Source organism: Prosthecobacter fluviatilis (genome assembly GCF_042655725.1).
Classification (GTDB): domain Bacteria; phylum Verrucomicrobiota; class Verrucomicrobiia; order Verrucomicrobiales; family Verrucomicrobiaceae; genus Prosthecobacter; species Prosthecobacter fluviatilis.
Window position 1 is genome coordinate 743,363 of sequence record NZ_JBHSMQ010000002.1, and the last position, 55,628, is coordinate 798,990.

Below are 55,628 nucleotides of genomic sequence, written 5' to 3' on the forward strand. Positions count from 1 at the left end.
TCAGGCGCATCGGCAAAAATCCCCGTATCGGCCCCGCTCCGGAGGAGGTCTATCAGCAAGTCGCACAAAGCGCGGCGCGTCCGGACTCTGCACGTCCGGTGATCGTTGGCACCGGGCCTTGCGGCCTGTTTTGCGGCCTGCTGCTGGCCCGTGCCGGGCTGAAGCCCATTCTTCTGGAGCGTGGCAAGGCGGCCGGAGATCGTGCACGCGATGTGACCGGCTTCTGGCGGCGCGGCTGGGATTTCAATGCGGAATCAAACGTGCAGTTTGGCGAAGGCGGTGCCGGCACTTTCTCGGATGGCAAGCTCTATACTCAGATCCGGGACCGTGAGCACCGCATTCCCTGGCTGCTGCGTGAAATGGTGGCCGCCGGAGCCCCGGAGGATATTTTGATCAAAAGCAGACCCCACATCGGTACGGACCGTCTCATCAAGGTGGTGCGCCATGTGCGTGAAGAAATCATCGCCCTCGGCGGCGAGGTGCGTTTCAGCGCCCGCGTGGCCGATGTGGTGATCGAAAACGGTGTCATGCGGGCGGTGACCCTGGCAGGCGGAGAGACTATCGAAGGCTCATGCTTCATCTTTGGCATCGGCCACAGCTCGCGGGACACCTTTTCCATGCTGCACCGGCATGGCGTGCCGTTTGAGGCCAAGCCCTTTTCCATCGGGGTGCGCATTGAGCACCCGCAAAAATTGATCGACCGCAGCCTCTACGGCAAATGGGCCGGTCATGCACGGCTTGGCTCAGCACCCTACAAGTTCGTCGCCCACTGCGGCACCGGGCGTGCGGCCTACAGCTTCTGCATGTGTCCCGGCGGGCTCGTCGTGGCGGCCACTTCAGAGCCGGGCATGGTGGTGACCAACGGCATGAGCAGCTACGCGCGTGCAGAATCGAATGCCAACAGCGGCTTCATGGTGGATGTGCGGCCCGAGGACATGCCGGCGGGGGATGTTCTGAGCGGCATCGAGTTTCAGCGCAATCTTGAGCGCCGGGCCTTCGTGCTCGGCGGGGGCAACTATCACGCCCCGGCGCAGCTGCTCGGTGATTTCCTCGCAGGTCGTGCCTCGACCGGGCCCGGCAAGGTGCTGCCCTCCTACGAGCCTGGGGTCGTCTGGTCAAATCTGTGCGAAGTGCTGCCCGAATACACGGTCGAGACCCTTCAGGAGGCCATCCCCCGCATCGAAAAAAACCTCCCTGGCTTTGACCTTGAGGATGCGGTGCTCACCGGGGTCGAGACACGCAGCTCCTCGCCAGTGCGCATTCCGCGTGATCCTCAGACCCTGGAGTGCACCGGGGTGAGGCATTTTTATCCTGCCGGAGAAGGGGCGGGCTATGCAGGCGGCATCATTTCCGCTGCTGCTGACGGCATGCGCGTGGCCGAGGCGATTTTACGCCAGGGCTGAGCGAATGTGCTCCAGCACCCCGCGGCACCCGTCCTCCAGAAGATCCAGCACCAGCTCAAATCCCTGCTCTCCGCCGTAGTAGGGGTCCGGCACCTCGCTTTCCTGGTGGTCCGTGCAGAATTCACAAAACAAACGAATCTTTGAATCGAACTGGGAGTCCCGGTCATAAGCCCGGACGTCCTTCAGATTTTGCCGGTCCATGACAAGCACAAGGTCATACTCTCGCAAATCGGCTTCGGTGACCTGCCGGGCGCGGCTGCTGAGATCATAGCCCCGATTTTGTGCTGCAGTGCGCATCCTTTGGTCGGGCAGTTTGCCCGCATGCCAGCCCTGCGTGCCTGCCGAGCGGATCAAAACACGGTCAGCAAATCCTTTAGTTTCGACCAGCGCCCGCATGACACCTTCTGCCGCAGGGGAGCGGCAGATGTTTCCCAGGCAGACGAAAAGCAGGCGAAAGGGGGCGGCCATTGCTGGAGCTAGGCCAGCACCGGCCTTCGCACAAACAAAAAACACCCCCTGTCTGCAAGGGATGCCCGGCATCCCCCCAGGAAGATTTCTTTTCTTGAGAATGACTCTTTGGTTGAGGCGTAGTTTGAGCACGCTATCTGCTATTTATTAAAACCTTAACCCCACGCCCTCATCCATGTCTGTAGTATCCAAAGGTCTCGAAGGAATCGTAGCTGCTGAAACCCGTCTCGGGGAAGTCAAAGGCGCCGAAGGCGTGCTTTTTTACTGCGGCTATGACATCAACGAACTCGTCAAAGTCAGCTACGAGGAAGTCGTCCATCTGCTCTACTACAACAAGCTCCCCAACCGCGCGGAACTGGAAAAGCTGACCACCGCGCTGCGTGCTGAGCGTGAGCTTCCCCAGGGGGTCATTGATTTCCTCAAGTCTGCGCCAAAGACGGCCAAGCCCATCGACATCATGCGCACGGCAGTTTCCATGCTCGGCTGCTACGATTTGAAGCGCCATGACATCGAGGTCAGTGAAAACCTGGCAAACGCCATCCGTCTCACCTCGCAGATCGGTGTCATCGCCGCCTACTTCCACCGTGCACGCCAGGGGCTGGAACTGCCCCCCGTGCGCAAGGACCTCAGCGAAGCTGCCCACTTCCTGTATTTGATGAACGGCGAAGTGCCCAGCAAGGAGGCTGAAAAGACCCTCGACATCGCCTACATCCTGCATGCCGAGCACGGCTTCAATGCCTCCACCTTCACGGCCCGTGTGGTAGCCTCCACCCTCAGCGACATGTTCTCCGCCATCAGCGCCGCTATCGGCGCGCTCAAAGGTCCCCTGCACGGCGGTGCCAATGAAGGCGTCATCCACATGCTGGAAGAGATCGGCAGCCCCGACAAGGTGGACGCCTGGGTCGCAGACGCCCTGGCCCAGAAGAAGAAAATCATGGGCATCGGCCACCGTGTTTACAAGGTCCTCGATCCCCGCGCCCCGCATCTTCGTGAGATGGCCATCCAGCTCACCAGCCAGCTGGGCGAGTCCAAATGGATCCAGATGTCTGAGCGCATCGCCCAGATCATGCGCGAGCAGAAAAACCTCAACGCCAACGTCGATTTCTACAGCGCCACGGTTTACTACAGCCTGGGCATCCCGACCGATCTTTTCACCCCGATCTTCGCCATCGCCCGCATGAGCGGCTGGACCGCCCACGTGCTGGAGCAGTGGAGCGAAAACCGCCTCTTCCGCCCGCTCAGCGAATACGTCGGCAAGCCTTATGGCCAGAAGGTCGTGCCGATCGACGAGCGCTGATTGAGGCCGCCGGTACGGGCTGAAAGGACGAATTTTGCATGCTGCAAAGGTGGCAAATCTCACGGTTTGCCACTATGCTTGGCACTTTTATGCGTCTTCTCCCAACCATCGGGGCCGTCGCTGTGACGCTATGCACGCAGCTGATGGCCCAGCCAGCCACGCGTCTTGTGTGGCAGCCGGTGCAGGAGTATTTCATTCATCGTGATGAGCGGCAGCAAGTCCTCGCCGGAACCAAGCGGCTGAACTCGTTCACCGCTTACACCCACATCGGCACAGACTTCGGCTTCCACGGGCCTGCCGAGCACGAGATCGAATGGCTCACGGACGAAATCGTGGTGCACCTCAGCCAGGAGCCCGATGCCTGGGCCGGCATGTGGCACAGTCTGGCCGGGCAGGCGCGTAATCCGGCCCGGGTGATGGATTTTACACATGCCTACCCCGAGCAGATAACCACCAAGTTCCAGCCCCGGGTCACGGCGGTGATGCTTCGGGCCGCAGGGCAGGGCAAGATCAAGCTGGAGATCAAGTCCCCCACCGATGAAACGCGCTGGACGCAGATGATCGAGCTCAATGAGCCGCAATACCGCATGTTTGTGTATCCGGTGGCTCCTGAGTCCGTGCGCGATGGAAAAACCATCGTGTGGACGGCCGAGCCCGGTGCAGAGGTCAAAGTCTCAGGCCTCTTTCTCGGCGTTGAGCTGCCCCAGATGCCCTGGGACATTTATGCCTTCCTCGCCTCGTATGCGAAGATCGCGCGCTGTTACTCCATTGGCACAGGCTTTGTGCGTGACCGTGCTCACATTGAGGAGGGCGCTTTTGAATCCGTCTCCGCCACCGGCATGTATGTGCTCGCCTCGGCGGCCGCGGCTCAGGAGCCGCTCGGCATCGTGACGCCGGATTACGCGCGCTGGGTGCTCACCCGCACCCATGAGGCCATGAAAAAGCTCAGGACCGGGCGTGGCCTGCTGCCCCATTTTGTCCACCGTCACGGTCATGAAAACGCCTACTCCATCCATCCGGGCACCGAGTTCAGCACCGTGGACACGGCGATCTACGCACAGTCCATGCTGCTTGCAGCCCTCATGCTGGATGTTCCGGCAGTTGCGGAAGACCTGATCCTGCAGATCAAGGAGATCGATTTCGACCTGCTGCATTTGCCCGACGGTCATCTTTCCCATGGCCTTGCCGAAGACGGTGTCTCCCTCCTCCCGCATGGCTGGCAGGACTGGGGCGGGGAAACAACCCTGGTGATGCTCTTGGAAGGCATCGCCAATCCCGCACACCGTCCTCCTCCGATGCGCACTCCGGGCAAGGCATGGCAGGGCACCGGCTTCATCACCGAGCTCCAAAGCTTGTTTTTTCCCGATTTCGACAGCGACATGCCAGACCTCCACGACGGTGTGCGCTGGCTCAGCGTGCGTCGCGCCATGCTCGGCGCCCAGCGTGCCTACATCCCCAAGCGCTGGCCCCAGTCAGACGCCGCACGCCACGGCATCTACGGTCTTTCCGCCGGCGAAAATCAGGCGGGCAACGGCTACTACGTGGGCGGCGTTGACCTCCCGGGCCAGAAGCTCATCCATCCCCACTACATACTGATGTCCGCCACGCTCAATCCGCAGGCCTCGGAGACCTATGCCTTGCTGGAGCGCATGGAAAAGGCCGGTTACTTCCCTCCTTGGGGCATGGTCGAAAATCTCAATGTGGACGGCCGCAGCTACCTGCCCATGGAAGGCTCGCTGAATGCCGGTTTTGAGGCTCTCAGCGCCTATCACCTGTTTGCCAGACATCGCAATGTGACTGACGCCATCTACGCTGCCAGCCAGAAGAGCCCGCAAATTCGCCGTGCCATGCAGCTTTTTTACCCCACCCCGGTCAGGCCTGCGGGCTCTGACAAGGAGGCCGCTTCGCAGTAGCAGTGCTCAAAGCTAGGCCTTGCTCCCATGCCCATCCCCGGTTAACTGCTCCGTCACATGTTTGTAGATCAAATCAAAGTTCACGCACGGGCCGGTAAAGGCGGTGATGGCAGCGCGCATTTCCATCGCGGAAAATTTCGTCCCAAGGGTGGCCCTGACGGCGGAGACGGCGGGAACGGCGGCAGCCTCATCCTGCTGGTGGATCCCAGCACCGACAGCCTGCGCAATTACGTCTTCAACAACCGCCTCATCGCCGAAGACGGTGCCAAGGGCGGTGCCACGCAGTGCACCGGCCGCAGCGGCAAGGACGTGATCTACAAGGTTCCCCCCGGCACGCTCGTCAGCCGTGTCATCCAGGAATACGACAACGAAACCAACGAACTCGTCACCCGCTATGAGCCGGTGGCTGACCTCACAGAGACAAACTCCACCTATGTCCTCTGCAAAGGCGGCAAGGGAGGGAAGGGGAATGTACACTTCAAGACCTCGACCCATCAGGCCCCGCGTGAGTTTACCCCCGGCACTCCCGGCGAAGAGGGGGACTTTCACTTCGAAATGCGCAGCATCGCGGATGCCGGATTCGTCGGAGCCCCGAATGCGGGCAAGTCCACGCTGCTCTCCAAGCTCAGCGCCGCCAAGCCGAAGATCGCCAATTATCCCTTCACCACGCTGCAGCCCATGGTCGGCGTGATCGAGTTCGGCCCCAACCGCCGCGGCAGCCTGGCGGATATTCCCGGTCTGATCGAAGGCGCGCATGAAAACATCGGCCTGGGTCATGATTTCCTGCGCCACATCATGCGCTGCCGTGTGCTCCTTTTTGTGGTCGATACCGCAGGCACCGAGGGCCGCGATCCCGTTTCTGATCTCGAAATCGTGCGCAAGGAAGTCTCCCTCTACTCCAAAGAGCTGGCCAAACGCCCCTGGTGCATCATCGCCAACAAGATCGACCTCCCAGAGAGCCAGGAGAATCTGGCCAACTTCAAGGAGCGCTTCAAACGCATCAAAATCCACCCCGTTTCCGCCGAGACCGGCGAAGGCCTCGACAAGCTCCGCAAGTGGCTCGACGAGAAGATCGGGCAGGATGTCGAGTGGTGATCTCCATGAGTTTGAGCCGCTCCAATCTCTGCTGGCTGGTTCTGGCGTTGATCACAGCGGGTTACCTGTTCTTTTGGGCGCTGTTGCTCGGCGCCACCGCCACGTACAGCACACCGGACTCCTGGCTCCACGTGCTGCGGTCGCCGGAGATACGGCATGCCTCGCTGATGAGTCTTCTCACATGCACGCTCGCGGCCGCTTTTGCACTGCTGCTGGCTGTGCCGGTGGGCTACCTGATGTCACGGCTGGAGTTTCGTGGCAAGGCATGGCTGGACGCTGCGCTGGATATTCCCATCATCCTTCCCCCTCTGGTTGTTGGGCTCTGCTTGCTGATTTTTTTCCAGACGCAAATCGGTAAGATAGTCGAGAACGGTGTCAACAAAGGCGATTGGATTTACATCCTCCGTAGTTTGGACGACCAAGGTAAGGAGTTGTGGGCATGGAAGTTCCGCGCACCGGTTTCTATTCCAGGCATCATGCAGTTTACCTACCAGATTGCTGGCGTAGTGCTCGCTCAGTTCGTCGTGGCCGCAGCCTTCGCCATCCGCACCATGCGCGGCACCTTTCAGCATCTCTCCGCAAGGCCGGAGGAGGTGGCCCTGACCCTTGGCTGCACACGTTTCCAGTCGCTCTGGCATGTCGCACTGCCAGCGGCGCGGCGGGGCATGGTGGCGGCGTTTTGCATCGCCTGGGCGCGCAGCCTGGGGGAGTTCGGGCCCATCCTCGTCTTTGCCGGAGCCACCCGCATGAAGACAGAGGTGCTGCCGACGACAGTCTGGCTGGAGCTCAGCGTGGGAAATCTCGAAGCGGCTGTGGCGGTCAGCTTGTTCATGGTGCTGCTGGCCGTGCTGGTGTTGGTGGCGGTCCGTGCCACGGGGGAAAAAGTATGATCCAGCTCGAAAACATTTCCTGGAGCATTCCCGGCCGCACCATCCTCCGGGAGGTGAATGCGGACATCCCTTCCGGCGCTTATGCCGTGCTCATGGGCGCCACCGGCTGCGGTAAAACCTCGCTCTTGGAAATCATCTGTGGCCTCAGGGCACCGGCTTCGGGCCGCGTGCTGCTCGACGGCGTGGACGTGACCCGTTTGGAACCTCGCGAGCGTGGCATTGGGTATGTTCCGCAGGATCTGGCGTTGTTTCCGGGCCTCTGTGTTCGCGAGCAGATCGGTTTTGCTCCCAAATTGCGTGGTTTGCCTCCGGTCGAAATCAGCCAGCGTGTGTGTCGCCTTGCAGAGCAGTTTGGCATCACCCCTTTGCTGGATCGTCAGCCAGACATGCTTTCCGGTGGGGAGAAGCAGCGTGTGGCCCTGGCGCGTGCACTGGCGGCCCAGCCCAGGCTTCTGCTGCTTGATGAGCCCCTCTCTGCACTGGATGAAGGCATGCGCGCCGAGGCGGCCTCCCTCCTGCAGCACGTGCAGCAGCAGCATTCCCTCACCGTTTTGCACGTCACCCACTCCCGCAGCGAAGCCGCTGCGCTCGGCTCCCTGCACCTGCGCATGGTCGCAGGACGGCTGGAGGTGGAATAGAGGCCCCGAATTGCACTGTGAGATTGGAATCCGGCCAAAGCTGCGTTTAGTGTCCCCAAAATCACCCCTGCATGGATTGGACAGACTGGCAGCGCGTCCTGAAATGGCGCGCACTCGAAGAAAGCGATGCCGATGGCGTTCTCGTCAATGCGGAGCGTCGGCGTGAGGCCACGGCTCATTCTCGTGCAGGCCTGACCTCTGAAGACATCACCGGAGATGTGCTGGAGGAGCGTTCGGAGTCCTTTCTGGACAAACGTGCCGAATGGCTGGAGCGGGAGGCCGTTGGCTGGCGCGGTGAATTGATCCGCGTGCTGGAGCTGCTCTGTGTGCCGCAGGGGCGTTGGTCCTGGGCGCTGGCGGGCTGGGCTCTGGCACTGGTCATCGGTTACTGGTTTGCCGATCTGGGGCAGTCAGGTGAGTTCAATCTGCTGGCGCTGCCACTGGTGGGGCTGCTCGCTTGGAATGCGGTGGTCATTGTTCTGGGCATGCTGTGCGAATTCATGCCGGCCTCCGCTGTGGCGGGCCGTGGCGGCTGGGTGGCGGAATTTCTCGCACATGGCATTTCACGCATGGCCAGGTCCAGCGGTGCGGCTGCCGGCGGTGTGGCTGAGGCTGTGCGCTCCCGGTATGAGGAACTTGCCTGGCCTCTGGCTTGGCGGCGCTTGCAGATGCGGCTGCGCATGTGGCTCCACGTTGCGGCGGCCTTGCTGGCCCTCGGTGGTGCCGCAGCCCTTTATGCCCGCGGCTGGTCTCACGAATACCGTGCAGTCTGGGAAAGCACGCTGCTCGGAGAGCCCGAGGCAGCGGTTTTTTTTGAGTCCCTGTTCACCCCGGCCTCCAAAGTGCTCCGCGTGCCCGTGCCCTCAGAGCAGATACCGGGCATGCATCGGACGTTGGGAAAGGTGGAAAAACCCGCGCCAGCCCTGGCCTGGATCCACCTCTACTCCGGCACGCTGCTGGTGCTCATCGTGCTGCCGCGTCTTCTGCTTGCAGCACTGGGCGCGGCTCGTTGTTCCAGGGTTGTCTCGCAGCCGGCACGTGCCTTGAACTGGGGCGGCTACCTCCGGTCTTTGCTGCGTGCGGTGGAAGGCGGCAGCGAGCGCATTCAGGTGCTGGTGCATGCCATCGAGCCTACAGTTTCGCATCGCGAGGTGTGGGATCGTGGCGTGCGGGAGCGTTTTGGCGGCATGGCCCGTGCAGAGTACGTGCGCATCCCGGCGGGGGAGGAGGATGAATTTGCCGCTGCCTGGCAGCCTGTCAGCGCCAGCCTGGTGATGCTCTTCAGCATGGCCACCACCCCTGAGGCCGAAGTACAGCGTCGTCTCATCTCCGACGTGCGCCAGCGGCTCCTCACGCGGCACGCCGAGCCGGAGCTCATCGTGCTACTGGACGGCACCAGCCTGGCAGGCCGCTGGTCGCCTGAAAAAATAGCCGGACGTGAGCAGTTATGGTCCCAGATGGTCGAAGGACTGGCCTCTGAAGTCATTGTGGCCGTGCGCAAAGAATCCGCACGCGCAAAGTCTCCGGTGTCGTAATGTACATGAAATTTCTGTCTCTCGTGCCCGCTCTTTTTTCCAGAACCAAATCCTCCGGCCCTCCCGACAGGCAGGCCGCGGAAATGAATGTTCGCGATGCCTCGGACATCGTCACGCTGAGCCTCATTTCGCACACCAATGCGGGTAAGACCACGCTGGCGCGCACGCTCCTCCGTCGTGATGTCGGAGAGGTCCGGGATGCACCGCACGTCACCCTCTTCAACGAATCCCACTCCCTGCTCGAATCTGGCGGTTTCATGCTGCGGCTCTGGGACACGCCCGGCTTTGGAGACAGTGCCCGGCTGATGAAGCGTCTCAAGCGCGAGCGCAGCCCCGTCCTATGGTTTCTCTCGCAGACTTGGGACCGCATTACGGACCGGCCCTTGTGGTGCAGCCAGCAGGCGCTGAAAAATGTCCGCGATGAGGCAGACGTCGTTCTCTATCTCATCAATGCCGCCGAACCGCCCGAAGCCGCCGCCTATGTTGCCCCCGAGATGGAGATTCTCGGCTGGGTGGAAAAACCCGTGGTTGTCCTGCTGAATCAAACCGGCCTCTCCGCCAGCTCATCCCTGGAGGCTGCGGAGCTGGAATCCTGGCGGGTGCATCTGCAGCAGTTTGAGATCGTGCGTGAAGTCCTGACTCTGGACGCCTTTGCCCGCTGCTGGGTGCAGGAGGACATCCTCATGGATTCTCTGGCCCCCCTGATGCAGGGCTCCAAGATCCCGACCTTCCTCCAGATCAAGCGTGCCTGGGCTCGGCGAAATGTGGAGGTGTTTCAGACCTCGGTGCGCCTGATTTCAGAGCAGCTCACGGCTGCGCTGTTTGACGGCGTGGAGGTCCGTTCGGAAACCCTTCTGGAGCGCGTGGGCTGGCAGCGGGATGACCTCAACCGTGAATACAATGAGGCGCGTCAAAAACTGGCCACCCAGCTCGCTGACCGCACCGAGCAGACGACCAACAACCTTATTGAAGCCCATGGGCTCAAGGGACAGGCGGGTCATGAAATGAACGCGATTGCCCGCGAAAATTTCCACCTGCCCCAGGCCGTGTCTGAAAACATCTGGGGCGTGCTTGGCAGTTTCGCCGGCGGTGCCATGGGGGGGCTCATTGCCGACCTCAAGCTCGGGGGCATGACTTTCGGAGGCGGCGCTCTGCTCGGTGGTCTGGCCTCTGGCATCGGTGCCTATGCCCTGATCCGCAGCTACAACCTCGTTCGCGGCAGCGATCAGCGCCTGCGCTGGTCACGCGAGCACTTTCGTGAGCAGGTCAAGCTGGCTTTCCTTACCTACCTTGCCATCTGCCATTTTGGCCGGGGCCGCGGAGAATGGAAGGAAAGCGAGCAGCCGCAGCACTGGCGTGAGGTGGTGGATGAAGTGACCGATCTTCACGCGGACGCGCTGGATCATCTGTGGAAAGCGGGGGTGCAAAAAGACACCCAGCCTGCCACCCTGTCACGCCAGTCCCGTCAGATCACCGGCGACTGCATGGTCGCGCTCCTGGAGCGGCTGTATCCGGGCGTCGATTCTGCCGCTTGGCGCGCTTGAGCTCCGTCTTCACTCAAACGTCTCTCCAGCCTGGATTGAAAGCTCTGCCAGCAGCGCACGGCGCGTGCGCGGAAGTCAGCGGCTGATACATTCAGACTTTGCAGGCAGTCGCGATGATCCCAGGAGACGACGCAGGCAGTCGCGAAATGAATAGCCCGGAACTGCCAGCGCCAGAGGCGCTGCATGGCAGGAGTGAGTGTCTTGAGGCGCTCGAACAGGAAGTCACGCTGGAAGGAGAGATGTCCCATCTCATCGCGCAGGAGCTTTTTGGCGACCGTTTGCACGACAGGATCGCTGCAGCGCAGCGAAAGCAGGCCAAAATAAACCTCGGCGATGAGCTCGGCGGTAAGCAGCACCTGAATGTTGAACTCCAGGTTCACCAGATCACGCAGCCAGCGGAAGATGGAGTTCGTCCATTGCTTCTTCAGCAGAGTGCCGCGCAGATGCGTGACCGTGCGCGCCAGCAGTGCGGCGTGGCTTTGCTCCTCGGCCACAAAGAGATCCACGGCACGCTGGTAGCCTTGCAGGCTTTCGAGCGCAGCGATGCTGCGCGTGTAGCGGCGCAAACGCGTGCCGCCGCCGCTCTCGCCCAGTTGAAAGATGGCAAGGGAGCGCGCCAGGGCCGCACGAGTGGGCTCGGGCAGGTCACACGTGCAGTCCGGCAGTTGCAGCTCTTGATTGAGTCGCGTGTTGGTTTCGAAGTGGCTGATCCAATGTTGGGTGTTCATAAGGATTGTGGGTGGTTGGGTTAGGCGGCGTGGAGCATGGAGCGGAGAAATTCATGGACGGGGGAGCTGCGCATTTCGGCGGCGATCTGGCGGAGGCGCTGCATCACGGCATCCACCGTTTCATCCAGCGTGGAGGTGCCGGCCGTGACGCCCACGTTGCGCGCATCACGAAACCACCCGGGATCGAGTTCTTCCGGGCGTTCTATTTGCAGCGTCCGCAGTCCGTGGGCGGAAGATTTCTGCGCCAGCTGTCGCGTGTTGTTGCTGTTCCGCCCGCCGATGACAACGATGTGATCGCATTCGCGCAGCAGATCATCCATGGCCGTCTGTCGCTGCTTGGTGGGATGACAGATGGTGTCAACGAACCGTACCTCGGACCCGCTGTGCCGGCGTTTGATAGCATCCACCAATCGCAGCGCGATTTCGACCGGCTGAGTGGTCTGTGAGACGACCCCGAGCCGCGGATGCGCAGGAATGCGGTCCAGGTCTGCTTCTTCCTGCACGACGACGGCTGCCGGAAAGTCGCCGGTCAGACCTCGCACTTCAGCGTGCTGACTCTGGCCGATGACGACAGGCTGGTAGCCTTCGCTCACCAGCATCGCGAGTGCTTGATGCGCCTTTCTGACGAGTGGGCAGGTGGTGTCGATGACGGTGTGTCCCGCCTTTTGCCAGGACTGGTGGTGTTTGTCCGCAGCTCCATGCGCAGTGATGGCGACCTGTTGCGTGTGCGCACTTTGCAAATCCTCAAGGTCGCCGCGCTGTGCACCGAGGGTGGCGAGATGGCGGTCCACCAGGGGATTGTGGACGAGTTGGCCGAGGATCGTGAGCGGCGCACGCTGGGCGGCCGCATGGGTGCTGCGCAGGGCGTCGCGTACGCCGAAGCACATGCCGTGATGTTGGGCGAGGATGATGTTCATAGTGTTGTTAGCTTTGTGGGGCAAAGTGATTGGGTAAAAAGCAGTGGGTCAGGTTTGCTGTGCCGCTTTGACGATCTCGCCCAGCACCTCGACGTACTCCTTGAAGGCCTTGCGTCCCTCGGGAGTGAGCTCGTAGCTGGTGCGTGGGCGGGGGCCGGATTCGTCGCGGGTTTCCTTGATGTAACCGGCGGTGCCAAGCGTGCGTAGATGGGAGATGAGATTGCCGTCGCTCATGCTGAGTTCTGCCTTGAGATCCTGAAAGGCCCACTCCCCGCGTGTGGAGAGCAGCGTCATGATGGAGAGCCGGCCCTTTTCGTGAATGAGCTTGTCAATCTGATCGAAGTCGATCATTGCGGCTGCACCTCCGCAGGTTGGGCGCTCAAAAACACGGCCATGGCATACACCACGTGCAGCACGCCGAAGGTCAGGCCCATGACGGCAGACGCAGGTCCGAGGTCACTGGAGAGCAGGCGCACATCGCTGCACGCCGCCCAGCCGAAAAAGGCCAGCAAGCCCGCAAGCACAAAGGCCCAGCCGAGGCGCAGCAGCGAGCGGGGCGAAAAGCTGGCCGTGCTCAGCAGTGCCAGACCGTAGCACAGTGCCCAGACAAGTGCTGCCAGAGTGAGATTGTGCAGAAACACGATTAGCCCGATGCCGACGCTTCCCCCCACCAGCATCGGTGGCGCAAAGGCACGCAAGGCCATGCGCATGCCGGGCGAGACAAAAGGCTGGCTGCGGCGCCGGGCTTCCTTGGCTAGCAGAAACACGTTCAAAACTGAGGAGACCGCCAGAATGATGAGCCAGGTCTGTAGAAAGCACAGGTCGCACATCACGGCATCGCCTTGATTTTTCAGGGCGTGCCACACCGGCCACCCGGACGCCACAAGCGCCAGCGTGCCTCCGGTGAGTGCGGCGGGAGCTGACACTGCGCGGTAAATGTGCGCCTTTTCCATCAGGGAACGGATGATTCGAAGGTTCTCCAAGGCGGCTTCGGTCGTGCTCATGCAGATCACTTTGTGCGCCAAAGTGAATCATGCAAGTAAAACTTTGTGCCGCAAAGTCAGCATTCTCGGGCGCGGGGATGAAAACAAGCTTGGCATGCGATTATAATTACTATAAGTTAATGAAAGTGAACCTTTCCCCATCAGCCCTTCGCCAATTTCCCCGCCTTAGCTGGCGTGGCTGGTGCGCGGGCATGCTGTGCGCAGCCACTTTTTGGCCAGGCATGGCTCTGGGGAATGACCCCACAGCGGAGCAGCAGTACATGCTGGAACTGATCAATCGCTTCCGCACCGACCCTCAGGGGGAACTGTCAAACTTGGTCAATTTTTCTTCTCCCGGCGTATGGGCTGGCACCAAATCCGATGATCCCAGCATCGCCTACGCACTGAACTTTTTTGGCACCAGTGCCTCAGACTTGGCTTCGCAGTTTTCCACTCTGGTGGCCGCTCCGCCGCTGGCTTGGAACAGTGCCCTGAATGTGTCCGCCACAAACTATTCGAACCTGATGGTTACCAGCGACCAGCAGTCGCACACGCTGGACGGGTTGAGCCTTGAGCAGCGCATCATGAACGGCGGTTACGGCGCCAACTGGCTGAATGCCGGTGAAAACCTCTTTGCCTCGGCTCACTCGCCTTTTCATGCCCATGCTGCATTCGTGCTCGATTGGGGCGATGGCAATGGGGCGACCGCTGGCTATGGCAATGGCATTCAGAACCCGGCCGGACACCGCGATCTGCTGCTGGATTTGGCCATGAAGGAAATAGGCATCGGTTTTCAAAACATCGCCATTCCAGGGACCAATACCGCAGCCACCGGGCCTTATGTCATTACCGAGCATCTGGCTTCGCAGTTCCGCTATGATGGCACGAATTTCATCTCAGACGCCATACTCACGGGCTCCATCTATCAGGACACGATCCTGGCGGACGCCTTCTACACCCCGGGGGAGGGGCTGGCCGGGGAGTTGATCAATGTTTACAACGATGTCACCGGCATCCTTGTGGCCAGCGGATTCAGCAACAGCGCCGGCGGTTTTAACATCGCGCTGACTGGTCTTGTGAATGGAGTGGTTTATCGCGTGGAGGCACCAGACACCGGTCTTGCCGCCAGGACTTTCACTCTGACCGAGCACACGGACGACTACGGCGTTCCCGTACTGGTTTACGACAACGTCTATGAGTCTTTCGCTGTTGTCCCCGAGCCCGGCAGTCTGCTGCTCTGCCTGATCGCAGGCCTCCCTTGGCTCTGGTCCCGCACACGTCACACTCTTCGCTGATTCATCATGAGACCCATCATCCTCCTCCTGCTGCTGTCCGTCGTCTCCACTATGGCCCAGTTACCTGCCTCATCTCTGGCCACCGAGATCCGCGCCATCATTGATGAATACGAAAACTCCGTCCGCGCCAACACTCAGAAGCTCATCGCCGCCGCCACCGAGGAGGAAAAGAACAAATACCGCGCCAGCATTCCCAGCGCCGGCCCCTATGCCACAAAGATGATGAAGTTGGTGCAGGCAAACCTGGACCAGCCGGACGTGGTGAAAGCTGTGAACTGGCTGGTTACCGGCGCGGCCGGTTTTCCCGAAGGTCAGGAAGCCCTGAAGATGCTCGGCTCCACCTTTGCAGACCGCGCAGGTATTGCCGAGGCGGTGAAGCAGCTCGAATACCACGGCCTGCCCGCTGAGCCTGTGCTCAAGGCCGTGATCGAGAAAAACAAGCATCGCGACGAAAAAGCCGCCGCTCTCTACGCTCTTGGCGCCATCCATTTCAAGAACTTTGACGCCTCTGCCGACCGCGCCTCGGCCGAAGCCTCCAAGGAGAAAGCGGTCGAATGTTTCAAGAAGCTCTACGCCGACTATGAGGATGTCACCATTCAGGGCTTCAAGCTGTCCGATTTCGCCGCAAAAATGTTCTTCGAGATGACGAGCCTGCAGGTCGGCTGCGAAGCACCCGAAATCGAGGGCAAGGACGCCGACGGTGTGAACTTCAAGCTCAGCGACTACCGCGGCAAATACGTTATCGTCATCTTCTGGGGCGGCTGGTGCCATGCCTGCCACGGCACGCTGCCGCTGATGAACCAGGCTGCAGAACAGCTCAAAGACAAAAACGCCGTCGTGATCGGGGTGAACACCGACATCGAGACCGAGGCCAAAAAGGCGCTGGCCGATTACAAGGTGAACTTCCGCAACGTGCTGGACAACACCAGCAGCGGCCCCAACACCACGCTCTACAACCTGCGCAATTTCCCAACGCTTTACCTCATCGACCCCAAAGGCGTGATCGCCATCAAAAACGGCACCTTGGACGCGATGGTGTCGCAGATCACAGCTGGCAAATAAGCGGAAGGCTGGACAGGGGAGTACCCCCCAACGATGCCAAAGGAGGGTTGGGTCACCTCAACTTTTCGGCTCTCTAAATGGTTCAGTTTCATTAAAAACTTGCCATTTCTATGAAAAACCATAATTATACGGCATTATAAGGCCAGATTTAGGTGCTCCGTCCTCATGCTTCCACTCATCGATCAGATCCTCAAAGACTCGGGTTGTGCCGATCTTCCTGCCGTGCGGCAGGCGGTGGAGGATGCCTGTTTCAATCAGACCTCCTTTGTGGATGCCGTGCTGGATTGTGAAGGCGTGCGTGAGCGCGACTTCCTCACCGCCTTGGCCAAAACGCTCAACCTGCCATGGTGGGAACCCAAAGAAGATGACCAGCCAGCAGAGCAGGGCATGCGCCGTCTGCTGCCGGCAGAGATCGCCCTCCGCCATCGCCTTCTTCCCGTTTTCACGGAGGAAACAAAAAGCGAAGACGGCGCGGAGTTGGAGCGCACGCTCCACATCGCCACCTTTGATCCCCTCAGCCTCGTCGCGCATCAGCGTGTGGCCGCCAGCCTGACCATGCCTGTGGTCTGGCACGTGGGGCAGCGCACCCGCATCGTCGAAGGATTGCAAAAACTCTACGGCCTCGGTGCAGACACCTTTGAGAAGATCCTGCGTGGGCGTGCTGACTGGGGCGCGGAAGATCTGAAGGATGAAGTCACCGTGCTCGATGAACCCGAGGACGAAGAAGCCTCCGTCGTGCGCTTCGTGAATCAAATCATCCGCCGTGGTCTGGAACAACGCGCCACGGACATTCACGTGGAGCCGCAGCAGGATCGCCTGCGCATTCGCTACCGCATCGACGGCCGCCTCGAAGAGCTGCCTGTGCCGGAGAACATCAAGTCTCTCCAGGCTTCCGTGATCGCACGCCTCAAGATCATGGCTCGTCTCGACATCGCCGAAAAACGACTGCCGCAGGATGGCCGCATCAATCTCGAACTCGATGGCCTCGCCATCGATGTGCGTGTGGCCACCATTCCATCGGTGGAAGGGGAGAGCGTCAGCCTGCGTCTGCTCGCACAGCAGCAGGTCACCGTGAACCGCCTCGGCCTCACCGACAACATCCGCCCCGTGGTCGATGAACTGCTGAAACTGCCCAACGGCATCATCCTCATCACCGGCCCCACCGGCAGCGGCAAATCGACCACGTTGTACGCCTTCCTCACCGATCTCAATCAGACGCACCGGCGCATCGTCACCATCGAAGATCCGGTGGAGTACAAGATGCCCGGCATCGTGCAGATCGCGGTAAAGCCCGAGATCGGCCTCACCTTCGGCGCTGGGCTGCGCAGCATTCTGCGCGGCGATCCCAATGTCGTGATGATTGGGGAAATGCGCGATCTCGAAACCACTGAGATCGCCGTGCGCGCCGCGCTCACAGGCCACCTTGTTTTCAGCACCCTCCACACCAATGACGCCATCGGCGGCATCACCCGTCTCATCGACATGGGCGTGGAGCCCTTCCTCGTCTCCAGTGCCGTGCGCGCCTTCTTTGCCCAGCGTCTCGTGCGCAAGCTCTGTCCGCAGTGCAAAACCCCCACGCAGGTGGAGGAGGGCTATCTCAAGTCCATCGGCTTTCCCGCGCATCTGCCCGGCAAGATCATGCGCGCCGTGGGTTGCGAGGCCTGCCGCGGCAGCGGCTTCCAGGGCCGTCTCTCCATCTACGAGGTCTGCCTGGTCACTCCTGCTTTGCAGCACCTCATCAACAGCCGCGCACATCCGGCCGAGTTTCACAAGCAGGCCATCAAGGACGGCTACATCCCCATGCGCGGTTACGGCTTTCAGAAAGTGCTCAGCGGCGAGACCACCGTCGAGGAAGTCCTCAGTGTCACCGCCGCTGGCGACCGCAGCCACTCGTCTCAGACAACGGTCCTGCCTCCCACCCGTCTAGCTGCCTGACCATGCCCACCTTTATCTACAGCGCGCAAGGCCCCTCCGGTGTGATCACCGGAGAGCTCGCTGCGTCGGATCGCAGCGAAGCGTTTGCACTGCTGGGGAAAAAGAAAATTCAGCCCATCATGCTCGAAGCCGCAGGGGATGCCAAAGCTTCTGCCAGCACTGCCGCCAAGGCCCGGCAAAATGCTGCGGCAGCAGAAGCGATCCCGGGAGGTCCCATCAGGCTCAAGCTCCCTCAGGTTGTCCTCTTTATCGAAGAGCTCTCCGACCTCGTCGGCGCAGGCATCCAGCTCGAGCCTGCGCTAGCCACCATGGAGCGCCGCCGCGAGCTCTCCGGCATCAAGACACTCGCCACCGTCCTGCGTGGCAAGGTGCGCGATGGCATGGCATTTTCCAAAGCCATCGCGGCCACCAGCCCCAGTTTTGGCAAGCTCTTCTGCGCGCTCGTCTCGGCAGGTGAGGCCAGCGGCTCTCTCGGCATCATCCTGAAGCGTCAGGCCCAGTACATGCGCTCGTTGCAGGCCCTGAAGTCCAAGGTGCTTTCCGCGCTGCTCTACCCGGCCTTCCTCATTGTCGCAGCAGTCTCCGTCACGCTGCTCTTTGTGGTCTATCTCATTCCGAAACTCACGGAGATGCTCGACTCCACCGGGGGCTCCCTGCCGTTGGCCGCGCAGATCATCCTGAAGGTCAGCGACGTCTTCAAGGCCTCCTGGTGGATGATTATCCTTGGCGGAATCGTCAGCTACATTCTTGGCAAGGCTTGGATCTCACGCCCGGAGTCCGCCATTCCGTGGGCCCGCTTCAAACTGCGCATCCCCCTCTTCGGCGCCATCTTCCGCGCCCGCTTTTACGTCCAGTTTCTCGAAACGATGGCAAACCTCCTCGGCAACGGCCTCACCATGGTGCATGCCATGCAGCTTACCCACCAGGCCACGGACAATCCCTACCTGCGCCAGGAGTTCGAAAGCGTCATGCGCAATGTGGGCGAAGGCGTCTCGCTCTCCCGGGCGCTAGATCGCAGCGGACAGTTTCCTCCGCTTCTCATCGACATGGTGAACATTGGCGAGCAGACAGGCGACATGCCCGCAGCACTCGCACGTGCCGCCGAGCGCTTTGACCGCGAACTCACCAAGAAGATCGACACCCTCGCAGCACTCATTCAGCCTCTCATCGTCTGCCTCATGGCGGCCATGGTCGGCCTCATGGCCTACCTCATGATGACCACCATCTTCCAGACCATTTCCAGCATCAATAAATAGAGGCTCTGCTGCTCCCAAAACATCCACATGAAACACACACACACACAACCATGCCACCCGACGTCCGGCTTCACCCTCGTCGAGATGATCCTTGTGCTCGCCATCGTGGCGCTCCTGGTGGGCGCGGCCATCGTCAATTTCGGCGGTGTGCTTGAGGGGGGCAAAAAAACCACCGCCAAAGGCAACATCAGCAGCATCACCTCCGCTCTGCGCGCCTACGAAGTGGACAACATGTTCCTTCCCACCACCGAGCAGGGTCTCTCAGCCCTCGTGGAAAAACCCGCCAGCCGTCCGGTTCCCCAGAGCTGGAGCCCCAAGCTCAAAAAGCTGCCCATCGACCCCTGGGGCAACGCCTACCACTACCGCCGCCCCGGCGTCAAAGACAAGACCGGGTTCGATGTCTATTCCTCCGGTCCTGACGGCATCGCTGACAATGCCGACGACGTCGGCAGCTGGGATCAATAAAGAAGAAAAAAGTGACTCACTGCAAGTCCATCACCAAGACCTTGCAAACCACGCTGAATACTCGGCGTGGTGTTAGTCATTCCTGCGCAACGGGCTTCACCCTGCTGGAGATCATTGTCGCGATGACGCTCACCATGATGATCATCGGCATTGCCACGGTCAGCATCTCCGGTGTGCGTGCTGAGGACAAGCTGCGGCGTGCGGCGGCCATGATCGAAACCACGGCCCGGCAGAACATGCTGCAGGCGCTCAACAGCCAGCAGACGGTGCGCATGGAGCTTTCCGCCGGCGCATTCGGCGCCACTGATGAGTTCAGCGGCATGCTGCAGGTGCGCCGCTATGGCGAGACCGCCTTTCGCAAGCCCAGGCGCGGCGAAGCCTGGGAGTTCACCCCCAGTGGCATCTGCGAGCCCATCGAGGTTCGCATCAGCGGCCCCGCAGGGCAGATCGAGATCGGCTTCGATCCGCTCACCGGCTGCGCGAAACGCAAATCCATTCAGGTCAACGGATGAAACACCTGCGCACATCCTCTTCCTCTCAAGGTTTCGCCCTGCTCGAAATCATCATCGCGCTGGCGTTGTTTTCGCTCGTTGCGGTCAGCATGACGCGCGCCATCGAGGAGATCGCCAAAGCTTCCACCTCGGCACGCCAGGAGGCACAGGTGCTCCGCGTGCTGGAGTCCGTGCTCGCCGAAGTCGCGCACCAGCCCGAGTTCAAGGCCGCCAGCATCTCCTTCAATCCCACCGCCGACCACATCGATGCCAGCGCCACGATTGAGAAGGTCAAACTTATCAACAAGGACAAGGTCGAGCTCGACCACATGTTTCGCATCCGCGCCGAAGCATGGATCAATGACGGGCGCACGCGGCGCATGAAACGCAGCATGGAAACCTATGTGTACTCGCCCCGCAGTCCGATCTAAGGCCGCGTTCACGCTGCTCGAGGTCATCATGGCCATGGCGCTCATCGGTTTCATCCTGAGCGCTGTTTATGGCGTGGCCAATGGTGCGCTCCAGCTCGGCAAATCCATGAGCACCTCACGGGTGGCCGAGACTCGTATCAGCAACTTTGTCACCCAGTGGCGTGATTACCTGGAAACCATGGACCCGGGAATCCAGCTCAGCGCCGGCTTGGAAAAAGTGGCGCGTGGTGCCTCGGGCAGCCTGTTCATCGCAGGTGGTCACATGCCCTTTGCGTGGGAGCGTCATCTGAAGCTCGCCGATGCTGTCGAATTCGGTGTCGTGCGCAATCGTGAGGCCAAAGATTTGAGCCTCGTCGTCCGCCATTTCAAGATCAATCCCAAAGCCCGCACTCCGGGGGAGTACAATCTCATCGCCGAGCTCCCCATCCTCGAAGGGCTCAGGCAGATGCAGTGGCAGTTTTATGAGCCGGAGGAAAAGAAATGGTACACCAGCTGGGACCCCAAGAAGCGTCCGCAGCCTCCTCTTTTCATGAAGCTCAAGTTCGCCTTCACCGCCGACCCACGCGAGCACGAGTACACCTTTTGGATCGCCAACGATCTCGCTCAGACCAGCGTGCCGCAGAGCCCTCCTCCGCAATGACGCATCAACTTCCAGTCATCGAAGATCGGATGATGGGCGGTGCAGCCTGTCAGGAAGTCCGTGCGCGTCGTTCGGGCTTCGTCATTCGTTCGTCATTCCGCACTCGTCATTCGTCATTGGAAAACGGCTCCGCTCTCATCGTGGTTTTCTGGATGATCGCGATCCTCGGCATGGTGGTGTTTTCGGGGGCCAAGGCTCTGCAGGCGGACTCCCAGTTCACACGCATGATGCGAGGGCGCATTTTTGCCAAGCGCTATGCGGAAATGGGCCTGGAGGTGGCGCGCCACCCTGTCATGCGCGAAGACGACCCGCTGCTCCACTTCAGCGCAAACGATGGCGGTGGCTACAACGTCAGGCTCGTGGCCGAGGAGGCCCGGCTGAACGCCAACCATCTCATCCTCTCAGGCGACAAAGTGCTGCTTCGCCGTCTCTTCACCAGCTGGGGCTTCAAGCCCGAGTTCGTTTCTGCCTTGTGCGATGCGCTGAAGGACTGGGTCGATGCAGACGGCCATGCCAGCCTCAATGGCGCCGAAAAACGCGAATACGAAAAGATGGGCTTTGAGGGCATGCCCTACAACCGGCCCTTCAAGGAGGTCGAGGAGATGCTGCTCGTCCGCGGCATGGACATCGTCAACGCCGAGCGGCCGGACTGGCGCGAATGGTTCACCGTCTTTGGCGACGGCCGTGTGGACGTGAATGACGCACGTCCGGAGCTCATCGCACTCCTGGCAGATGTGCCTCTGGAGCGTGTGCAGCCCCTGCTCACGCTGCGCGCGGGTCGTGATGGTGCCCTGCACACGCAGGATGATGTTCGGCTTGGCAGTGTGCCGCAGGTGGCGCAGCTGCTGGGGGTCTATCAGCCTCAGATCCTGGCTCAGCTTACGCAGTGGATTCAATTCGCCGGTCCCATCCGCCGCATCGAGAGCGTCGGCTCTCTCGGTCCCCTGAAACGCAAACTCATCCTCATCACGCAGGACGGCAGAGCCGTCTGGCGCGGTGAAATTCCCTCCCATGGCAAAGACACGTAAACATCCCTGCGAGCTGCTGCTTCCTGGTGCGCAAGTCTGGCAAAGCTGGGCTGGTGCGGAGGGCGCTGCATGCCAGCTGACTGCTGAGCAAAACGCCGAAGGCGCCACCTTTGGCAAGGACGCGCAGCATCGCGTGCTCGCGCTTCCCGCCGTGCATTTCTGGGCGCTGCCAGCCTGGCTCAAAGGTCAGCCTGAGCATCTTCGCAGCATGGGCCTTCTGCACCTTGAGCGCATGGGCATCAAGGCCGGTGACGGCGAAAACGGAGTGCAGGTTCGCAACATGCAGGGAAAGGAGGGCGCGTATCTCACCCGCATTCTCGCGCTCAAAGATCTCGCCACACCGCTCGCAGACACCTCGCGCCTGCCAGATGAGGTTACACTTCATGCGTTGTGCTATCCTCTGGTGCAGAACAGCCTCACGATTTTCCGTGAGCTGGGGCGTCTCGTGGTTGCCATCACCAGCGGGCCTCAGCTGATTTATTGCACCCCTCTGTCCGCGATCAGGCTGGATGGCAATGCACTCGCAGAGCTCAATAACATCTGTCTGCAGCTTGGCTTCCAGGGCGTGCTGGGCCGTCTCGAAAGCATCGTCCTGTGGATAGATGAAGGGGACCTCGCACAGATCCAGCGTGTGACGGGGTTGGCCGCCTACCGCTGCGAGATGCCGGCACCCACCATGCCTGAGCGTGGCTCCAGCCTCATCATGCCGCAGGATGTGATTTCGGAGCGTCAAAATCAGACGCGCCGTGCAAAGACACGCTTCATGGCCCTGGCCGTCGGAACGGTGATCGCAGCGGCTATCGCTCTCGTCGCCACTCTCACCTCCCTGGCTTTGCAGGAGCGCAACATGCTGCGTGAAAAAGTCGCCATGCTCACCCCTCGGGCCTCCAAGGTCATGGATCACAAGAAAGCATGGCAGGAGGCCGCGCCTGCGGCTGATCCCTCAGTCTGGCCGCAGCAGGTGCTGCTCCACCTCATGGAGCCTCCGTCCTCCAAGGAGGTCTCCATCACACACTGGGAATGGACGCCGGAGCGCATGAGCCTCCGGGGGCGCATGCCCAATGCCACGCTGGCCTTTGAATACATCCAGGCGCTCAAGTCGGTCGAGGCACTTGCGCCTTACGGCCTGAATGGTCCGCCACCGGCATTTGCCAGCGACAACAGCGCCAGCTTTGAACTGAAAGGAGGACTCGGAGAATGAAGAGGAGCGAGAAAGTTCTTCTTGGCGTTTTTGCCTTCCTGTTCCTCGTCATCATTGGCGGTGGCGGGCTCATGTACGCCTTTAGAAACTACATGGCCATACGGGAGGAGAACAGCTCCCTTCGCGACCGCCTTGCCGACATGAACCTCGCCATCTCGCAGGGGGCGGAATGGGCGGACAGGTACGGCTGGCTCGAAGAAAACTGCCCAGGCTTCACCAGCCGCCAGGAGGCTTCAGCCAGGCTGCTTGAAGTCATCACTGCAGAGGCGGACAAAATGGGTGTCGCCGTCGGCGGCAAGGAGTTCATCGAGGCCGAGCGCGTTCTTGGGCCAGACGGTCTGCCTCTTGAGGAGACTCTCGGCTACTTTGACAAAGCCACGGTGAAGATCACCCTCGCCGGCGTCAAGGAGCAGGCCTTTTTTGCCTGGCTGCATGCGTTGCAGCAGCCCGCCAGTTTCCTGGGCGTAACCCGCATGCAGATCAATCCCAGCGGCACCAGCAAGACGGTCAATGCCGAGGTCGAGTTCACCCAGTTTTACCGTGAAAAAGCGGCCCCCAAGGTCAGCAAAGTCAACTAGCCATGAATCCCTTCATTCTATCCATGTCGGTTTTTGGACTGGCCATCTTCGCTTTGCATGCTCCGGCTCAGGAAGCAAAGCCTCGTAAGGATGCACCCGTATCCTTTCCCAAGCTCCAGCATTTTGCCGCCTTGTGGGAGCGCTCCATCTTCACCACCAAAGACCTTCCTTCGCCAGATGCGCCAGCCGGTCCAAACTTTGCCGACAATCTCAGCCTCTCCGGCATCTATGAGATCGACGGCGGCGTCGTTGCGGTGCTCGTGGACCGCACTACCTCGCAAGTCATGGAGGCTCGCATTGGGTCTGAAAACGAAATGGGCATCAAGATACGTGCTGTGAAACCCGGCGAGAGTGTGGACAAAACACGCATCCAGTTGCAGAAAGGTGACCAGGCCGGATGGATCAGCTTTGCCGACCCCGCCGCCGCCGCTCCGCCCATCGAAGTCAGGAGCGCCATTCCCTCGCAGCAGGCCTTGGCGCCGGCTCAGCGCCAGGGCCTGCCGCAGCGCCCAAACGCAGTCCCGTCTCCAGGCCAGACGGCTCTGCCGCCAAACCCCATTCTTCCGCCGCCGTCCATGTCAGCGCCGGTTCCGTCGGGTGCCCCTGGCGCCTCGGCACCCAAGATCAATGATGTGCCGCTCCCCCCACCGTGAGGTAGGCGGCCCATGTTCAGGACTTGCCAGCAGACGGTTTGCTGCGGAAGTGTGTCGGCATGCCTCATGTCCCAGGTCTGCGCAGTTGCTACGCCAAAGTCGGCCGCCTCATTTATTTCGGCCGTATGCTCGACAAGGTCCGCCTTCACGCTGCTTCAAAGCTTCCCGCCGACTACACAGCGCAGTTGGGCGACTCTCAGTTTTACACGCTGGATGGACGCTGTTGCCGGTTTCTCGGCGTGCCTTACTCGGCGCTCCAGACTCGCGTTCTCGAAGGCGGTTCCGATGAGGAAATTCTCGCCTGGGTGCACGCTTGCGGCATCACGCGCTCTGACGAGGAGTGCCATATGTGGAATCGCTTTATCGCCAAGCTTGGCTGGCGGGACGAGCGTTCAGCCGTTCTCCCGCAGCGGATTCTCGACAGCGGTCTGGTCGGCAAGCCCATCGAGACCCTCATCGATCACATCGAGTATGATGAGGGCCGCGATCCCGTCGGCGACCGCGCCTGGGAAGGCATTTGAGCCATAGCTATGCTCACTCCCGCGTGATGGTCTCGTCCAGGTTCAGCATCACTCGTGCCACCGCCTGCCAGGCCTCCGGCTCGGCGGTGTTTGCTTGGCGTTCATCTGCGAGCAGCCGCATGAGAGCCTGGCGCTCACGCTCCAGGGGCGCGCGTGCGAGACACAGCAGGTAGGCTCTGTCGATGCGGGCCTCATCCGTTTTGGCCTCCTTGACCAGCCGTGCTGCCAGGGCTTGGGCAAACTCCACATAGGCGCTGTCATTCAGCAGGGTCAGGGCCTGCAGCGGAGTGTTGCTTCGGATGCGGCGTGTGCAGGTGCTGAAGCCGTCCGGCGCATCGAAGACGCTGAGCGCTGGAGGCGGAGTGGCGCGGAAAATAAAGGTGTACAGCCCCCGACGGTAGCGGTCACTGCCTTTGCTCAGAGGCCAGCCCCGTTTCACCTGCCCCAGGGACATGACCCCTTCGGGAATGGGCGGATAGACGGGAGCGCCACCCATCTTGGTCGAAAGCAGGCCGCTTGCCGCCAGGCAGACATCACGCACCACTTCAGCATCCAGCCGCAGCCGGTTCTGCCGCCAGAGCAGGTCGTTGTTCGGGTCGGTTTGTGCCGCTGTGCCACTGATCACAGAGCTTTGCTGGTAAGTGGCACTGGTCACGATCAGCGTGTGCAGGTGCTTGAGGCTCCAGCCATGCTCCATGAAATCGACCGCCAGCCAGTCAAGCAGCTCCGGATGGGTCGGCGGCCGGCCCATCGTCCCGAAATCATTCTCTGTCGCGACGAGGCCGCGTCCGAAATACTGCTGCCAGACCCGGTTCACAATGACGCGCGCCGTGAGCGGATTTTTGGGATCAATCAGCCAGTGTGCCAGGGCAAGCCGGTCAGCCTTGGCGCCTGCGGGCAGGGGAGGCAGCACCGAGGGCACGCCCGGCAGCACTTCGTCGGCTGGGCGTGTGAAATCACCTTTGATGAAGAGTGTCGTTTTGCGCGGCTGCGGCAGTTCCTTCATCACCAGCGTGGTCGTGCCGTTCTTGAAAATGTTTTCCAGCTCAAGGTGCCGGTCATACAGCGGATTAAAAACGCTGTCAGATGTGCCCGTCATCGCCTTGAAGAGAACGCGCTGATCGGCCGCACCGCGTTTCGCGGCGGGTTTTGCCAGGGACTTGAGGGCTTCCGCATCGACCAGCTTTTTGGACTGCTCTCCGAGCGTCTTTTCCCACTCCTGCAGCATGGCGGCACGCTCCTTGATGTGCGCATCGATCTGCTTGAGCACCCGGGCGTGCTCAGCTTTCAGCTTGTCCAGATCCTGCCCTGGGTCTGGGACGGGCAGCGTGGGCTCGTCCTGGTTGTTCAGAAAGGCAAACAGCTGGTAGTACTCACGCTGGCTGATCGGATCAAACTTGTGATCGTGGCACTGCGCACAGCCGATCGTCAGACCCAGCCACACCGTCCCCGTGGTGGCGACCCGGTCAAACACGCTCTCGATGCGAAACTGCTCCTTGTCGATCCCACCCTCCTGATTGATCTGCGTGTTACGGTGGAAGCCGGTGGCGATCAGCTGCTCGCGCGAAGGCTTGGGCAGCATGTCTCCGGCGAGCTGCTCCAGCGTGAACTGGTCAAAGGGCTTGTCTTCGTTCAGCGCATTGACCACATAGTCACGATACGGCCACATGCTGCGTGGAGCGTCGATGCTGTAGCCATTGCTGTCTCCATAGCGCGCCTGGTCAAGCCACCAGCGCCCCCAGCGTTCGCCATAGTGTTTGGAGCTGAGCAGCTTGGTGACCAGCTCCCGGATGCCCGCCGCAGGCTTCGTGAGAAAGTCGGCCACTTCAGCAGGTGTTGGAGGCAGTCCGGTGAGGTCCAGATGAAGACGGCGCATGAGCGTCGCAGGTGCGGCAGGTGGCGAAGGCTCAAGGCCCGCCTTGGCAAGGCTGGCACGTATGAAGGCATCAATGGGATGCCGCGTCTCACCGGCTGGCAGCGCCGCTTTCACAGGCGCGATGAACGCCCAGTGTCGGTCGTCGCTGGGCTTTTCCCCCGCGGGTGCCTGCGCACCTTCTTCCACCCATTGCTTGATCAGTGAGATCTGCGCGGAGTCGAGCGGTCCCCGCTTGTAGGGCATCTGTGGAATTTCGCCATGCTTGCCAGACACCACTTGCACGAGCAGATCCGGCAGTGCTGGGCCGTGCTTGCCGCCTGTGCGCACGGCGTCTGCCGTGTCGAGCTTGAGCTGGGATTTCTGAGTGGTGGCCCCGTGGCACTTCACGCAGTGCTGTTGCAGCAGCGGTTTGATCTGCGTGGCATAGTCCACCGCAGCCTGGCTGGCGGCGGTGAAAGACAGGAGTGTGATGGAGATGCTGCGGAGCATTCGGTTGATGATCAGTCTGAAGATACGTGGGTGACAACGAGGCTCCTTCCGTGTTCTGGCGTATGCGGGCACAAAAAAGCCGCACTCGCGCGGGGCGGGTGCGGCGTCCTGTTTCACAGGCTGGTCAGCCAGACGTTCTCACGCGTCTTTCTTCCTCTTGACTGCGGCGGCCATCTCTTCCTTGCTGATGGAGCCATTGGCATCCTTGTCCAGGCGGCCGAACATTTCTCCGGCCTTGGTCGCGTCCTTCTTGCCCAGCGGACCCGCCATCCACTCGTCCTTGCTCACAGAGCCGTTGGCATCTTTGTCGAGCATCTTGAAGCGCTCTTCCATGCTTGCCTTGGGCTTGCCTTTGTCTCCTTCAGGCTTCTTGGGCGCATCGCCATCAGCGGCGAAGGACGTCACGGCGGAAAGCGTCAGGATGGTGAAAAACGAGGTGATAACTTTCATGTGGATTGAGCTTGGGTTGTTGGGGTATGGGTGCCGGAGCAGGGGATCCCAGCCCGGCATCTGGCGTGTTAAACAATCCGTTTCCCGATCTGTTTCGATAATTTCAAAACAGTTTTTCACCTCCCTGCCGCGCCTGTCTGGCGCAGGCAAAAAAAACGCCGCACTCGCGCGGGGCGGGTGCGGCGTTTTGATTTTTCAGGTCAGATCAGACAGCGGATCAGGCAGCCTTCTTTTTCTTGGGAGCCGCGGTGAACTCTTCCTTCGAAAGGAAGCCGTCCTTGTCCTTGTCTTTGTTGCCAAAGGCAGCCTCGGACTTCGCTGCGTCCTTGGAGCCTTTGAGGAATTCTTCCTTGCTGACCTTGCCGTCTTTGTCGGCATCCTTTTTGGCAAACATTTCTTCCGGGGTCATCTTTGGCTTCTTGGGGGCATCAGCTCCAAAGGAGGTGACTGCGGAAAGAGCCAGGATGGCGAGGAGTGAAGTGATAACTTTCATGTGGATCTGTATAGGTTTGTGGATTTGTCAGCGCGGTATTCTGGTCGGCCCAGTCAGCGCGTGGCGTGTTAAACGAAGAGGCTCCCATTCCATTTCAAAAAATTTGCGAGAATTTTTCTAAGCGCAATTTTCCGTAAACAGCACAGCTTACAGCAGCCGTGCCGCCGCCTCTGCCAGCGCGCTCCGCTCACCTTTCACCAGCGGGACATGTGCCGCGAAACTCTGGCCCCTCATTCGCTGACGGGTGTACACCAGCCCGTTGCTGCGGCTGTCCACATACGGATTGTCGATCTGTGCGGGGTCTCCGACGAGTACCAGTTTGGAGCCACGAGACATCCGCGTCACAATCGTTTTGGCCTCCAGCGGCGTCAGCTGCTGTGCCTCATCGAGCACAAAAAAGCGGTCGGGTATGCTGCGTCCGCGGATGTAGCACAGCGCCTCCACCTCGATGACCCCCTGCTGAATCAGCGGATCATAGGGCGCTGCTGGCGCGGCGATCTGCTGCTGCGGCTCGGGCATGAAACGGTTCTTTTTGCGTGCCGGGCCTTGCTGCGTGCCCTCCACCGGCCTCATCAGGAGATCCAGCGCGTCATACACGGGCTGCAGCCAGGGGCGCATCTTTTCCTGCAGGGATCCCGGCAGGAAGCCGACCGTCTGGCCCATCGCCACTATCGGGCGGCTCACCGTGACTCCGTGGTAGGTGCGGTTAAACACCTGCTGCAGGGCCGCCGCGACGGCCAGCAGTGTCTTGCCCGTGCCTGCCTGCCCGTAGCAGGTGACCAGGCTGATTTCAGGATCCAGCAGCGCGTCCAAAAAGCATGCCTGCCCCAGATTCATCGGCTTGATGGCGCGTCCCTGTCCGACCTTGATCGACTCCGGTGTGTGCACCAGGCGGACAAACTCGCCATTCGTGCTGAGCTTTGCTGGCATGGTGGCCTTGTCCCCGGCTGTGAGCAGGGCGTAATCATTGATGACCATCCCCACGGTGCGGGTTTCGGGCACGGCAAGACGGCCGCTGCTCGCAAAGCGTTGCAGCTCATGCTGGCTCACCTCGACGCGCGCGATGTCAAAATTGGCAACCTCACGCGGCTCCACTTTGTCGTGAAGGTAATCTTCGCATTCGATGCCCACGGCACGCGCTTTCAGCTGCATGTTGAGATCTTTGCTGACGAGGATGACCGGCGGCGACACCTGCTCGCTCAGCCAGAGAGTGCAGGCAAGGATGCGGTGGTCCGCTTTGTCGAGGTCGTGGAATATGCGCTCAAAACTCTGCACGCTGGCATGCCTGCGCGCCTCTTCCGGGTCATACACCGCCACTCGGATGCTGCCACCGCCGTCGGTCGGCACGCCGCTGGTCACCGAGGCTCCCTTGGTGGCAAAAATTTTCATTAGCGCTCGGTGCACTTCCCGGGCGTTGGAGCCGCGCTCCGTCATCTCGTTTTTAAACCGGTCCAGTTCGCTCAGCACATCGACTGGAATGCAGATATGATGTTCTGCAAAGCGGTGGATGCAGGCTGGGTCATGCAGCAGTACGTTGGTGTCGAGGACGAAGGTTTTGGTGGCGGTGGCAGGGCCGGTCCGTCGGCGGCGCGAAGAGGAAGGAGAGGCGGAATTCACAGAAACAGGGCCAGAATCGGAGGCACGGGTGGAGATTGCAGAAGCGGTTACCGATGCTGGGTGGTCGTCACGGTCCATGATGGTTTAGTGGGTGTGTGGGTTGCCTGCGTTGAAAGAGGCGGGGTCAGCTTCTCTTTGGCACCGGGTAGCGCCAAGCTTACCGAACCCGAAATGTGATTTTTTGTATGAATCACGGTAATTGCCGAAGAGTGTCAGAGCGTCGAGTTACTGGCAAGAACTTATTCACAATGACAGAGTTTATTCACAATTGACAGCACAATTGAACACTCAATCCGCACCCCTGCTCACCTTCCGCAGGGCAGCCTCATGATTGTGCCACCAGCGGCACTTCAATGTACTCCAAGGCCCACTCACGCATATATCGTGCCCGATTTGGAACGAAGCGATAAATGATCAGTTCAGGATTGTCGATGCTCCCGAGATACGCCCGCAGCAAAGGGTTCGAATTCCAGATCTCCTCCAGCAGCGCACGCTCGGTCACGATCTCGGCGGTCGCGGTAATGCGCACCTGATTGTCCTGATCATCCTTGTAGCACAGTTCCGCCTTGGGGTTGCTTTCCAGTTCATGCGTCTTGCCGTAGCGGCGCAGGTTCGCCACATAGACGGTGAAGCCGTCCGTGCGCACGGGTGAGACGGGGCGCAGCCGCGGCTGGTCTCCATCCACCGTGGCCAGCATGGGAAATTTTGCGGCTCGCATTGTTGCTTGGGCGAGTTGTGGCAGTTCGGCGGGATCAACGGGCTGGGGTTGCGGGCGTGACATGGTGTGTGATCATAAACAACGTGGTCACACTGTCCAATTTGCGGGCATCTTTGCAGTATCCAAGATGTCTCCGCCTGCTAGTCTGGCTGCCATTCTCTTCATGAAGAATCTCCCCACTGCTTTTCAGCGCAATGTGCTATGGACTGCCATCACGGCGCTTTCGATCACCGTCATTGGCTGGCTGGCTGTCAAATTGATCGATCTTGCCACGCAGGTGATGTCATTTCTGCAGCCCATCCTGGTGCCCTTCGCTGTCGCTGGCGTGCTTGCTTACCTGCTTGAGCCCGGCGTGGAGTGGCTGGAGCGCCGGGGCTTGAGCCGTCATCGCTCCGTCCTGCTGGCCTTTGCGCTTTTCACCGTCGCCATCGGCGGTCTCGGCTGGTGGATCATTGTGAAGCTGGATGATCCCGCCCATCACTTGGCAGACCGTGTTCCAGTCTATTACTCCAAGGTGCAGAAGGCCGTGATCGATTTCTCCACGAGGATCGAAAAGGACTATGACATCAGGCTGCTGCCGCGCACTGAGGCCGTTGCCGCACCTGCGGCTGTCGAGTCCGGGGCGCCCGTGACGGTTGCCGCAGATAAAGCGGCTGCCGTCGCTGACACAGACTTCCAGGCTCTGCTCAGGGGAGACTGGGTGAAAACAAATCTGCCCAAGCTCCCCGGCATCGTTTGGAGTTTCCTCACCAAGAGCGTGGGTGGCTTCCTTGGGGTGTTCGGTTTCATGCTCTCCTTCATCATTGTGCCGCTCTACCTCTATTACTTTCTGATTGAGAGTGCCAAAATCCAGGAGAGCTGGTCGGATTACCTGCCGCTTCGCGCCTCGGCCTTCAAAGATGAAGTGGTGCACTGCCTGAACGAGATCAACAGCTACCTGGTGGCCTTCTTTCGGGGGCAGCTCTTTGTCAGTGTCATCAATGGCATCGCCACCGGCATAGGGCTCGTCATCGTAGGGTTGGACTTCGGCTTGCTCATCGGGCTGGCTCTTTGTCTCGCAGGCATCATCCCTTATCTTGGCATCGCGCTTTGTTGGATTCCCGCCGTCATCATTGCTTCAGTGCAGGGTGGCAGTGCCCTTGTTTCGGCGGATCCGTGGTGGATCATGCCGCTGGTCGTCACGGGCGTTTTTGCCCTGGTGCAGCAGATAGATGCCCTCTTTATCACGCCTCGCATCGTGGGTGAGGCTGTGGGCCTCCATCCCATGACGGTCATTGCTTCGGTGCTTGTCTGGGGGCTTCTGCTGGGCGGTCTGCTGGGGGCCATCCTGGCGGTGCCGCTCACGGCCTCGGTCAAAGTTCTGTTTCAGCGTTACGTGTGGCGGGCTCGCATCGCGCCGCAGACCATCGGCGGCTCTCGGCAGGAAAGGGCGGCGGGTGCCTGAAGCGCCTCCAGGGTCTCTAAGCCACATCCGCTGCTGCGAGATGTAGCCGTTTCCTTTTGCTGCTCTGCCACTCATTCGGCGCAAAGCCCCGGCGCGTCGGCTGTTGGTTGTCACGGCTGGGAAACCACAGGCATGGCGTGATTCTCGCATGCCAGGAGTTTGCTGCTACTCAAGCCTGAGCCTGGCTGGCACGCGTGGCTTGGTGCCGGCTCCGAGGATTCGCTCAAGCTCCATCTGTAGCTTGGCCATTGGTCGCTGGATGGGGCAGCGATTCAAAAAATCAATTCACGCTTCTGCGTGAGTTTCTGCGGCCGACTCCGCGGCCTCTGCATCTTCTTCACGGGCAGATCCCACCTTCAGGGAAATCTTGATCCCATGCTTGGCCGCTGCGGTGTTGAGCAGTGACCGGATCGCGCTGATCGTCATGCCATTCTTGCCGATCACATGACGCACATCTTCTTGGGCAAGCTGTACGCGATAAGCCACGGCACCGTTCACATTGGTGCCAATGGCAATGGTCGCTTGCTGTGGGTGGTCGATCAGATTCGCCACCACATAGGAAAGGAACTCGCGGAGGGCTTCCGGCGCGTCCATGACACGTTACGCCGAGGCGGTGGCGTGCTTGATGAGGCTCTTGACGGTGTCGGAAGGCTTGGCGCCCTGGGAGATCCAGGCATTCACGCGGTCCAGCTTCACGATGGCCTTCTTCACTCCCTGCTGAGGGTCGTAGGTGCCGAGGATTTCGAGGAAACGACCTTCCTTGGGAAAGCGTTGGTCAGCCGCGACAATACGGAAGACGGGACGGCCTTTTTGGCCTTCTTGACGGAGACGGATGACAACTGCCATGGTACGGGTTCGGGTAGGGAATCAGGTTTAGGGGACGGTCAAAGTGGAGACTCTTTGGAGGAAATCAAACGGTTTTTGCCCGGCTTTCAGGGTTCGTCCTCATGCCAGCACCTGCCGGATCACATGGCCGTGCACGTCCGTCAGCCTCCGTTCGATGCCGTTGTTGTAGTAGCTCAGGCGTTCGTGATCAATGCCCAGCAGGTGCAAAATTGTGGCGTGCAGGTCGTAGATGGTGCTCACATTTTCGGCCGCCTTGTAGCCAAATTCGTCTGTTGCCCCGTAGCTGAAGCCCTTTTTCACCCCGGCCCCGGCCAGCCAGACGGTGAAGCCCTTGGGATTGTGGTCGCGGCCGTTCGCCCCCTTCTGGAAGGTGGGCATGCGGCCAAATTCGGTTACAAAGGCCACCAGAGTATCCTGCAGCAGCCCACGCGCTTTCAGGTCCTTCAGCAATCCGGCCACCGGTTGGTCCAGGATGGGGCCGTGCACCGAGTACTGTTTCTCGATCGTCTTATGACCGTCCCAGTTGCCCACTCCTTCGCCCATGGCGTAGGAACCATTGAAGAGTTGAACAAACCTCACGCCGCGCTCGATCAGCCGCCGCGCCAGCAGGCAGTTTTTGGCAAATCCGGCCTTCGTCTCGTTGCTGTCGTTCACGCCGTAGAGGTCCAGCGTGGCCTTGCTTTCCCCGGTCAGGTTTCCCACCTCAGACGCCGCGATCTGCATCCGCGCCGCGAGTTCATAGGAGGAGATTCGTGCCGCCAGATCACTGTCCGCCGGATGCTCCTGCGCCTGCCGCTTGTTCAGCAGATTCACAAAAGTGCGCGTGTCACGGTCGGCGGCCTCGCTCACGCTCGTGGGGCGGATCAAATTCGGGATCGGCTTGCTGGCATTGAAGGCGGTGCCTTGGAACGCCGCGGGCAGAAATGCCGAATTCCAATGCCGCGGCCCGATCTGCGGCACACCGCGTGGATCAGGAATCGCCACAAAGGCCGGCATGTCATCGCACTCTGAGCCCAGCGCATACGTCACCCACGAGCCCATGCCCGGAAAGCCATCCAAAATATAGCCCGTGCTCATCTGGTTTTCCGCCGGGCCATGCGTGTTCGACTTGGCCGTCATCGAGTGGATGAAGCACATGTCATCCGCAAGTTCGGCAATGTTGGGCACCAGATCGCTGATCATCTTGCCGCTCTGCCCGCGTGGCTTGAACTCCCAGATCGGCTTCACCAAGTTTCCCTGAGCCCCTTGAAAAGTGATCAAGTCCGCCGCGCCCGGCAGCGGCATGCCATGACGCTTCACCAGTTCCGGCTTGTAATCAAACGTGTCCACATGGCTCATCGCTCCCGAGCAGAAAATGACGAGCACGTTCTTCGCGCGCGGCTCAAAATGAGGCGGGCGTGGCGCATATGGGTGTGCCGGATCAATGCGCGGGCGGATCGGGTCATTGGCCAGCAGGCCCTTCTGCGCCAGCAGAGATGTCAGCGCGATGCCGCCTAGGCCGCTGACGCTTTGACCCAGAAAGTTCCGACGTGAGAGAAGATGGCTTTTCATAAATCAGGGGATCAATACAGGGTCATGAACTCGCTGGTGTTGAGCAGCGCACGGCAGAACATCGCCAGCCCGTGCTCGGAGACCAGCTCCACGGCGGCCGTCAGTTCCTCCGCCTGCGGCTCGCGCTGGTAAGCCAGCGCAAAAGCGCGCTTTACCTGCGCATCCGCCTCTTTGCCCGCCTCCTTTTCCAGTCGTGCCGCCAGCAGTTCGCTCTGCTGCATGGCAAAGCTGCTGTTCAGGAAATTCAGCGCCTGCAGCGGCGTCGTGCTCGAAGTGCGTCGTGGTGCTATCTGCCCCGCATCCGGCACGTCAAATGCGCCAAAGGTGTCATCCAGCTGCACGCGCGGCTTGCTCTGGTACACCATGCGGCGGAAAGTGTCGGGGCCAAACTCCTGCTTCGACTGGTACACCTTCACGTAGTTGTCATTCGGCACGAAGAGATCAAAGCCCGGTCCGCCCATCGTCAGATCCAGCACACCGCTCACCATGAGAATCGTGTCACGCAGCGGCTCCGCCTCGATGCGCCGTGTGGGAAAGCGCCACAGCAGTCTCGCTGAGGAGTCCGCCTTCAGCCCCGCGTCGTTCGTGGCACTCGACTGCCGGTACGCCGCCGAGTTCATGATGAGCCGGTGCATCTCCTTCAGGCTCCAGCCATGCTGCATGAACTGCACCGCCAGCCAGTCGAGCAACTCCGGATGCGATGGCTTTCCACCGTTGTAACCCAGATCACTCGGCGTATCGACGATTCCTGCACCGAAATGATAATGCCAGATTCGGTTCACCATCACGCGTGCGGTCAGCGGATTCTGCGGATCGCTCAGCCACTTGGCCAAAGCCACGCGCCGCTCGGCTTCCGGTGTGTCCTTGGCCAGATCCAGCTTGGTGCCGAACTGTGTCAGCGCACCCGGCGCCACCTCTTCCTGCGGCGTCATCGGGTCGCCGCGTTGCAGTCGATAGGTAGGCCCAGGCTGCTCAAATTTGCCGAGATACGCCATGGGGAAATTCGTCAGCTCCTTCAGCCTGCGCTGCAAAACGGCCCGCTGCTCGCTGTGCTTTTTCACCGTGGCCGCATCTTCCGCCGAGACACCGCTCAGCGTGGGAATGTCGCGAATGCGGTCCCGATACTCCGCGCCCAGCCTGTCTGCCGAAGATGCCACCGCCTGCCATGTTTGGCCATCCAGGGAGGTCTCGATCACATACTCCGTGGGTAGGTGGTCCTGATACACCTTGCCCTTCTTGCTGTCACCGCGATCCCGGCTCCACACCACGCTGTTGATCCTCTCCTCACGCGGAAACTCGATCTGCAGCCAGCCTTTGCCTGAGTTCTTGGAGATCCAGCTCTTCGCATTGCCATATAGCCCGTCATTTGCATGCGCGATCTGGTGGATGGGATTCGCGCCATCGCTGAAAACATCCGAGGCCGTCACCTTCGCTCCATTGCGTGCCAGCGCCACATTGCGCGGCTTCGGGCTGGTGGAAAAGACTTCCAGTTCATCGATGCAGGGCTGTGCACCTGCCGTCGCACGGATGGTGAAGCGCACAAACTTTGCCTTCACCGCATCAAAACTTTCGTGATTGGCCAGATGCGTTACCGGTGCGCGCAGATGAGGCTGTGAGGCGGGTTGACTGCCATCCGCTTCCTCAAACAGCACCGCATCCGCCACCGTGGGACCGCCGAGCTTGCCACTGCGCAGAATGAGGATGGAGTCCTTCGTCAGCGCATGCGTCCCCGCATACTTGAAGCCGCTCCAGCGCTTCTGTCCGGGGATCGCTCCGCTACCATCGGCGAATTGACTCTGATCCACGCTGGCGATTTCCTTTTGGTCGTTCGTGGTATTCGCATCTCCATCCAGATCCAGAATGTAGCGCGCATTCTTCGCATGCGTGGTCCACGCCGCCCATGAGATCCACACACGCTGCTTTCCGGAAACACGCGGATTCCACGAGAAAAAATCCTGTGCCGCTGCATCCTTCTCTGCCTTCCAGTAGCGGTAGCTTTCGCCCAGATTCGGCAGCCGCGTGGAGTCACCGGGATCGTTCGCCTGGCCAAACTCCGTGCCCGGGGAGTATTCGATCGGCTTGCCGTTCGTCGGCTGCTCAATCTGCACACAGCCGACCGCATCCGGCTTCGTGGGCGGCGGCAGATCATCATCCACCAGCACACGCTGGGTCAGCTGCGCGCGTGGCTGGAAACGCGCCAGCGCCTCATCCAGCGCCGCGATCTCTTTCTTGAGGCCCTCAGCCTGTTTTAGGCGCTGCTCCGCATCTGCCGGCTTCAGCTCCCGCTCCGCATGTTGCACGCCTTCAAAGATGGCGCGCACGCGGTAATAGTCCGTCTGCAGAATAGGATCAAACTTGTGGTCATGGCAGCGGGCGCAGCCGATCGTCATGCCGAGGAAGGTGCTGCCCGTTGTGCTCACCAGATCATGCATTTCATCCGCACGCTGGTTGGCCCGCAGCACCGGGTCCTGCCCCTTCACCTGATCCCATGCGCCCGCCACCAGGAATCCCGTGGCAGCATCTGCGCCCAGCTGATCTCCGGCGATCTGTTCGCGCACAAACTGATCATAGGGCTTGTCGGCATTAAACGCCTGAATGACGTAATCGCGGTAGGGCCACGCATTCGGGCGCGCACGGTTCATTTCAAAGCCGTGGCTTTCCGCAAAGCGCACCACATCCAGCCAGTGCCGCGCCCAGCGCTCGCCATAGCGTGGCGATGCCAGCAGTCGATCAATCAGCCGTTGGGTGGCACCTGCTTGATCCTGCGTGAATTCCTTCTCAAAAGCCGCCGCTTCTTCCGGTGTGGGTGGCAGGCCGATGAGATCAAAGCTTGCGCGTCGGATGAAGGTGCGCGCATCTGCCGCCGGATTCATCGTCAGGTTCTTTTCCTTCAGCTTGGCGTTGATAAAGCCATCAATCGAACCATTCGCCGCAGGCTTCAGCGGCAGCAGCGACCAGTGCGTCACATCTCCCTTTGGCTTCTCCTTGAGCACGATCTCCGTGGGCCACGTCGCGCCCATGTCGATCCAGCGTTTGATCAGGTCCGTTTCAGCCGCTGAGAGCGCGGGTTTCTTCTTCGGCATCTCCGGTTTCTCGCCCGCAGCTTCCGGCACGATCATCGTGTAGAGGGATGATTCTGCCGCCTTGCCTGGCTCCAGGGCAGGACCGTCGTCGCCGCCTTTGAGCACATCCGCCAGCGTGCTCATGTTCAGCCCACCTTTGGTCGTCACGTCGTTGTGACACTCCACGCAGTTTTTTACCAAAACCGGTGCGATCTGCTCATGAAACAGCTTCGCGCTTTCAGATTCCACCGCCTGCGCGCTGCTGCCTGCGATCAACAAAAAGAGATAGGGAAGGGGCTTCATGCTCAGGCGGCTTTCTTGGATTTTTTCGGCAGGGCCAGATCGGCCTCGGCGGTGATCAGGTGTTCGCGCATCGCCTTCGCTGCTGCGGCTGGATCTCGTTTCTCGATGGCGTTGAGCACGGCTGCATGCTGTCGCACAGCATTGTCCGTGGAGGTGCGGCTGTAGCCGTGTGTGAGGCTGGCCTGGATCAGTTCGGAGAGCGAATGCAGCAGCAGCGTGGCGATCTGGTTTCCCGAAGCCGCCGCCAGCTCGCGATGAAACGCCATGTCCGCCTCCACCGCGGTGGAGAAATCCGTGGTCCCTTCCAGTTCTTTCAAAGCTGCACGCAGCTTGCGAATCTGTGCCGCCGTGGCGTTTTCCGCCGCCAGCCGTGCATTTTCCGGCTCCAGCATGAAACGCACCTGCACCAGCTGCCGCAGCCGCTCCGCCTCATCGGGAATCAGCAGTGCCAGCGAGCCGTTTAGCGGCTTGTGCAGCTTGTCCACCACCTTGGTGCCCACGCCATGCTTCACCTCCAGCAGCCCCTGCAGCTCCAGCCGCTTCGTCGCCTCACGCACTACCGGCCTGCTCACACCCAGCTTCAGCGCCAGATCTCGTTCCGGCGGCAGCCAGCCATCGCCAGCCCCTCCTCCGTCTCGGACTTCCGTAGCAATGCGTGCACACACCTCCTCCACGAGGCTGCGCTGAGGTTTGATGGATGAAAAAGTCATGTGGTTAGAGGTCTTACCACTGAATTCAACGATAGCTATTATCAGCTTCTTTCCACGATGCTTGCCTAATGCTTCTACTTGCCTAGGTAACTCCCAAATTCACTCGCCGTGCGCCGGTGTCTCAATTTTCTGGAGCTTGATGAGATTTATGCGAGGCCATGATGAATTGTCTGATGGATTCGCATTCAGCTTCTGAAGAAGCCTCATGAAGGCGTTGCTTATAAACGGCATCGACGATCGAGCGATAGTGTCCAGCGTGGCCATAAGCTGCCCAGCCACAGAACAAGGCGTCGGGGTCTCCTGTTAGATGTCTTCGCAGGAAGATTGTGGGATCGCGGCGGAGAAGATATGCACAGGCCACGGCAAAGGTTTCCGCATGCTCACCGTCAAGCCTGTAGGCATGAGAAGCCAGATCCTTCCAGCCTGCAGGTTCGTTTCTCTCGATGGCTGCGATGTCCGTCTCAAGTTTTCTTGCGAGTTTACCATCTGCAAAATGCCGTGGAGACAAGCCAGGCTTAAAGGCTCCAACGTGACAAGCTGCGAGGATAAGACTGCAGAGGCAAGAGCTTAAGGCACGCTTCATTCACATCCTCGCTATGCTGAGTTGTCAGATCGTCTGCGAGGAATACCCGCCATCCACCACCATTTCATGGCCGGTGATGAAGGAGCTGCCTGCACCTGCGAGGAGCAGGGCGGCGGCCACGAGTTCCTTGGCTTCGCCAAAGCGGTTCATCGGGGTGTGGCCCATGATCTTGGCCACGCGGTCCGGGGTCAGCACTTTCTTGTTCTGCTCGGCGGGGAAGAAGCCGGGGACGAGGGTGTTCACGCGGATGCCCAGCGGGGCCCACTCGCGGGCGAGGTTCTTGCTGAGGTTGTGCACCGCGCCCTTGGACATGGAGTAGGTGAACACACGGCTCAGCGGCAGCAGGCCGGACATGGAGCCGAGATTGATGATGGAGGCGGGGATCTTGTTCTCCACGAAGTATTTGCCGAACACCTGGCAGGCCAGGAAGACGCCCTTGGTGTTGATGTTCATGATCCGGTCATACTCCTCTTCAGGAATGTCGAGGAACGGCGTGGCAGAATTGACACCGGCGCCGTTGATAAGGATCTGGCAGCCGCCGGAGCGCTCCTGCACCTGGTCGAGCAAAATTTGCAAGTCGGCTTTGCGGCTAGCGTCGGCGGAGAGGAAGTAGGCGCGGCCACCTGCAGCCTGGATCGTCTCCAGACGCTTGTCCGCCTTGGACTGATCACGGCCAACGAGCACGACTTCCGCACCGGCGGAAGCGTAGCCTTCGGCGATGGCACCGCAGAGTTCGCCGGTGCCGCCGATCACGACAGCGGTTTTGCCTTGGAGAGAGAAGAGTTCGAAGATGGAAGACATGGTGGAGGGGCGCATCTATGGCGTGTCATCCCGCCGCCGCAAGCGGGCTGTCTCGCCACTTTCGACATCTTGACACCCTGCCCGCAGTGCTCTCCGGTAGGCGCATGCCCTGGGGCCACATCATGACCTTTCTAGCCGGAGCCCTCGTTGGCGCGGCTTCAATCGTGATTTGGAAGCTGCTGCGCTTTGCCGCCGACCTGCGCGCCGCCAAGCACGCCCTGGCCAGTTATGTCTATCCCGAGTGCGGTCTGGCGGACGAAAAGGCGCATGAAGCGGTGGAAGCCTGCAAAAATCGCCTGCGATGGCAGAAAAACCTCAATCCCGAGTGGCTGCCGCCGCTGGTGGACGAGGTGCCCAAGCTGGTGCGCGAGATCGCGGCCATCTACCACCCCGGCAAGCAGGAGGCGCTGCTGGCCCCGGGTCTGAGCCAGTTTTCCCGTGCCGTGCATCTGGCTGCCATGGATGTGGCGGATTTTCTGCAAACGCGCTCCATCGGCCGACTGGTGGATGTGAGTGCCAGCACCGCGCTGAAAACGTGGGAAATGACGCACAAGATCGCCACGCACGAGAAAATGCAGACGGCCAACAAGTGGTACAAGCGCCTGCTGCCCTACTGGCAGGTGCTGCGCTTTAAATCTCCCATCATGTGGGCTGGCATGGCCGTCTCCAATGTCGCCGCCCGTACCCTTCAGCCTGCGGTGATCGACATCATCGCCAAACGGGCGATCGATCTCTACAGCGGGCGGCTGGGCAAGAGCTCAGGCACTCCGATGCCGGCCCAGCTCACGCTGCCCCAGGAGCAGCAGGAAGTGCCACCGGGAGCGATGTGAGAGAGACGGTGTGTCACCTTGACCTTGGCAGGCTCTCATAGAATAATAGGGCGATGTCCGCGAGAACCATGCTGATTGAGGAACTGGCGCGAGCGCCCGAAGGCGTGGCGCGGGCGCTGCTGACGCAACTGCGGCAAATGATGCCATCAAATGGCACCGCAAACCCGCCCGGGCAGGATCATTTTGAATCCTACTGGAGCCAGTTTTATGGTTCTTTTGAAGGAACCGAATGGAACGAGCCGACAGAGCTTCCTTTTGAAAAAAGGGAGGCATGGTGATGCCCTGGCTGCTGGACACCAACCACTGGATATTTCTGCTGAAAGGACGATGCCTTCCGTTGCAGGAAAAACTACGCGGGATCGCTCCTGACGAGGTCTGGCTGTGCTCTGTGGTGAAAGAAGAGCTGTTTTATGGAGCCGAGGGGTATGACGACAAAGCTGCAAGACTGGCCAAGCTGGAGAATCTTTTTGCACGGCATGCCTCGGCTCCGTTTGATGACGAGGCTGCTGCCATTGCAGGACGAATCAGAAAAGAGCTGGAGGGGCAGCGGCAGGTGATCGGACCGCACGATATTCAGATAGCCGCGATCGCGCTTCAGCATGGATGGACGCTTGTGACGAACAATGTCCAAGAATTCAAGCGCGTCGCGGGTCTTGCAGTTGAAGACTGGACCGTCTGATTTCGGCTTCAGTGGGTTGCTGCTGCTTTCTTCTTGCTGCTTTTTGCCTTCAAACTGCTCAGATAGGCCACGACGTCGCGGATCTGGGGTTTGGTGAGGATGCCTAGCATGGGGGGCATGACGGACATGGGCGGGGTGATGGTGGCGATCTGGTCGCGGGAGAAGGGTTGCTTTTTGCCGTCGGGGAGGCGCAGGATGACTTGTTTTGCGTCTTCCTTCTCCAAAACGGCGGAGAGGGATTTGCCGTCCTTGGTGGTGAGGGAGACGAGGCCGTAGCCGGGGGCGATTTTGGCGATGGGATTGAGCAGGGATTCGAGGATGTAGGGGCGGTCCTTCTGGCTGCCGATGGTCTTGAGGTTGGGGCCGACCTGGCTGCCTTCCTTGGCCTCGATGGTGTGGCAGGCGAGGCAGTTGGCGCCGAGGTTGTTGGTGACGATCTCTTTGCCACGGGTGACGTCTCCCCCTTCGAGGAGCTCAGATGCACCGAGCTGCAGGGAGGCGAGTTTGGGCTTGAGGGATTCGCGGGTGGCGGCGGCTTCGAGGATGTCGAGCTGGATGGCGGCGGGGGCTTTGCCTGAGGCGAGACGGTCGAGCCAGCGGGTGATGAGGGTGTCGTCTTTTGAGGTGGAAAGGAGGGCTAATGCCAGCTGCTGCGTGGTGGTATCGCCTTTTTCCAGGACGGCGGCGGCCTCGGCGATGGCGCGGTCGGGCTGGTGGGTGAAGAGCTGGCGGAGGGCCTCGCGGCGGAGCTCGGCGGGGGAGGTGTCCTTGAGGGCGAGGTCGAGGGTGGTGGCAAACTCGGGGGTGGCTGCGTGCTGCGAGGCCATGAGTTTGAGTGCTTCTGAGCGCAGGGTGGCGCGGGCGGTGGTGTCTGAGATGATCTGCTGGAGGACAGGAGCAGCGACTTGCAACTGGAGCTGGGTGAGGAGCTCGACAGCTTTGGCCTTGAGGCCGCCGTCCTGGATGGCGAGAAGTGCATCGAGGTGCGGCTGAACAAGGGCGGCGAAGGCTTTTTCGTCACGTGGTGCGACTTCGTGCGCCATGCCGTCGATGCGGTCGAGGCGTGGGGGATGGGTGAAGGTGAGGAGGACATCCAGTGCGTCTGCCTGCAGCGGGGTGCTCTTCAGTGCCGCCTGGATGACGGGCTCTGCGATGCCGAGACGGAGGCAGGCATTGAGACCGCGAGGGGTGGGGCGGGTGGTGAGCTTGGGCAGGGCGGCGGGGATGCTGGTGTCGTCGTGGATGGCGCGCTCGGCCTCGGCAGCGAGGGTCTTGTGGGTGAGGAATGCTGCAACGAGTGGCGAGTGGTTGCGTGATAATGCAAGGAGGCAGCAGAGGGACTGCTTGTCATGGATGTGCTTGGCGAGGGTGGCTTCGTCGGCGCATCCGGCGAGGCCGGTGACGATCGCGTGGCGCATGTAGGGATCTGCGCTCTCCTGCGCTGCCATGCTGAGAAGTGCTTTGACTGCGGTGGGTTCGGCCAGCTTGCCAAGGGCGATGGCGGCGTGGAAGCGGACGCGCTGGGCGGGGTGGGCGAGGAGGGGGATGAGCGGGGTGCCGGAGGTCTTGATATCGCCGAGCATTTTGACGGCGGAAATGACGATTTCTGTGTCGGATTCCGCAATCAGGGGCAACAAAGTTGCGGCTTCGACTTTGCCGAAGCGCATGCCCTGGCCGAGGCCCCAGATGGCGTGGATGCGGGCGAGGCGGGGAGCCTTTTTGTCGAGTGCGGTTTTTTGCAGCACGGTGTAATCACCTTTTTTGACGAGGCCAAATTGGGCCTGGAGCCGGACGCGCTGGTCGGGGTGGGAGAGGTGGGTGGCGTCGAGGTTTTCGGAATTGAGGAGCTTTTGGGTTTCCTGGCGCTCGGTGCTGTTTTTACCGGTGGGGTCGTCGGCGAACCAGATGGCACCTTTTTCATCGAGGGGGTAGCCGCCGTCCCAGTCGGCGATGATGAGCTGGCCGGTGGGGGCGATGGCGAGGCCGATGCCCATGAGGCCAGAATGGATGAGGCGCTCGTTCTGCATCTTGAACGTGCTGCCGGAGGGGACGATCTGGAAGGCGGTCATCTGACCGGAGGGGAACTGGTCGAGGATGAAGTGGCCGCGGAGGGAAGCACCGAGGGCGGTGCCGGGCTCGTGGATGAAGCCGGCGGGGCCGTTGGAGTAGTTGGCCAGTGGTGGAGTGATGAAGAGGGGCTGGCCGGGATGGGCGGGCTGCCAGATGCCGTCGCGGATCCAGCGGCTGTCGGCTTTCTGATACTGGTGGCTGCAGCGCCAGCCGGAGTCGCTGCGCTCGGTGATGTAAACGAAGCGCTCGCGCTCGCCGGGGAGGTCGGCGTCGTTGTCCACGCCGAACATGTTGCCGAAGTCGTCGAAGGCGATTTCCTGCACGTTGCGCAGGCCGTGGGCGAAGACTTCGAAGTTTGTGCCGTCGGGCTCGCAGCGGAGGACGCAGCCTTCGTGGGGGTAGTAGAAGTGTTTGCCCTCCTTGCTGGTGACATTGACGCCTTTGTCTCCGATGCTCCAGTAGATGCGGCCATCGGGGCCGATGCGGGGGCCGTGCATGTCGTGGCCGGCGTAGGCGATGTGCATGCCGAAGCCGTGGGCGACGACCTCGCGTTCGTCGGCGATGCCGTCGTCATTCGTGTCGCGAAGGCGGACGAGGTCGGGAGCGACGGTGACGTAAACCCAGCCGTCGTGGTAGAGGATGCCTGCGGCAATGCCGGTGACGACGCTGTTGAAGCCTTCGGCGAAGACGGTCATTTTGTCTGCGGTGCCGTCGTTGTCGGTATCGCGGAGCTGGTAGATGCGCTCGGTGTGGACGGTGAGGTCCTTCCAGTCGATGGAGCCGTCTTTGTTGTGGTCGGCGAGACCGCCGCGAGGGAGGCGGGTTTTGCCGGGGGCGAGCTCGCGTTTGAGGAAGGCTTCTTTTTCTTCGACGCTGGTGAGGGCGACGTCGTCGGGGATCCACTGGGTGTGCTCGCGGATGTCGAGGTCGGCGACTTTGCGGCGGGTGGTGGCGGAGACGTAGATGCGGCCCTGGGGATCGACGGTGACAGCGACGGGGTCGGGGACGTTGAGGGTGCCGGACCAGCGATGGAGCTCGAGGGGGGATTTGATGGGCGCGGCTTTCGGGGCCTTGGCGGCTGTTTCGTCAGCGGCGAGGCAGGGGAGGGCGAGGAGAAGTGCCAGGGCGAGGTGGCGGAGGTTTTTCATGAAGCGGGGCTGAGGGGGAGGGCGGGGAGTTTACCGTGGTTTACGATTGCTGACAGATGTTTACGGTGGTTGGCCGGAGTTCCAGAGGAGAGTTTGCGATGGCTGGCGGTTGTTTGCGATGGTTTGCAGTGGGTGGCCAGAGTTCCAGAGGGGATGGCCGCAAAGAGGCACAAGAGGGGCGCAAAAAAGGGAGGCGGGGAAAGAGTGGGACAAGGAGAAAGTCTGGAGTGGGATTTTCAAACGCGAATGTGCGCGAAGAGCCGCGAATTTTTTGGAATGGGTGCGAGGGACTTCGCTAGGCTTGCAGGACTGGCGTGGGTTGCCGCAAAAAGGCGCAAGAGGGGCGCAAAAAAGGGAGGCGGGAAAAAGAGGGAATGAGGCGAAAGGGTGGAGTGGGATTATCAAACGCGAGCAGGGGCGAAGGGCCGCGAATTTTTTGGAATGGGGAGGTGTGAAAAAATTGCGGGGGTTTGAGGGATAATTGCGCTCAAAAAATGGGGATGGAGCGTTTGTTCTTGCTGCTGCTGCGAGGGGCCGTCAAAGTTGGGGGCTCGTTCGCCGCTGCGAATGGTCACTGAATTCAAATCCAACCTACCTCTTATCCATGAGCCAGATTGTTCCTCTTATCAGCTCCGGCATCGCCGGTCCCCTTGGTGTTCTTCATCTTCCGCGTCTGTGGCAGAAGGCCTCGCTGGCTGCTGCGGGGAAGCTGCACTCTGATTATCCGGGCATTGGCTGCGGGTATGACCAGATGACGCTGGATGCGCTGGGCATCAACATCGAGACGTTCAAGGCGTTCATCGCGACGAAGCCGAGCTATCCGCAGCTTGAGGCCTGGGTGAAGGCGCAGCCGGGCGTGAACCTGACGAAGGGCAACATCTACAAGCACAATCAGTCGATCATGGGCTACATCCATGCTGATGACACCCGCAAGGCGATCCTGGCGGCGGATGGCATCGCGGATGACGGCAGCGTGAATCCGGGTGCGGTGGATCTGAACAACCTGGACGACTGGCACATTTTCTGGGCGCAGGAGATCAAGTGATTGAGTGTTCCTGGTTCGTTGTTCCTGGTTCTTGGTTGAACTGACGGAGAGCGACGGATCGGTGACGTGAGTTTTGAGAACCCCGTTTGTCGTGAGGCAGGCGGGGTTTTTTGTGGAGCCGGAGGGGTGGCCGCAAAGGGGCGCAAAAGAGGCGCAAAAATGACTGATTCCGGAGGGCGTTGGAGTGCGGGAGTCCGTGGTGAATGGAACAGTTTTTCACCGCTGATTTGACGCTCATGAGACGCTGATGAAGAGCCCGAATGCGAATGGAAGGCAGGAATTCAGGGGCCTGATTTGAACCACTGACTGACACTGATGGGGCGTGGCTGATTTAGCCGGTGCCTGAGCCGGGACGAGAGGATGGGAAGTGGGGGCGTGTTTGAGGTCTGGCTGCCGGTGGTCTTGGGGCAGCCGTGTGCCAAAAATGGTTCAAGAGTCAACTGTGCTGCTGCGTTTGCCATAGCATGTCACTCCTCAAGGTCATCCGTCGCAGCATGCTGTCAGTGCTCATGATTCATTCGGTCGTACATGCTGAAGAAACAGGATGGGGTGGGGAGCTTTTTCGTGAGTCGTTTGATGATCCTGCTGTTGAGCAACGTGGCTGGTATGATGGCAAAGAGGTCCGCGTCGTTTCTGAAGGCAAACGCGGCTCTTGCATCGAGTATGAGTGGACGTCAGCTGGAGGTGCCGTGACCGGCTCATCGGCCAAACGACATCTCTTTGAGCCCTCGGACGAGATCTTCATCCGGTACTACCTCAAGCTCTCCGAAGGCTGGGGCTGGAGCGGGAGAAACTACCACCCGCATCTCACGCATTTCATGACCACGGAGAACGCAAAATGGGCGGGGCCGGCGGCCAGTCATCTCACGCTCTACATCGAGCCGGTGAATGGCAAGCTGCGTCTTGCGGCCCAGGACATTCAAAACAAAGACGCGCCGCACGGATTGACGCAGGGACCGCTGAAGGGTGGCTACAACGGCCAGATGTTCGACAGCTCTGACGCACTTTTCACCGACGATAAGTGGCACTGCATTGAGGCGCAGTTCAAGCTGAACTCGCTTGATCTTCAAGCGGACAAGCCGAACGCCGACGGGATCGTGCGCGGCTGGTTTGACGGTAAACTTGTCATCGAGCACAAGAATGTGATCCTGCGCTCCACCGATTTTCCGAACATGAAGTTCAACCAGTTCCTCATGGCTCCCTACTTTGGTCCCGGCCTGTTGCCGCATGCGCAAAAGCTGTGGATTGATGAGATGGTGGTGAGCCGAAAACGCATCGGGCTCTTGTCATCGGATAGCAGTCCGCAGAAATGAAGGGAGGCTTGCTGGGGATTGGGGGCGTTGATCGACGGACAGGAGTGTCTGTCGTGCTTCAGATTTCGATCTGGTATGAGTCCAACGCGAATGAGGGGAATGGCTGCGGATTATCGCGAATGGTCTGAGGTGCAGGAAGGGGAGCGATGGGGTGAGCGGGGGATTTGTGGGGTGGGAGGGCGTTGATCGACAGACAGGAGTGTCTGTCGTACTTCAGATTTCGATCTGGTATGAGTCCAACGCGAATGAGGGGAATGGCTGCGGATTATCGCGAATGGTCTGAGGTGCAGGGAGGGGAGCGATGGGGTGAGCGGGGGATTTGTGGGGTGGTGGGTGCTGATCGACAGACAAGAGTTTCTGTCGTACTTCAGAGGCTGGCGGCCATGACTTGGAGGATTGATGGTTCTCGTGCGAATGGCGGGGCATGACCCCTCTTCGCCAATCCATCCTTCGCTAAAGCTACGGAGGACGGGCGGGCTTTGAAGGGCGGGAAAGGCGGGGCTTGATGTGAGGGGTGGGTGGGTTATGTTTGTCACAACCGAAAGGGACTATGATGAATGCGAGTGGAATGAGTGTGACGGGGATGGAGCAGCGTTTTCCGACGGTGGCGGAGTGGAAGGTGATCGTGGCGGAGTTTCAAAAGCCGTCGCTGTGGCGGGCGGTGGTGCAACTGGTGGACACGCTGGTGCCGTATGTGGTGCTGTGGGCGGGGATCTACTGGGCGCTGCAGGTCTCGTGGTGGCTGGTGGTGCCGCTGGCGCTGATGGCCGGGGCGCTGCTGGTGCGGGCGTTCATCATTTTTCATGACTGCGGTCATGGCTCGTTTTTCAAATCAAACCGGGCGAATGCGGTGGTGGGATTTGTGACGGGGATGCTGACGTTCACGCCGTATTACCAGTGGCGGTGGGAGCACTCGCTGCACCATGCGACGACGGGGAATCTGGACAAGCGGGGGATCGGGGATGTGTGGACGATGACGGTGCAGGAGTACCTGGAGGCGTCGCGGTGGAAGCGGTTTGCGTACAAGCTGGCGCGGAATCCGGTGGTGCTGTTTGTGATCGCGCCGTTTGTGCTGTTTGTGATTTTGCAGAGGATCCCGCGGAAGGGGGCGGATGCCCGGGAGCGGAACTCGGTGTGGCACATGAACGCGGCGCTGCTGGGGCTGGCGGCGGTGATGATGTGGATCTATGGGCCGGTGAACTATCTGATCGTGCAGGGGATCGTCACGGGGGTGTCGGGGGCGTGCGGGGTGTGGCTGTTCTACATTCAGCACCAGTTTGAGGATGCGTACTGGGAGGTGCACGAGGAGTGGGACTACACGGCTGCGGCGCTGCAGGGCTCTTCGTATTACAAGCTGCCGCGGGTGCTGCAGTGGCTGTCAGGGAACATTGGATTTCATCACATCCATCATCTGAGCTCGCGGATCCCGAACTATTATCTGGAGCGCTGCCACTATTCGCATCCGGTGTTTCAGCAGGTGAAGCCGATCACGATCCGGATGAGCCTGAAGTCGCTGGCGTTTCGTCTGTGGGACGAGCAGCACAAGAAGCTGGTGGGGTATAAGCGGATGAGGGAGGTGAGGCGGGAGAGGGAGAAGGGGCGGAGCTGAAGCTTGTTTGCGGTGGCTGGCTGCTTCTGGCCGGAGGTGGATGGGGCTCGAATGGGGCGTGCTTTCGGACCGGCTGAAGCTGGTACTGCCCTACTGGAGAGGGGAGGCTCTCCGTGGGACGGTGGCGGTGGGGTGGCTCCAGTTGCGGCGCAACTGGGCAACTTTTTAGATGCCGGCGGCCATGACTTTCATCCAGCGGGTGCGGAAGGAGGTGTTTTCTTCCATGAGCTGGGCGGCGATGGTGGTGGAGAGCTGGAGGAGGCCGTTGAGGCGGGCGAAGGCGGCGGTGTTTTCCTGGCGGCGGTAGTAGTCGGTGGAGTCGGTGACCTGGGTGCCGAGGGACTGGGCGATTTCGACGAGGGTCTCGGGGGTGAGGGAGTCGAGGGGGAGGGAGAGGGTGCCGCGATCGAGGCTGACGCTGATGGTGGTGCCGGCGGTGTTGCAGGTGATTTTGCCGGTGAGCTGGCCGCCTTCGCGACGGGTGATGGTGCCGGTCCAGCTCTGGGCGGCGAGGTCGGTGGTGAGCTGGCGGATGAAGTCGCGGGCCTGGGTGTAGAGGTAGAGGCGACCGTCGAGGGCGGTGCGGACGTCGGTGGTTTCGAGGCGGGTGCTGGTGAGGAGGTCGATGGCGCGGTTGTAGTCGTAGCCCTGGACGAGGGAGGGGACGAGGGCGTTGACTTCGGCGAGGAGCTCGAGGTCGGCCTGGCGGTGCTTTTTGTCTGCCTCCATCTGGCGCTGCTGCTCCTGGAGGGTGAGGAGGGAGACTTCGCGCTGGAGGCCGGATTCGAGGTCTTTGATCCAGGTGAGGAAGGCACCGCTGGTTTTGAGCTTTTTGCGGGTCTGCTGGACGAGGGCGAGGGAGGCGCGGAGCTCGGCGATGGTGCCTGAGTTTTTGGGCTGGAGGGCGTTGCGGACGAGGGGGAAGTCGGGTTTGTAGCGGTCTACGAGGGTGCTGTAGCGGGAGAGCCAGTCGAGGGTGGCGGTGGGGGTGGTGTCGGGGGATTTGCGGATGTCTGCGAGGTGCTCCTGGAAGTATTCGAGCTCTTTGGCGCCGAGGATGGCGTTGCCGAAGTGCCATTCGGCGAGGCCGTGGAGGAGGTAGCCGAGGATTTCTTCGTTGGTGGTTTTGTAGCCGAGGGAGCCGGGGTTGAGGCCGAGGCTGAAGCCGTCTGCCATGCGCTGCTTGATGGTGGCGAAGAAGGGGGCGAGGCCGTTGAGGTCGGGGGTGGTGTCGAGCTGGGCGAACTGGGCGGCGGCGTCTTTTTTCTTGTCGAGCATGATGCTGCAGAGGGCAGCGTTGAAGCGGGCCCAGTTTTCGGTGGGCTGGATGAGGTCCTTGGATTCGAGGAGCTTGGAGAACTTGTGCTCTGCGTTGGCGAACTGGCGGTCTTCGAGCATGGCCTGGCGTGCTTCGGTGAAGCGCTCGGAGACGGTTTTTTTGTTGGCTTTGTCTGCGGTGAGGGTGACGCCGGTGCCGTCGAGGTCGCGCTCGTCGGCGGTGGCGATCTGGAGGGCGCGTGCCTGGCGGCGCTGGCCGCCTTCGCGGAGGAGCCAGCCGATGCCGTAGGCGAGGATGATGGCGGCGGCGATGGAGCCGATGAGGCGTGCGCGGCGTGAGAGGAGGCGGCGGCGGACGCTGCCGCGGTCGAGGAGGCCTTCGGCGAGGCGCAATTCATCGACGACTTCGGCGTAGTTGGCGAAGCGGTCTTCGGGGCTGGTGGAGAGCATGCCGTTGATGACGTGCTCTGTGCGGGGTGAGAAGCGGAGGCCGGATTCGCCGAGGGTGACGCGCTTGGACTTGATGCGGCGGAGGTCTTCGATGGCGGCGGTGTCGGCTTTGTGGGGGGGGCTGCCGGTGAGGGCGTGGTAGAGGGTGGCACCGAGGGAGAAGATGTCGCTGCGGTAGTCTTCGGTGTTGTCGATGACTTTTTCGGGGGCGACGTAGTAGGGGGTGGCCCAGATCTCGCCGGACTGGTCTCCGCCGCGGTCCATGAAGAGTGCGAGGCCGAAGTCCACGACTTTGGCGGTGCCGGTCTCGGTGAAGAGGATGTTGGCGGGTTTGACGTCGCGGTGGATGAGGGTGAGCTGCTGGGCGGCGCGGAGGCCTTCGGCGACTTCGCGGCCGATGCGCAGGGCTTCGTCTTCCTTGAGGTGGCCTTCGCGGCGGATGCGCTGCTCGAGGGAGCCGCCGCCGACGAGCTCCATGGCGATGTAGAAGTAACCCTGGTCATAGCCGACGGAGTAGAGCTTGATGACGTTGGGGTGGGTGACGTTGGCGGTGATGTGGGCTTCGCGGCGGAACTGCTCGAGGCGGACGGAGTCGCGGGAGTACTGGCGGTTGAGGATTTTGAGGGCGACGCGGCGGCCGAGGGTTTCGTCTTCGGCCTCGAAGACGCGGCTCATGCCGCCTTCACCGATCTGGCGGATGATCATGAACTGATCGAAGCGGCGGCGGACGCGGACCATCTGGCCGCAGAAGGGGCATTTGAGCTTTGTGAAGGGCTCGAGGGAGGTGACATCGATCTGCCGCTGGCACACGGGGCAGGTGCTCAGAAAGGTCTGTTCTGGGGGGGCGAGGATCAAGGGGGAGGTGCTTGGATAGTAGTGGGACGCATTCGATATGCCAGAAATTACAGTTTGCCTTATTAATTCGAAACTTGAGTTTGTGGGGTGGACTGGACCATTACTGAAACACTGGATATAGGGGATCGTTTCGACAAGCACCTGACGAGGCGCTTGCCGGAGATGTCGCGCTCACGGCTGCAGGATCTGATCAAGGAGGGGCATGCGAAGCTGAACGGGAAGGCGGTGAAGGCGGGGGTGGCGCTGAGGTGCGGGGATGTGGTGAGTATCACGATTCCTGAAGTAGCGGAGGTGGAGATCAAGGCCCAGGACATTCCTTTGACGATTTTGTATGAGGACAGTGACATCGTGGTGCTGGACAAGGCATCGGGGCTTGTTGTTCATCCGGCGGAGGGAAATCCTGACGGGACGCTGGTGAATGCGCTGCTGCACCACATCGAGGACCTGAGCGGGATCGGGGGGGAGATGAGGCCGGGGATCGTGCACCGTCTGGACAAGGATACGAGCGGGTGCATGGTGGTGGCGAAGAACGACATCGCGCACCGGAGGCTGACGGAGGCGTTTGCGGAGAGGAGGATCGCGAAGATCTACCTGGCGGTGGTGAACGGGGTGCCGAAGGAGGAGGGGGGGAGGATCCAGAACTACATCGGGAGGCATGCGGTGGACCGGAAGCGGATGAGCATTTTGCTGGATGGGGCGGGGAAGGAGGCGATCACGGAATGGAAGCGGCTGGCGGTGGACCAGGGGTGTGCGCTGATCCAGTGCCGGCTGCTGACGGGGAGGACGCACCAGATCCGGGTGCATATGCGGGAGGCGCTGCAGTGCGCGATTTTGGGGGACCCGATCTATGCGCAGCCGAACAAGCAGAAGGTGCGTGTGCCGCGGCTGATGCTGCATGCGTGGAAGCTTTCGTTTAACCACCCGATCCATGACCAGCCGATGGCGTTTGAGGCGAAGGTGCCGGAGGAGTATGGGCCGTGGATGAAGGGGGTGGGGAAAGTGGAATGACGAATGAGTAAATCCGAATGACGAAATAATGTCGAATGTGGGCGGTGCTGGGTGCGCGTGCTGGGTGCGCGTGCTGCGAGACGCTCGGCGGCTGCTTGAGGACAAGCGGTCCTAACTGGTGCAGGATGCGGCGTGATGTGGGATGGGTTTTTTCCGGACCGGCTGAAGCCGGTACTACAATGCGAAGAAGGTGGAGCTTGAAGGGGTGAAGCCAGCCATGGTTTTTGTTTTGCTTTGGTGGAAGCGTTGCTTTGTTTGGCAGCTGATCTGCCAACTCTTTTCCCCTTTTATTTTATGCTCAAAGTTTATGCCTACTCCGGATGCTCGACGTGCAAGAATGCCATCAAGTGGCTGAAGGGGCATGGAGTGGCGTATGAGGAGCTGGCGATCCGGGAGACACCGCCGACGGTGGCGGAGCTGAAGGTGATGCTGAGCGCTTACGAGGGGGATGTGCGGCGGCTTTTCAATGTGTCGGGTATGGACTACCGAAGCCTGGGGCTGAAGGACAAGCTGCCGGGGATGAGCACGGATGAGGCGCTGGAGATGCTGGCGGGGAATGGGAACCTGGTGAAGCGGCCGTTTGTGGTGGATGAGAAGGGGAAGGTGCGTCTGGTGGGGTTTAAGGAGGCGGAGTGGGAGAAGGCGCTGGGGAAGTGAAAAGGGACAAGTGAAAAGTAAAAAGTGAGGGGGGCTGGCGGTGTGGTCGTGGAGGGATCTGGATGATTCCTTTCCTGCAGGATAGAGAGGACACGAGTCAGTGTGATGCGCAGGACAGGCTGGAAGCCTGTCTCCCATGGACAGCCGGGACGGCTATCCTCCAAGCGGTGGAGATGCGTGCTGGAGGAGTGTCTAAGTGCCTGAATGGGGTGGGTGTTTGCGGAGCGCTGACCGACAGGCAGGAGTGCCTGTCGTACTTTGCGGAAAGTGCTTTTACTTTACGGCGGCGGCTTGTTCTTTGAAGAATCTGGCGATGAGGGGCGGGGCTTCTTCGGGGAACTTGTGGGTGCCGCCGGGGAGGATGAAGGTGATGAGCGGGGTGCCGGCTTTTGAGGGGTAGAGGGTGCAATTGGGCGCCCAGGGCTTGCCTTCGGGCTCGCATTGGTTGATCTCTTTGACCCTGGCGATGGCCTGCTGCTGCCACTCGAATTTGACGAGGGGATCTGCGGTGCCGGCGAGGTGCATGCAGGGCTTGGGCTTGAAGGGGGTGTCTCTGAGGCGGATGGAGGCTGCGGCGGAGGGGGCGACGGCGCAGAGGACATCGGGCCGTGTCTGCCAGAGGAGGTAGGTGAAGCCGCCGCCATTGGAGTGGCCGGTGGAGAAGATGCGTCTAGTGTCGACTTTGTAGTGCTCTTTGAGGTAGGCGAGGGCGGCATCGAAGAGCTTGAGGTCGCGGTCGTCCTGGGCGCCTGCGGCGTGCTGCCAGCCGGGCTTTTTGCCTTCGGGGTCGGTGAGCTGGCCGGGGGTGTTGAGGCCCTGGAGATAGACGGAGATGGCCTCGGGCATGTGCCTGTGCATGGCGAAGGAGCGAGCTGCATTGAGCGCGGTGCCGCCGTGGCCGTGCCAGACGAAGATGACGGGTGCGGGTGTTTCCCTGGCGGTGGTGGGGGTGTAGATGAAGCCGGTGCGGGGGACGCCGCCCAAGGTGATGTCGAGCCTGCTGATGCCCTGGGGGAGCTGGAGCTGTGCGTAGCCGGTGGTGATGGTGGCCAGCAGGATGAGCAGGTGGAAGAGATGGCGGAGCATGGCTGGAGAGGTGGGAGGATTGTGGGCTTCAACGTCAGGGGGGACGTGAAGTTGCGGGGCTTCCTGAAAGGTCGGGTGCGGCAGTGCGATTGGGGTTTGCCAATGGCTTGCGAGCTGGATGGGTTGCGCTAGGATCGCGGAATATGAGTACTGTGAATGATGCTGTGCCGGTGATCACCCAGCCTGGACAGGGGCGTGGGATGGCGGTGTTTGGGGATGAGGTGGAGTTTGTGATCACGGGTGCGCAGTCGGGCGGGCGGTTTACGCAGTGGATCGAGACGACGCATCCGGGGGGCGGGCCGCCGCCGCACTACCACACGCGGGAGGATGAGAATTTTTATGTGATCGAGGGCAGCGCGGAGTTTTTCCAGGACGGGCAATGGACGGCGGTGGTGCCGGGCACGGCGGTCTTTATGCCGAAGGGGACGGTGCATGCCTTCCGCAATGCGGGGCAGACGCCGCTGAAGATGCTGATCACGACGGTGCCGTCGGGCTTTGAAAACTTCTTTGACCGGTGTGCGGTGGAGTTTGCGAAAGAGGGCGGGCCTGACATGGGACGCCTGGTGGAGATCGCCGGGGAGCACGGCATCTTTTTTGTGTAATGGCGAATTTTACCGGGGCTGCGTGCGGTTCGGTTTCTGACGTGCCTCGGCCAGGTAATCTGGAGGCAGCTCCGTGACAGGGATCCAGATCACCGCCCAGCCGTGGAAGAGGCCGGGCTCCCAGATTTCCTTGTAGGCTTTGCCGGACTTGCTGAAGAAGGAGAGCGGCCTGCTGGTGCCAATGAAGCGGTCTGAGGCGATGCCTTTGAAGGTGTGAGGGCGCATGAACTCCTGGGCATTGACCCTGCGGCATGGAGGATGGTCGTTTGTGGCACAACTGACGAGCAAGGAGGCGGCGATCAAAGATGCGACAGTCTGAATCAAGATTTTCATGTGTGGAGGACGGTGCCTGCTCATGATAACAAGATAGCAGCCTGCTCTGTCAATCTCTTGCCAGAGCGCATCTCATGGCTATAACGCCTGCGCATGTTTAAAACCGGCCAGCAAGTTGTGTGCATCGATGATCAATTCGACCCGTGGGTCTTTGATTTGTACAAGTCCCTGCCCAAGAAGGATGAGATCTACACGGTGAGGGCGATCCGCGCAGGGCGGTCGAACCCGCAGTTTGTGGTGAACGATGATGCGGAGATCAAGCTGGCGGGAGCGGAGTTTGACATTCTGCTGCTGCTGAAGGAGCTGAACAATCCGGATGATCCGCACTCGAGCGTGAAGCAGGAGCTGGGGTTTAGGTCGGAGAGGTTTGCGCCGCTGCTGGAGGAGACTGAGGAGGTGGAGGAAGAGGAGCTGGTGGGCGTGGGTGCTGGGGAGAAGGAACCGGAGCCGGCGTGGGCGAGGTAGACCTTGGGAAGGCACGGGTGCGTGCGCGAGGATTGTAAACTGAGAACTGAAAACTAAGAATTGTAAAATGGGCGGTGGGTGGCGTGTGAGTGGAACAGCAGGGTGAAAGGTTGAGGGATCAAGATGATCCCTCTCCTTTGGGGACGCTGGCGCTTGGAAGGGGGATCAATTGCAGTTCCTGCGGGGTGGATGAAAACTTGGCATCGCGGGCGCTGTTTGATAGAGCATTCCTTTCCATGAGCGCTCCCTCCGATCTATCGCCGTCGTCCGCCACCCTCACTGAACGCCAG

General features: G+C 60.7%; 54 protein-coding genes (2 of these 54 running past the window's edge). 33 read left to right on the forward strand and 21 right to left on the reverse strand.

Features of this window, described 5'->3' with window-relative positions; all coding sequences use genetic code 11:
* On the forward strand, nt 1-1,403 hold the 3' portion of the coding sequence (locus ACFQDI_RS07995; RefSeq protein WP_377165231.1) for an NAD(P)/FAD-dependent oxidoreductase. The gene continues 199 nt to the left of window position 1, outside the view; the window shows 1,403 of its 1,602 coding nt (coding positions 200-1,602); its start codon lies beyond the left edge, outside the window; it ends in the stop codon at nt 1,401-1,403.
* Here ACFQDI_RS07995 and ACFQDI_RS08000 read toward each other — a convergent pair.
* Nucleotides 1,389-1,871: a low molecular weight protein-tyrosine-phosphatase gene (locus tag ACFQDI_RS08000; RefSeq protein ID WP_377165233.1), complete on the reverse strand. Its 483-nt coding sequence runs from the start codon at nt 1,869-1,871 to the stop codon at nt 1,389-1,391. The genes ACFQDI_RS07995 and ACFQDI_RS08000 overlap by 15 nt on opposite strands.
* A 175-nt stretch (nt 1,872-2,046) precedes the next feature.
* On the opposite strand from ACFQDI_RS08000, the gene ACFQDI_RS08005 reads away from it, so the two are divergent.
* From ACFQDI_RS08005 to ACFQDI_RS08035, 7 genes are all read left to right on the forward strand, one after another.
* Nucleotides 2,047-3,168: a citrate synthase gene (locus ACFQDI_RS08005; RefSeq protein ID WP_377165235.1), complete on the forward strand. Its 1,122-nt coding sequence runs from the start codon at nt 2,047-2,049 to the stop codon at nt 3,166-3,168.
* 89 nt (nt 3,169-3,257) lie between these two features.
* Entirely contained in the window at nt 3,258-5,081 is a 1,824-nt protein-coding gene (locus ACFQDI_RS08010) for a hypothetical protein (RefSeq protein ID WP_377165237.1), read from the forward strand.
* Between the two features lie 57 nt (nt 5,082-5,138).
* A complete protein-coding gene (gene obgE / locus ACFQDI_RS08015; RefSeq protein ID WP_377165239.1) occupies nt 5,139-6,176 on the forward strand; it encodes a GTPase ObgE in 1,038 nt (345 codons plus the stop codon).
* Nucleotides 6,177-6,181: 5 nt separating this feature from the next.
* A complete protein-coding gene (locus tag ACFQDI_RS08020) occupies nt 6,182-7,066 on the forward strand; it encodes an ABC transporter permease (protein WP_377165241.1) in 885 nt (294 codons plus the stop codon).
* Nucleotides 7,063-7,704, forward strand: coding sequence for an ATP-binding cassette domain-containing protein (locus tag ACFQDI_RS08025; protein WP_377165243.1), 642 nt, complete (start codon nt 7,063-7,065; stop codon nt 7,702-7,704). Before ACFQDI_RS08020 ends, ACFQDI_RS08025 begins: the two co-directional genes overlap by 4 nt.
* Before the next feature lie 71 nt (nt 7,705-7,775).
* Nucleotides 7,776-9,239: a hypothetical protein gene (locus ACFQDI_RS08030; RefSeq protein WP_377165245.1), complete on the forward strand. Its 1,464-nt coding sequence runs from the start codon at nt 7,776-7,778 to the stop codon at nt 9,237-9,239.
* A 5-nt stretch (nt 9,240-9,244) separates the two neighbouring features.
* The gene (locus tag ACFQDI_RS08035; protein WP_377165247.1) at nt 9,245-10,783 is read left to right on the forward strand and encodes a GTPase domain-containing protein; all 1,539 of its coding nucleotides are present in this window, start codon (nt 9,245-9,247) and stop codon (nt 10,781-10,783) included.
* Here ACFQDI_RS08035 and ACFQDI_RS08040 read toward each other — a convergent pair.
* Genes ACFQDI_RS08040 through ACFQDI_RS08055 form a run of 4 tightly spaced genes read right to left on the reverse strand, consistent with a single transcriptional unit; the run spans nt 10,705 to nt 13,432 of the window.
* Complete coding sequence (locus tag ACFQDI_RS08040) at nt 10,705-11,511, reverse strand: hypothetical protein (protein WP_377165249.1); 807 nt, start codon at nt 11,509-11,511, stop codon at nt 10,705-10,707. The two genes, ACFQDI_RS08035 and ACFQDI_RS08040, sit on opposite strands and share 79 nt — an antisense overlap.
* 20 nt (nt 11,512-11,531) lie before the next feature.
* Complete coding sequence (gene ispH, locus ACFQDI_RS08045; RefSeq protein WP_377165251.1) at nt 11,532-12,428, reverse strand: 4-hydroxy-3-methylbut-2-enyl diphosphate reductase; 897 nt, start codon at nt 12,426-12,428, stop codon at nt 11,532-11,534.
* Between the two features lie 48 nt (nt 12,429-12,476).
* A complete protein-coding gene (locus ACFQDI_RS08050; protein ID WP_377165253.1) occupies nt 12,477-12,779 on the reverse strand; it encodes a transcriptional regulator in 303 nt (100 codons plus the stop codon).
* The gene (locus tag ACFQDI_RS08055) at nt 12,776-13,432 is read right to left on the reverse strand and encodes a hypothetical protein (protein WP_377165255.1); all 657 of its coding nucleotides are present in this window, start codon (nt 13,430-13,432) and stop codon (nt 12,776-12,778) included. The genes ACFQDI_RS08050 and ACFQDI_RS08055 overlap by 4 nt, the downstream gene beginning before the upstream one ends.
* A 221-nt stretch (nt 13,433-13,653) precedes the next feature.
* Between ACFQDI_RS08055 and ACFQDI_RS08060 the strand changes: the two genes are divergently transcribed.
* The 13 genes from ACFQDI_RS08060 to ACFQDI_RS08120 all read left to right on the forward strand — a co-directional run bounded on the left by ACFQDI_RS08060 (nt 13,654) and on the right by ACFQDI_RS08120 (nt 24,967).
* A complete protein-coding gene (locus ACFQDI_RS08060; protein ID WP_377165257.1) occupies nt 13,654-14,706 on the forward strand; it encodes a CAP domain-containing protein in 1,053 nt (350 codons plus the stop codon).
* 6 nt (nt 14,707-14,712) lie between these two features.
* On the forward strand, nt 14,713-15,768 hold the full coding sequence (locus ACFQDI_RS08065; protein ID WP_377165259.1) for a peroxiredoxin family protein: 1,056 nt from the start codon (nt 14,713-14,715) through the stop codon (nt 15,766-15,768).
* A gap of 165 nt (nt 15,769-15,933) precedes the next feature.
* The gene (locus ACFQDI_RS08070; RefSeq protein ID WP_377165261.1) at nt 15,934-17,703 is read left to right on the forward strand and encodes a GspE/PulE family protein; all 1,770 of its coding nucleotides are present in this window, start codon (nt 15,934-15,936) and stop codon (nt 17,701-17,703) included.
* Between the two features lie 2 nt (nt 17,704-17,705).
* On the forward strand, nt 17,706-18,959 hold the full coding sequence (locus ACFQDI_RS08075) for a type II secretion system F family protein (protein WP_377165263.1): 1,254 nt from the start codon (nt 17,706-17,708) through the stop codon (nt 18,957-18,959).
* A gap of 27 nt (nt 18,960-18,986) precedes the next feature.
* A complete protein-coding gene (gene gspG / locus ACFQDI_RS08080; RefSeq protein ID WP_377165265.1) occupies nt 18,987-19,424 on the forward strand; it encodes a type II secretion system major pseudopilin GspG in 438 nt (145 codons plus the stop codon).
* Nucleotides 19,425-19,465: 41 nt separating this feature from the next.
* Nucleotides 19,466-19,936, forward strand: a complete 471-nt coding sequence (locus tag ACFQDI_RS08085) for a pilus assembly FimT family protein (RefSeq protein WP_377165267.1) — start codon at nt 19,466-19,468, stop codon at nt 19,934-19,936.
* Entirely contained in the window at nt 19,933-20,346 is a 414-nt protein-coding gene (locus ACFQDI_RS08090; protein ID WP_377165269.1) for a type IV pilus modification PilV family protein, read from the forward strand. Before ACFQDI_RS08085 ends, ACFQDI_RS08090 begins: the two co-directional genes overlap by 4 nt.
* Nucleotides 20,318-20,986 (forward strand): type II secretion system protein, encoded by a 669-nt coding sequence (locus ACFQDI_RS08095; protein ID WP_377165271.1) that lies wholly within the window; start codon nt 20,318-20,320, stop codon nt 20,984-20,986. The genes ACFQDI_RS08090 and ACFQDI_RS08095 overlap by 29 nt, the downstream gene beginning before the upstream one ends.
* A complete protein-coding gene (locus ACFQDI_RS08100) occupies nt 20,983-22,014 on the forward strand; it encodes a type II secretion system minor pseudopilin (protein ID WP_377165273.1) in 1,032 nt (343 codons plus the stop codon). Before ACFQDI_RS08095 ends, ACFQDI_RS08100 begins: the two co-directional genes overlap by 4 nt.
* Nucleotides 21,998-23,215 (forward strand): hypothetical protein, encoded by a 1,218-nt coding sequence (locus tag ACFQDI_RS08105; RefSeq protein ID WP_377165275.1) that lies wholly within the window; start codon nt 21,998-22,000, stop codon nt 23,213-23,215. The genes ACFQDI_RS08100 and ACFQDI_RS08105 overlap by 17 nt, the downstream gene beginning before the upstream one ends.
* A complete protein-coding gene (locus ACFQDI_RS08110; RefSeq protein WP_377165277.1) occupies nt 23,212-23,793 on the forward strand; it encodes a hypothetical protein in 582 nt (193 codons plus the stop codon). Before ACFQDI_RS08105 ends, ACFQDI_RS08110 begins: the two co-directional genes overlap by 4 nt.
* A gap of 2 nt (nt 23,794-23,795) precedes the next feature.
* A complete protein-coding gene (locus tag ACFQDI_RS08115) occupies nt 23,796-24,446 on the forward strand; it encodes a hypothetical protein (protein WP_377165279.1) in 651 nt (216 codons plus the stop codon).
* Between the two features lie 59 nt (nt 24,447-24,505).
* Complete coding sequence (locus ACFQDI_RS08120) at nt 24,506-24,967, forward strand: DUF5069 domain-containing protein (protein ID WP_377165281.1); 462 nt, start codon at nt 24,506-24,508, stop codon at nt 24,965-24,967.
* A gap of 13 nt (nt 24,968-24,980) precedes the next feature.
* Here the strand turns inward: ACFQDI_RS08120 and ACFQDI_RS08125 are convergent, their stop codons facing one another.
* The 5 genes from ACFQDI_RS08125 to ACFQDI_RS08145 all read right to left on the reverse strand — a co-directional run bounded on the left by ACFQDI_RS08125 (nt 24,981) and on the right by ACFQDI_RS08145 (nt 30,673).
* Nucleotides 24,981-27,332: a PSD1 and planctomycete cytochrome C domain-containing protein gene (locus ACFQDI_RS08125; RefSeq protein ID WP_377165283.1), complete on the reverse strand. Its 2,352-nt coding sequence runs from the start codon at nt 27,330-27,332 to the stop codon at nt 24,981-24,983.
* Between the two features lie 138 nt (nt 27,333-27,470).
* Nucleotides 27,471-27,782 carry an EF-hand domain-containing protein gene (locus tag ACFQDI_RS08130; protein WP_377165285.1) on the reverse strand — a complete coding sequence of 104 codons (312 nt, stop codon included), beginning with the start codon at nt 27,780-27,782 and terminating at the stop codon, nt 27,471-27,473.
* A 217-nt stretch (nt 27,783-27,999) separates the two neighbouring features.
* Nucleotides 28,000-28,275 (reverse strand): EF-hand domain-containing protein, encoded by a 276-nt coding sequence (locus ACFQDI_RS08135; RefSeq protein ID WP_377165287.1) that lies wholly within the window; start codon nt 28,273-28,275, stop codon nt 28,000-28,002.
* 147 nt (nt 28,276-28,422) lie between these two features.
* Nucleotides 28,423-29,892, reverse strand: a complete 1,470-nt coding sequence (locus tag ACFQDI_RS08140) for a PhoH family protein (protein WP_377165289.1) — start codon at nt 29,890-29,892, stop codon at nt 28,423-28,425.
* Between the two features lie 325 nt (nt 29,893-30,217).
* On the reverse strand, nt 30,218-30,673 hold the full coding sequence (locus tag ACFQDI_RS08145; RefSeq protein WP_377165291.1) for a pyridoxamine 5'-phosphate oxidase family protein: 456 nt from the start codon (nt 30,671-30,673) through the stop codon (nt 30,218-30,220).
* Between the two features lie 100 nt (nt 30,674-30,773).
* On the opposite strand from ACFQDI_RS08145, the gene ACFQDI_RS08150 reads away from it, so the two are divergent.
* Complete coding sequence (locus tag ACFQDI_RS08150) at nt 30,774-32,054, forward strand: AI-2E family transporter (protein ID WP_377165293.1); 1,281 nt, start codon at nt 30,774-30,776, stop codon at nt 32,052-32,054.
* Nucleotides 32,055-32,339: 285 nt separating this feature from the next.
* On the opposite strand, the gene ACFQDI_RS08155 is transcribed toward ACFQDI_RS08150, so the two are convergent.
* From ACFQDI_RS08155 to ACFQDI_RS08185, 7 genes are all read right to left on the reverse strand, one after another.
* Nucleotides 32,340-32,648 carry a KH domain-containing protein gene (locus ACFQDI_RS08155; protein ID WP_377165295.1) on the reverse strand — a complete coding sequence of 103 codons (309 nt, stop codon included), beginning with the start codon at nt 32,646-32,648 and terminating at the stop codon, nt 32,340-32,342.
* A 6-nt stretch (nt 32,649-32,654) separates the two neighbouring features.
* The gene (gene rpsP, locus ACFQDI_RS08160; RefSeq protein WP_377165297.1) at nt 32,655-32,900 is read right to left on the reverse strand and encodes a 30S ribosomal protein S16; all 246 of its coding nucleotides are present in this window, start codon (nt 32,898-32,900) and stop codon (nt 32,655-32,657) included.
* A 99-nt stretch (nt 32,901-32,999) separates the two neighbouring features.
* A complete protein-coding gene (locus tag ACFQDI_RS08165; RefSeq protein WP_377165299.1) occupies nt 33,000-34,451 on the reverse strand; it encodes a DUF1501 domain-containing protein in 1,452 nt (483 codons plus the stop codon).
* Nucleotides 34,452-34,462: 11 nt separating this feature from the next.
* A complete protein-coding gene (locus ACFQDI_RS08170; RefSeq protein WP_377165301.1) occupies nt 34,463-37,816 on the reverse strand; it encodes a DUF1553 domain-containing protein in 3,354 nt (1,117 codons plus the stop codon).
* A 2-nt stretch (nt 37,817-37,818) separates the two neighbouring features.
* Nucleotides 37,819-38,526, reverse strand: coding sequence for a FadR/GntR family transcriptional regulator (locus tag ACFQDI_RS08175; RefSeq protein ID WP_377165303.1), 708 nt, complete (start codon nt 38,524-38,526; stop codon nt 37,819-37,821).
* A 121-nt stretch (nt 38,527-38,647) separates the two neighbouring features.
* Entirely contained in the window at nt 38,648-39,034 is a 387-nt protein-coding gene (locus ACFQDI_RS08180; protein WP_377165305.1) for a hypothetical protein, read from the reverse strand.
* Between the two features lie 99 nt (nt 39,035-39,133).
* Nucleotides 39,134-39,910, reverse strand: a complete 777-nt coding sequence (locus ACFQDI_RS08185; RefSeq protein ID WP_377165307.1) for an SDR family oxidoreductase — start codon at nt 39,908-39,910, stop codon at nt 39,134-39,136.
* Between the two features lie 122 nt (nt 39,911-40,032).
* Between ACFQDI_RS08185 and ACFQDI_RS08190 the strand changes: the two genes are divergently transcribed.
* From ACFQDI_RS08190 to ACFQDI_RS08200, 3 genes are all read left to right on the forward strand, one after another.
* Entirely contained in the window at nt 40,033-40,740 is a 708-nt protein-coding gene (locus ACFQDI_RS08190) for a hypothetical protein (protein ID WP_377165309.1), read from the forward strand.
* A 68-nt stretch (nt 40,741-40,808) separates the two neighbouring features.
* Complete coding sequence (locus ACFQDI_RS08195) at nt 40,809-41,018, forward strand: hypothetical protein (protein WP_377165311.1); 210 nt, start codon at nt 40,809-40,811, stop codon at nt 41,016-41,018.
* The gene (locus tag ACFQDI_RS08200; RefSeq protein WP_377165313.1) at nt 41,018-41,419 is read left to right on the forward strand and encodes a type II toxin-antitoxin system VapC family toxin; all 402 of its coding nucleotides are present in this window, start codon (nt 41,018-41,020) and stop codon (nt 41,417-41,419) included. Before ACFQDI_RS08195 ends, ACFQDI_RS08200 begins: the two co-directional genes overlap by 1 nt.
* A gap of 8 nt (nt 41,420-41,427) precedes the next feature.
* Here the strand turns inward: ACFQDI_RS08200 and ACFQDI_RS08205 are convergent, their stop codons facing one another.
* Nucleotides 41,428-44,637: a PVC-type heme-binding CxxCH protein gene (locus ACFQDI_RS08205; RefSeq protein ID WP_377165315.1), complete on the reverse strand. Its 3,210-nt coding sequence runs from the start codon at nt 44,635-44,637 to the stop codon at nt 41,428-41,430.
* 604 nt (nt 44,638-45,241) lie between these two features.
* Here ACFQDI_RS08205 and ACFQDI_RS08210 point away from each other — a divergent pair.
* The 3 genes from ACFQDI_RS08210 (at nt 45,242) to ACFQDI_RS08220 (ending at nt 48,604) form a co-directional block, all read left to right on the forward strand.
* Nucleotides 45,242-45,682 carry a DUF5069 domain-containing protein gene (locus tag ACFQDI_RS08210; protein ID WP_377165317.1) on the forward strand — a complete coding sequence of 147 codons (441 nt, stop codon included), beginning with the start codon at nt 45,242-45,244 and terminating at the stop codon, nt 45,680-45,682.
* Nucleotides 45,683-46,146: 464 nt separating this feature from the next.
* On the forward strand, nt 46,147-46,995 hold the full coding sequence (locus ACFQDI_RS08215) for a hypothetical protein (RefSeq protein ID WP_377165319.1): 849 nt from the start codon (nt 46,147-46,149) through the stop codon (nt 46,993-46,995).
* Between the two features lie 568 nt (nt 46,996-47,563).
* The gene (locus ACFQDI_RS08220; protein ID WP_377165321.1) at nt 47,564-48,604 is read left to right on the forward strand and encodes a fatty acid desaturase; all 1,041 of its coding nucleotides are present in this window, start codon (nt 47,564-47,566) and stop codon (nt 48,602-48,604) included.
* Between the two features lie 165 nt (nt 48,605-48,769).
* Here ACFQDI_RS08220 and ACFQDI_RS08225 read toward each other — a convergent pair whose 3' ends face one another.
* Nucleotides 48,770-51,187 carry a serine/threonine-protein kinase gene (locus ACFQDI_RS08225; protein WP_377165323.1) on the reverse strand — a complete coding sequence of 806 codons (2,418 nt, stop codon included), beginning with the start codon at nt 51,185-51,187 and terminating at the stop codon, nt 48,770-48,772.
* Between the two features lie 87 nt (nt 51,188-51,274).
* Here ACFQDI_RS08225 and ACFQDI_RS08230 point away from each other — a divergent pair, with 87 nt between their 5' ends.
* A complete protein-coding gene (locus ACFQDI_RS08230) occupies nt 51,275-52,195 on the forward strand; it encodes an RluA family pseudouridine synthase (protein ID WP_377165325.1) in 921 nt (306 codons plus the stop codon).
* Nucleotides 52,196-52,489: 294 nt separating this feature from the next.
* A complete protein-coding gene (locus ACFQDI_RS08235; protein WP_377165327.1) occupies nt 52,490-52,852 on the forward strand; it encodes an arsenate reductase family protein in 363 nt (120 codons plus the stop codon).
* A 273-nt stretch (nt 52,853-53,125) separates the two neighbouring features.
* Here the strand turns inward: ACFQDI_RS08235 and ACFQDI_RS08240 are convergent, their stop codons facing one another.
* Nucleotides 53,126-53,938: a CE1 family esterase gene (locus ACFQDI_RS08240; protein WP_377165329.1), complete on the reverse strand. Its 813-nt coding sequence runs from the start codon at nt 53,936-53,938 to the stop codon at nt 53,126-53,128.
* A gap of 143 nt (nt 53,939-54,081) precedes the next feature.
* On the opposite strand from ACFQDI_RS08240, the gene ACFQDI_RS08245 reads away from it, so the two are divergent.
* Entirely contained in the window at nt 54,082-54,540 is a 459-nt protein-coding gene (locus ACFQDI_RS08245; RefSeq protein WP_377165331.1) for a cupin domain-containing protein, read from the forward strand.
* 9 nt (nt 54,541-54,549) lie between these two features.
* Here ACFQDI_RS08245 and ACFQDI_RS08250 read toward each other — a convergent pair whose 3' ends face one another.
* Nucleotides 54,550-54,873, reverse strand: coding sequence for a hypothetical protein (locus tag ACFQDI_RS08250; RefSeq protein WP_377165333.1), 324 nt, complete (start codon nt 54,871-54,873; stop codon nt 54,550-54,552).
* Between the two features lie 93 nt (nt 54,874-54,966).
* Here ACFQDI_RS08250 and ACFQDI_RS08255 point away from each other — a divergent pair, with 93 nt between their 5' ends.
* Nucleotides 54,967-55,338 (forward strand): hypothetical protein, encoded by a 372-nt coding sequence (locus tag ACFQDI_RS08255; protein WP_377165335.1) that lies wholly within the window; start codon nt 54,967-54,969, stop codon nt 55,336-55,338.
* 236 nt (nt 55,339-55,574) lie between these two features.
* A protein-coding gene (locus ACFQDI_RS08260) for an AAA family ATPase (RefSeq protein ID WP_377165337.1) crosses the window boundary here: on the forward strand, nt 55,575-55,628 show its 5' end (the start). Its footprint extends 963 nt past the window's final position; the window shows 54 of its 1,017 coding nt (coding positions 1-54); it begins with the start codon at nt 55,575-55,577; its stop codon lies beyond the right edge, outside the window.

Excerpts from the sequence above, each read along its gene's own strand:
- ACFQDI_RS08000 (WP_377165233.1), bottom strand. The coding sequence starts at position 1,871 with ATGGCCGCCCCCTTTCGCCTGCTTTTCGTCTGCCTGGGAAACATCTGC.
- ACFQDI_RS08005 (WP_377165235.1), top strand. The coding sequence starts at position 2,047 with ATGTCTGTAGTATCCAAAGGTCTCGAAGGAATCGTAGCTGCTGAAACC.
- ACFQDI_RS08010 (WP_377165237.1), top strand. The coding sequence starts at position 3,258 with ATGCGTCTTCTCCCAACCATCGGGGCCGTCGCTGTGACGCTATGCACG.
- obgE (WP_377165239.1), top strand. The coding sequence starts at position 5,139 with ATGTTTGTAGATCAAATCAAAGTTCACGCACGGGCCGGTAAAGGCGGT.
- ACFQDI_RS08020 (WP_377165241.1), top strand. The coding sequence starts at position 6,182 with ATGAGTTTGAGCCGCTCCAATCTCTGCTGGCTGGTTCTGGCGTTGATC.
- ACFQDI_RS08025 (WP_377165243.1), top strand. The coding sequence starts at position 7,063 with ATGATCCAGCTCGAAAACATTTCCTGGAGCATTCCCGGCCGCACCATC.
- ACFQDI_RS08030 (WP_377165245.1), top strand. The coding sequence starts at position 7,776 with ATGGATTGGACAGACTGGCAGCGCGTCCTGAAATGGCGCGCACTCGAA.
- ACFQDI_RS08035 (WP_377165247.1), top strand. The coding sequence starts at position 9,245 with ATGAAATTTCTGTCTCTCGTGCCCGCTCTTTTTTCCAGAACCAAATCC.
- ACFQDI_RS08040 (WP_377165249.1), bottom strand. The coding sequence starts at position 11,511 with ATGAACACCCAACATTGGATCAGCCACTTCGAAACCAACACGCGACTC.
- ispH (WP_377165251.1), bottom strand. The coding sequence starts at position 12,428 with ATGAACATCATCCTCGCCCAACATCACGGCATGTGCTTCGGCGTACGC.
- ACFQDI_RS08050 (WP_377165253.1), bottom strand. The coding sequence starts at position 12,779 with ATGATCGACTTCGATCAGATTGACAAGCTCATTCACGAAAAGGGCCGG.
- ACFQDI_RS08055 (WP_377165255.1), bottom strand. The coding sequence starts at position 13,432 with ATGAGCACGACCGAAGCCGCCTTGGAGAACCTTCGAATCATCCGTTCC.
- ACFQDI_RS08060 (WP_377165257.1), top strand. The coding sequence starts at position 13,654 with ATGGCTCTGGGGAATGACCCCACAGCGGAGCAGCAGTACATGCTGGAA.
- ACFQDI_RS08065 (WP_377165259.1), top strand. The coding sequence starts at position 14,713 with ATGAGACCCATCATCCTCCTCCTGCTGCTGTCCGTCGTCTCCACTATG.
- ACFQDI_RS08070 (WP_377165261.1), top strand. The coding sequence starts at position 15,934 with ATGCTTCCACTCATCGATCAGATCCTCAAAGACTCGGGTTGTGCCGAT.
- ACFQDI_RS08075 (WP_377165263.1), top strand. The coding sequence starts at position 17,706 with ATGCCCACCTTTATCTACAGCGCGCAAGGCCCCTCCGGTGTGATCACC.
- gspG (WP_377165265.1), top strand. The coding sequence starts at position 18,987 with ATGAAACACACACACACACAACCATGCCACCCGACGTCCGGCTTCACC.
- ACFQDI_RS08090 (WP_377165269.1), top strand. The coding sequence starts at position 19,933 with ATGAAACACCTGCGCACATCCTCTTCCTCTCAAGGTTTCGCCCTGCTC.
- ACFQDI_RS08095 (WP_377165271.1), top strand. The coding sequence starts at position 20,318 with ATGTGTACTCGCCCCGCAGTCCGATCTAAGGCCGCGTTCACGCTGCTC.
- ACFQDI_RS08100 (WP_377165273.1), top strand. The coding sequence starts at position 20,983 with ATGACGCATCAACTTCCAGTCATCGAAGATCGGATGATGGGCGGTGCA.
- ACFQDI_RS08105 (WP_377165275.1), top strand. The coding sequence starts at position 21,998 with ATGGCAAAGACACGTAAACATCCCTGCGAGCTGCTGCTTCCTGGTGCG.
- ACFQDI_RS08110 (WP_377165277.1), top strand. The coding sequence starts at position 23,212 with ATGAAGAGGAGCGAGAAAGTTCTTCTTGGCGTTTTTGCCTTCCTGTTC.
- ACFQDI_RS08115 (WP_377165279.1), top strand. The coding sequence starts at position 23,796 with ATGAATCCCTTCATTCTATCCATGTCGGTTTTTGGACTGGCCATCTTC.
- ACFQDI_RS08120 (WP_377165281.1), top strand. The coding sequence starts at position 24,506 with ATGCCTCATGTCCCAGGTCTGCGCAGTTGCTACGCCAAAGTCGGCCGC.
- ACFQDI_RS08125 (WP_377165283.1), bottom strand. The coding sequence starts at position 27,332 with ATGCTCCGCAGCATCTCCATCACACTCCTGTCTTTCACCGCCGCCAGC.
- ACFQDI_RS08130 (WP_377165285.1), bottom strand. The coding sequence starts at position 27,782 with ATGAAAGTTATCACCTCGTTTTTCACCATCCTGACGCTTTCCGCCGTG.
- ACFQDI_RS08135 (WP_377165287.1), bottom strand. The coding sequence starts at position 28,275 with ATGAAAGTTATCACTTCACTCCTCGCCATCCTGGCTCTTTCCGCAGTC.
- ACFQDI_RS08145 (WP_377165291.1), bottom strand. The coding sequence starts at position 30,673 with ATGTCACGCCCGCAACCCCAGCCCGTTGATCCCGCCGAACTGCCACAA.
- ACFQDI_RS08150 (WP_377165293.1), top strand. The coding sequence starts at position 30,774 with ATGAAGAATCTCCCCACTGCTTTTCAGCGCAATGTGCTATGGACTGCC.
- ACFQDI_RS08155 (WP_377165295.1), bottom strand. The coding sequence starts at position 32,648 with ATGGACGCGCCGGAAGCCCTCCGCGAGTTCCTTTCCTATGTGGTGGCG.
- rpsP (WP_377165297.1), bottom strand. The coding sequence starts at position 32,900 with ATGGCAGTTGTCATCCGTCTCCGTCAAGAAGGCCAAAAAGGCCGTCCC.
- ACFQDI_RS08165 (WP_377165299.1), bottom strand. The coding sequence starts at position 34,451 with ATGAAAAGCCATCTTCTCTCACGTCGGAACTTTCTGGGTCAAAGCGTC.
- ACFQDI_RS08170 (WP_377165301.1), bottom strand. The coding sequence starts at position 37,816 with ATGAAGCCCCTTCCCTATCTCTTTTTGTTGATCGCAGGCAGCAGCGCG.
- ACFQDI_RS08175 (WP_377165303.1), bottom strand. The coding sequence starts at position 38,526 with ATGACTTTTTCATCCATCAAACCTCAGCGCAGCCTCGTGGAGGAGGTG.
- ACFQDI_RS08185 (WP_377165307.1), bottom strand. The coding sequence starts at position 39,910 with ATGTCTTCCATCTTCGAACTCTTCTCTCTCCAAGGCAAAACCGCTGTC.
- ACFQDI_RS08190 (WP_377165309.1), top strand. The coding sequence starts at position 40,033 with ATGACCTTTCTAGCCGGAGCCCTCGTTGGCGCGGCTTCAATCGTGATT.
- ACFQDI_RS08195 (WP_377165311.1), top strand. The coding sequence starts at position 40,809 with ATGCTGATTGAGGAACTGGCGCGAGCGCCCGAAGGCGTGGCGCGGGCG.
- ACFQDI_RS08200 (WP_377165313.1), top strand. The coding sequence starts at position 41,018 with ATGCCCTGGCTGCTGGACACCAACCACTGGATATTTCTGCTGAAAGGA.
- ACFQDI_RS08205 (WP_377165315.1), bottom strand. The coding sequence starts at position 44,637 with ATGAAAAACCTCCGCCACCTCGCCCTGGCACTTCTCCTCGCCCTCCCC.
- ACFQDI_RS08210 (WP_377165317.1), top strand. The coding sequence starts at position 45,242 with ATGAGCCAGATTGTTCCTCTTATCAGCTCCGGCATCGCCGGTCCCCTT.
- ACFQDI_RS08215 (WP_377165319.1), top strand. The coding sequence starts at position 46,147 with ATGTCACTCCTCAAGGTCATCCGTCGCAGCATGCTGTCAGTGCTCATG.
- ACFQDI_RS08220 (WP_377165321.1), top strand. The coding sequence starts at position 47,564 with ATGAGTGTGACGGGGATGGAGCAGCGTTTTCCGACGGTGGCGGAGTGG.
- ACFQDI_RS08235 (WP_377165327.1), top strand. The coding sequence starts at position 52,490 with ATGCTCAAAGTTTATGCCTACTCCGGATGCTCGACGTGCAAGAATGCC.
- ACFQDI_RS08240 (WP_377165329.1), bottom strand. The coding sequence starts at position 53,938 with ATGCTCCGCCATCTCTTCCACCTGCTCATCCTGCTGGCCACCATCACC.
- ACFQDI_RS08245 (WP_377165331.1), top strand. The coding sequence starts at position 54,082 with ATGAGTACTGTGAATGATGCTGTGCCGGTGATCACCCAGCCTGGACAG.
- ACFQDI_RS08250 (WP_377165333.1), bottom strand. The coding sequence starts at position 54,873 with ATGAAAATCTTGATTCAGACTGTCGCATCTTTGATCGCCGCCTCCTTG.
- ACFQDI_RS08255 (WP_377165335.1), top strand. The coding sequence starts at position 54,967 with ATGTTTAAAACCGGCCAGCAAGTTGTGTGCATCGATGATCAATTCGAC.